This is a genomic window from Paenirhizobium selenitireducens ATCC BAA-1503 (assembly GCF_000518785.1).
In the GTDB taxonomy this organism is placed as follows: domain Bacteria; phylum Pseudomonadota; class Alphaproteobacteria; order Rhizobiales; family Rhizobiaceae; genus Allorhizobium; species Allorhizobium selenitireducens.
The window spans coordinates 113582-171252 of the sequence record NZ_JAEG01000008.1 but is presented as its reverse complement, the minus strand read 5'-3'; the positions used below and the strand labels follow the sequence as shown (position 1 = coordinate 171252).

Genomic DNA, 57671 nt, shown 5'->3' with positions numbered 1-57671 from the left:
CGATCATCGAATATGCGGCGGAGCTGTTCCCCGATGCGGGCCTGTGGCCGACCGACAGCGGGGACCGGGCCATGGCGCGGTCGATCTCGATGGAAATGCTCTCGGGCTTTAGGGCGCTGCGCGGTGCCTGCCCGATGAACATGCGCCGCGAGGTCCGCGCCATCGATCTGCCCGAAGGGGTTGCGGACGACGTGGCGCGCATCGAGACGATCTGGCGCGACATGCGCCGGCGTTCGGGCGGCCCTTTCCTGTTCGGCGCCTTCTCCGCCGCCGATGCGATGTACGCCCCCGTGGTCAACCGTTTCAGGGTCTATGATCTGGTCAAGGGCGCCGATACGCTCGACTACATGCAGGCGATGGAGAGCCATCCGGCATGGGTCGCCTGGCGCGATGCGGCGCTGGCGGAAACATGGATTGTCGCGGAAGACGAGGCTTGAGCGTCTCTCCGCCCAGCCCGCCTGAAAAAATTGAGCCGGGGACTGGTCAAAGCCCTGCGGGGCATGTATAAGCGCGCCAAATTCCGAGATCGAGACAGGTGCTGTTCGGCCTCATCCGGCCGCGGGATCCTGTTTTGCCCGTCATGTGGAGTAAGTAAAATGGCTGTACCGAAAAGAAAAACAAGCCCGTCCAAGCGCGGTATGCGCCGCTCTGCAGACGCGCTGAAGGCTTCGTCCTACGTCGAAGACAAGAACTCTGGCGAACTGCGCCGTCCGCACCATATCGATCTGAAGACCGGTATGTACCGTGGCCGTCAGGTGCTGACGCCCAAGGAAAGCGCATAACATCCGAATATTCGGATGACTTTTTTAAGGTCGGCCTTGTGCCGGCCTTTATTTTTTGGGCGTGTGGTCGTTCAATCTACCTTTCGATCGCCCGCCACCCGGCGGCAATCGCATCCAACGATCCGAGGCCTGCCCATGTTTGCCGCCATACCGCTGATGATCCTGCCGCTGGCGCTCTACAATCTGGCCATGCTCGGCCTATTCGGTGGTGGCGTTCAGGTCCTGGACAGCCAACTGCTTTCGCTTTCCATGCTGTCGGGCGCAATCTGGACCCTGTCGATCGGCGACGTGCTGATCCTGATTGCGCTGGCCGTGCTGTTCTTCGAGATCCTCAAGGCCACGCTCAACGGCTCCGGCTCGCTGATCAACCACATGCTGTCGATGCTGGTCTTCGTCGCCTTCCTGGTGGAATTCCTGCTGGTGAGGGGGGCGGCGACGCAGACCTTCTTCATCCTGATGACGATCGCCTTCATCGACGTCGTCGGCGGCTTCGCCGTGTCGATCCGCTCGGCCGGCCGGGATGTCTCGATCGGCCTCTGAGGCCGCTCGCTGCCTGATCCAACAGAAAAGGGCTGGAGTTTTCCCCAGCCCTTGATGATCGTACGACGGTGTCGGCGATGGCGTATCAGAGATTGTCGAGCTTGCTCTGCAGCGTGCGCAGCTGTTCCTTCAGCTCGTCGATGTCCTTCGCTTCGGCCTTCTTCGGCTCCTTCGGCGACTGGGCGCCAAGGAAGGGCGAGAACATCTGCATGGCCTGGTGGAACATATCGGTGTTGCGCTTCACCTGTTCTTCCATCAGCTGGATCGGCATTTGCAGGTTCTTCGTGAGCGGCGTTTCGCCGAAGGCCTTGGTCATCTGCTCGCGCATCTGGACCTGTTGTTCGGTGAAAGCCTTCATCGAGTGCTCAAGGAAGCTCGGCACGACCATCTGCATCTGGTCGCCGTAGTAGCCGATCAGCTGGCGCAGAAAGGAGATCGGCAGCAATGTGTTGCCGGTCTTCGACTCCTGCTCGAAGATGATCTGGGTCAGGACCGAATGGGTGATATCCTCTCCGGACTTGGCGTCCTGGACGGTGAACTCCTCCCCCTTCTTGACCATCTTGGCCAGGTCCTCCAGCGTCACATAGGTGCTGGTGCCCGTATTGTAGAGGCGTCGATTGGCATACTTCTTTATGACGATCTCGCCGTCCGTTTTTGCCATATTGGTCTCCTAACCCCGTTGTTTTTGTGGATTTTTGCTCTTCCCGCAACAAGTGTAAGCGCAAATCGAGGGTGGTGACAATCTCTTTGTGCGATGCGGCACCCGTGGTTGACGAATGTCAGGCTGTCACAACTAAGGAACGAAACACCTATCGTTCTTCCTGTTTGACTTCGCCCTAAAGCTTTGCCAGTTTCAAGCTCAAAGAAACAAATTCCTGAGGAGGCGTCCATGAGCAGTTCATCCATCGTCATTGCGAGCGCAGCGCGCACGCCGGTCGGCTCTTTCAACGGCGCCTTTGCCAATGTCCCGGCCCACGATCTGGGCGCCACCGTCATCAAGGCGGTGCTGGAGCGCGCCGGCGTCGATGCCAAGGAAGTCGACGAAGTCATCCTCGGCCAGGTGCTCTCGGCCGGGCAGGGACAGAACCCGGCCCGTCAGGCGGCGATGAAGGCGGGAATACCGCAGGAAGCCACAGCCTGGGGCATGAACCAGCTTTGCGGCTCGGGCCTCCGCGCCGTGGCGCTCGGCATGCAGCAGATTTCCACCGGCGATGCGACGATCATCATCGCCGGCGGCCAGGAATCCATGTCGATGGCGCCGCATTGCGCGCATCTCAGGGCCGGCACCAAGATGGGCGACCTGAAGATGGTCGACACCATGATCAAGGACGGCCTGACCGACGCCTTCTACGGCTACCACATGGGCACGACCGCCGAGAACGTCGCCCGCCAGTTCCAGCTGACGCGCGACGAGCAGGATGCCTTTGCCGTTGCGTCGCAGAACAAGGCAGAGGCCGCGCAGGTGGCGGGCCGTTTCAAGGACGAGATCGTTCCTTTCGTCGTCGCTGGCCGCAAGGGCGATGTGACCATCGATGCGGACGAATACATCCGCTCCGGCGCCACTCTCGACAGCATGACCAAACTTCGCCCGGCCTTCGACAAGGAAGGCACGGTCACGGCCGGCAACGCCTCCGGACTCAATGACGGCGCAGCCGCAGCCCTGCTGATGAGCGAGGCAGAAGCCTCCCGTCGCGGCCTCGTCCCGCTTGTCCGCATCGCGTCCTGGGCGACCGCCGGCGTCGATCCGCAGATCATGGGCACAGGCCCGATCCCGGCATCGCGCAAGGCGCTGGAGAAGGCCGGCTGGAAGATTTCCGATCTCGATCTGGTCGAGGCCAACGAGGCCTTCGCCGCCCAGGCCTGTGCGGTCAACAAGGACCTCGGCTGGGATACCTCGATCGTCAACGTCAATGGTGGCGCGATCGCGATCGGCCACCCGATCGGTGCATCCGGCGCCCGCATCCTCAACACGCTGGTCTTCGAAATGAAGCGCCGCGGCGCCAAGAAGGGCCTTGCCACGCTTTGCATCGGCGGCGGCATGGGCATCGCCATGTGCCTCGAGGCACTGTGAACTGAAAAAGCGGTCCGGAGGAGCATGACGGCACGGGCCGTCATGGCCGAGGCCGATCTGCTTGTCACAAACCTGTCCTAACAACGGCTCCGTCAGAAGAGTCGGTGGACGCTAAATCTGTATAATGAGGGGAGAGCAGCACATGAGCAGAGTTGCATTGGTGACGGGGGGAACCCGGGGTATCGGGGCGGCGATTTCGATCGCGCTCAAGGCCGCCGGCTACCGGGTGGCGGCGAACTATGCCGGCAATGACGAGAAGGCCAAGGCCTTCGAGGCCGAAACGGGGATCCACGCCTTCAAGTGGGACGTTTCGAACTACCAGGCCTGCGCCGAGGGGATCGCCAAGGTCGAGGCGGAACTCGGTCCGGTCGAGATCCTCGTCAACAATGCCGGCATCACGCGCGATGCCATGTTCCACAAGATGACGCCGGAACAGTGGAACGAAGTGATCAGCACGAATCTTACCGGCGTGTTCAACATGACCCATCCGGTGTGGTCCGGCATGCGCGACCGCAATTTCGGCCGCGTCATCACCATCTCCTCGATCAACGGCCAGAAGGGGCAGATGGGTCAGGCCAACTATTCGGCGGCGAAGGCCGGCGATCTCGGCATCACCAAGGCGCTCGCCCAGGAGGGCGCAGCCAAGGGGATCACGGTGAACGCGATCTGCCCGGGCTATATCGGCACGGAAATGGTGCGCGCCATCCCGGAAAAGGTGCTGAACGAGCGGATCATTCCGCAGATCCCGGTCGGGCGTCTCGGCGAGCCGGAGGAGATTGCCCGGATCGTTGTCTTCCTCGCATCCGACGATGCCGGCTTCATCACCGGATCGACGATCTCGGCCAATGGCGGGCAGTTCTTCGTCTGAATTCAGAAGTCGGAATCTACGCGGCCGGCCTCTGGGCCGGCCTTTTTTTGCCCTGTACCAAAAGTTAACAGCCGGCCCGCAGTGGGTGCCCGCAAGTCCTAATATCCACTGTTTTCTATGGTTAACACTTTGTTATTCAACAAGATATAGCGGTGAACAAAGCGGGAAAACCGCGGCGTCACCGATTCGTCTCTGATTCGTTCCGTCTTTGATCGAAGTGTTAACGAGGGCCCGCGAAAAGCAGCAAAAAGCCGCCGGTGGGGGAACCGGCAGCTTTCTGTCGAGGCGCTGCTTGCGACTTAGCGGCAGCGCGCTTCGTAGGTCCGGCCGTAGCGGTCGCGATAGAGGCAATAGCCCGAGCGTTCCTGGGACTGACCGATCAGGGCGCCGGCTGCGCCGCCGACCACTGCGCCGACGGCTGCGCCGCCGACCGAATTCGTGGCAACGCCACCGATGACGGCGCCGGTCGCTGCACCCACGCCGGCACCGCGTTCGGTCGCCGTGCAGGATGCCAGGGGCGCTATCAGGGCAAGGGCAAGAAGGACTTTTTTCATCGTCGTGTTTCCTCTTCGAAGTTGACGGGCGTTAGATCCGGCCCATGAGCAGCAGGATGACAAGAATGAGAACCACGAGGCCCAGGCCACCGGAGGGCGCATAGCCCCAGCCGCGGCTATAGCCCCAATTGGGCAGCGCGCCGATCAGCAGCAAAATGACGATGACGATGAGAATTGTACTCAACATGGTGACCCTCTCCATTCGGGAATGCAAAACTTGGTATTCGTGTCGCTTCAACGTCGCCGGATGATAATTGTTCCAGACGTGCCGGAAGGGCAGGCGAAATGTCCTGATCGAAGCCGTCGAGCAGAGGCGCGAACGGGTTGGTGCGTTGACGTCCGAGGGCGACGGCAACGGCAACGGCAACGGAAGAGTGCGGATCGAGGAAGCCGGCGATTACCTTGTCCATCTGTCGCTTCTGCACGACCATCACCAGATGGCCACGGTCGCCGAACAAGCACGGTCCGCGCGCGCGGGAGAAGCTTCGACAGTCTCAGCTGGTGCGAGGGGAGGAACGATGGCGTCGTGGATGCCGCTGACCCATTCGGCGTGGGGCGGCGGAAACATCACATCGGTGAACCAGAGCGCCCAAAACGCGTCGGGGGGGCAGAACGGTTCCACTCCCGATCATGGTTAACCAACGGGTCGGAATCCCTGTTGCAAGCCATTGATCCGATTCAGCATTTTGTGTCGATTCTTGAATGGCGGCCGAGATGTAGCCGTGAACAAATCCTGAATCGCTCGGAGTCAGCGATTCGTCGCTGATTCGTTCCCAGCCTGTTCCGTGGGTTAACGGACCGCGTCAGCAGTGCACATTTCGGGTGTTTCCCGCTGTCGGGAGCGGGAATCGGGTTCTCCCGTCACGGACGGCTTGCCTTTGTCGGCAATCGTCGCCATGTGTGGGGCAAGCTCGCCGACCGCCCCCAAACGCGGTCGATGACCCCTTGCAGCGCGGAGCCATCATTGAATTCGCAACCCATGATCCTGAGCGGCCGCGGCGTCACGGCTGTGCTGGGGCCGACCAATACCGGCAAGACCCATTACGCCATCGACCGCATGGTGGCGCATGGCTCGGGCATTATCGGCCTGCCGCTGCGGCTTTTGGCGCGCGAGGTCTATGGACGGCTCGTCGAGCGCGTCGGCGCCTCGCAGGTGGCCCTGGTGACCGGCGAGGAGAAGATCGCGCCGCCGGGCGCCCGCTTCTCCGTCTGCACGGTAGAGGCCATGCCGCGCGAGACGAAGGCCTCGTTCGTGGCGATCGACGAGATCCAACTGGCCGGTGACCTGGAACGTGGTCACATCTTCACTGATCGCCTGTTGCATCTGCGCGGACGTGACGAGACGCTGCTGCTGGGCTCCGCCACGATGAAGCCGATCCTGCTGCAGCTCCTGCCGGGGATCACCATCATCGAGCGGCCCCGGCTTTCCCAGCTTTTCTATGCCGGCCAGAAGAAGATCACCCGCCTGCCGCAGCGCACGGCGATCGTCGCCTTCTCCGCGGACGAGGTCTATGCGATCGCCGAGCTGATCCGCCGCCAGCGCGGCGGGGCCGCCGTGGTGCTTGGGGCGCTCAGCCCCCGGACCCGCAACGCGCAGGTCGGCCTCTACCAGGAAGGCGACGTCGAATATCTCGTTGCCACCGATGCGATCGGCATGGGCCTCAATCTCGATGTCGACCACGTGGCCTTCGCCCAGGACCGCAAGTTCGATGGCTACCAGTTCCGCAATCTGAATTCCGGCGAGCTCGGCCAGATCGCCGGCCGAGCCGGGCGTCATCTGAAGGACGGTACCTTCGGCGTGACCGGGCGGGTGGATCCGTTCGAGGAAGAACTGGTCGAACGGCTCGAGGCGCATGAGTTCGACAGCGTCAAGGTGCTGCAATGGCGCACCGCCAAGTTCGATTTTTCCTCGATCGGCGCGCTGCAGCGCAGCCTCGAGGCAGCGCCGCGTGTCGAAGGGCTGACCAGAGCGCTGCCGGCGATCGACCAGCAGGCGCTGGAATTTCTGGCGCGTTATCCGGAGGTGAGAGACCTTGCCGATACGCCGGCGCGCGTCGAAAGGTTGTGGGAAACCTGCGCGCTTCCCGACTATCGGCGCATCACACCTGCCCAGCATGCCGATCTGATCCAGAGCCTGTTCTTCGACCTCGTGCGCCATGGCGCGGTCAACGAGGATTTCATGGGCGAACAGGTGCGCCGGGCAGACCGAACCGACGGCGAAATCGATACCTTGTCGGCAAGGATTGCCCAGATCCGCACATGGACGTATGTATCGAACCGGCCGGGTTGGCTTGCCGATCCGACACACTGGCAAGAAAAGACACGGGAAATCGAAGACCGATTGTCCGATGCGCTACATGAACGGTTGACGAAACGCTTTGTTGATCGCAGGACATCTGTGCTCATGAAGCGCTTGAGAGAGAATGCGATGTTGGAAGCTGAAATCAGTGTAAACGGCGATGTCTTCGTGGAAGGACATCATGTGGGACAACTCGCCGGTTTCCGGTTCACGCCCATATCGGGGACCGAAGGGCCTGACGCCAAGGCCGTCGAGTCGGCCGCGCACAAGGCGCTCGGGCTCGAGTTCGAGGCCCGCGCCGCGCGTCTCCATGCTGCGGGCAACAGCGATCTGGCCATCAGCGCCGATGGCCTGGTGCGCTGGCTCGGCGATCCGGTGGCGCGTCTCACCGGCAGCGACCACATGCTGCATCCGCGCGTCATCCTGCTGGCCGACGAACAGCTGACCGGCAATGCCCGGGATCACGTCGTCGCGCGCATCGAGCGCTTCGTCAATCATCACATCTCGACGATCCTCAAGCCGCTCGACGACCTGTCGCGCGCCGAGGACCTGCAGGGGCTCGCCAAGGGTCTTGCCTATCAGCTCGTCGAAAACCTTGGCGTGCTGTTCCGCCGCGACGTCTCGGACGACGTCAAGTCGCTCGACCAGGATGCCCGCGCCTCGATGCGCCGCTACGGCGTGCGTTTCGGCGCCTACCACATCTTCATGCCCGCATTGCTCAAGCCAGCACCGGCGGAGCTTATCACCCTGCTGTGGGCGCTGAAGAACGACGGCCTGGATAAGCCCGGCTACGGCGATCTCATCCCTGTGCTTGCCGCCGGCCGGACCTCGGTTGTCACCGATCCGGGCTTCGAGCGCATGTTCTACAAGCTGGCCGGTTTCCGGTTCCTCGGAAAGCGCGCCGTGCGTATCGACATTCTCGAGCGTCTTGCCGACCTCATCCGTCCCCTTCTTCAATGGAAGCCGGGTTCGACGCAGCGCCCGGACGGTGCCTATGACGGCCGCCGCTTCACGACGACGACAGCGATGCTGTCCATTCTCGGTGCGACGCCGGACGACATGGAAGAGATCCTCAAGGGTCTCGGCTATCGCGCCGACAGCGTGACCGCCGAGGAAGCCGAGGCATTCCTCGCTGCCCAGACGGCGCCGTCGGCATCCGCTGCGGAAAAGCCGGCCGAGGCCGAGCAGGTCTCGGGCGAGCACGGCGATGCCGATGCAGCGCACGAGGAAACCGCTCCGGCAGAAAGCACCGCCGGCGAGGCGCCTGTCGCTCCGCAGGCCGTTGCCGAACAGGCGACTGCTGCCATCGAAGAAGACGGCGCTCCGGCGGACGAAGCTGCGGTTTCCGGCGAGACCGCGACGGAAGACGCGGCAGCTGCCGAGCCGAAGCCGGTGCTGCTGTGGCGTCCGGGCGGTCGTGCCGACAACCAGCGTACCGCGCGCCCGACGGGTGACCGTCAGCGTGCCGGCAATCGTGGCCCCAATCGCGCCCCTGCCGAAGGGCAGACCGAAGGCAAGCGGGACGAGCGCCGCCGCGACGGCGAAGGCGGCAAGGGCCGCGACAAGGACACGGGCCGTGGTGGTGCCGGTCACAAGGGTGATCGTTCGGAGCGCCAGGATCGCGGCGAGCGCAAGGATCGGCCGAACAACCGGCCGGACCGCGACGCAAAGTCGCAGCCCGCCCGCTTCGAGGCAAAGCCGCCGCGCAAGGAAAAGCCGATCGATCCGGATTCGCCCTTTGCCAAGCTTGCTGCGCTCAAGGAGCAGATGAAAAAGTAACATGGACGACAAACGGCCACAGAGCGGTTCGCGCCAGCGCATCGACAAGTGGCTGTTCTTCGCCCGTGTTTCGAAGTCGCGCTCGCTTGCCCAGGATCGCGTTGCGGGCGGCCATGTCCGGATCAATGGACAAATCGTCCGCCAATCCAGTCACTTGATCGGGCCGGGCGACCGGATCGAAGTTGCGCTGCAAAAGCGCGACATCGTGCTTCTGGTCGTCAAGGCGGGTGATCGACGCGGGCCTTACGAGGAAGCCCGGCTGCTCTACCAGGACCTGACCCCGCCGCCGAGCGAGGAGGACAAGCTGGGGCCGCTGGAGCAGGCTACGCGTCTGCCCGGGTCAGGCCGTCCGACGAAGAAGGAGAGGCGGGCGATCGACCGGCTGCAACCTGGCGAACCCTGGTTCGACGATTAGAAAACTGTGCGCGGCCGTGGCTATTTTCAGAACTGTTTATCCTTGCTATAGCCCGGATAACACAGTAGCTGACGGTCCTGTCCAGCCTAAACAAGCTTGGTCCGCCAATCGTTTGGCTGTGACCGTGATTGACTGCGAAGTGAGGCGGACCAGAACGTTGCCTGCGCAGAAACGAGACCCTGGAGTGCCGCATGACTTATATAGTCACAGATAACTGTATCCGCTGCAAATATACCGATTGCGTCGAGGTCTGTCCGGTCGACTGTTTCTACGAAGGCGAAAACTTCCTCGTCATCCATCCGGACGAGTGCATCGACTGTGGCGTCTGCGAGCCGGAGTGCCCGGCCGAGGCGATCAAGCCGGATACCGAGCCGGGTCTCGACAAGTGGCTGCAGATCAACACCGAATATGCCAAGATCTGGCCGAACATCACCGTGAAGCGTGATCCCTTGCCCGAGGCCAAGGAAATGGATGGCGTGCCCGGCAAGTTCGACAAGTATTTTTCGGTGAAGCCCGGCAGCGGCGACTGATCAGCGCCGCGGGCTTGTCCCGACGCGCGAATGAGGATGGCCACAAGGCCGGCAGGAAACGCGCCCGACCGGGGCGCGCTTGGCCGCATTGTGGCGGTGCGGCAGTAAAATATTGATTTCCTCATATTTTTGTGGTAGCATAATAAAACTGTTCCACTTCGCGGCATTGGTATGCCCTGAACCATCACGAAAGCAAACTCATCGTCCAACGCGGTTACCGTGACACTAGCGACCTGTGCGGTCGTTCTGCTGTTGCGACGATAGGGATGTTTACGTGGCGGCCTGGATCAGGATGGAGTGACCCGACGGTTTCCCCCGTCTCATCCCGGGCCTGACCGACCCGGCACCGGCTTGATCGCCGGGAGCATAACAGGGAGTTTTTGAAACGAATGACGACCCAGCAGAAAAAATCTTCGACGCGCCAAGGCTTCAAGACCGGCGAATCGATCGTCTACCCGGCACATGGCGTCGGTATCATCACCGCCATCGAAGAGCAAGAAGTCGCCGGCATGAAGCTTGAGCTTTTCGTGATCGACTTCGAGAAGGACAAGATGCGTCTCAAGGTTCCGGTCGGCAAGGCCGTGAGCATCGGCATGCGCAAGCTTTCCGAAACCGATTTCGTCGAGCGCGCTCTGAAGGTCGTTCAGGGGAAGGCCCGCGTCAAGCGCACCATGTGGTCGCGGCGTGCCCAGGAATATGATGCCAAGATCAATTCCGGTGATCTGATCTCGATCGCCGAAGTGGTCCGCGATCTTTATCGTGCCGAGAACCAGCCGGAGCAGTCCTATTCCGAGCGCCAGCTTTATGAAGCTGCCCTCGACCGTATGGCCCGCGAGATCGCCGCCGTGAACAAGATGTCGGAAACCGAGGCCGTCCGCCTCGTCGAGGTCAATCTTGCCAAGGGCCCGAAGCGCGGCAAGGGTGTTGAAGAGGACGACGCACAGGAAGAAGCCGCGTAAGGCTTTCTTCGGCGCCGTATCATCCTTCGCTAAAAAGCCTCCGGTCATTGCTGACCGGAGGCTTTTTCATGTCATCTATTTCCAGCGTTTCCGATCACTGATCGGCCTTGCCGGCGGCAGCCTTATCGGGCTGCCGCGAGCGTATATCCGGCTTCAGGATCGGCGATCTTCTCGCCATTGACCGTCACGCCGTAGCCGTCTTCGCCGGCCAGGCGTTCGACGACGATGGCATGGCTCCTGCCGTCGATCGTCAGGTCGGCCGCGAAGCTGTTCCATTCCGGCGGCAGGACGGGCTGCACGAGCAACCGGTCGCCCTTGCGGGAAATGCCAAGCAGGCCCTCGACGGCGAAGCGGTAGAGCCAGCCGGCCGATCCGGTATACCAGGTCCAGCCGCCGCGGCCGAGATAGGCCTCGCCGCCATAGATGTCGGCCGCGACCACATAGGGCTCGACGCGGTAGCGTTCCGCTGCATCGGCATCGAGCGCGTGGTTGATCGGGTTCAGCATCTCGAAGCAGCGCCAGGCATCGGCCGGTCTGCCGGCCTTGGCGAGCGTCATGCCGAGCCAGATGGCGGCATGGGTATACTGCCCGCCGTTTTCACGGACCCCGGGCGGATAGGCCTTGATATAGCCCGGATCGAGCTTGGTCCTTTCGAACGGTGGCGTGAAGAGCCGGATGATGCCGTTCTCCTCGTCGACAAGCTGGGCAAGGGCCGCGTCGAGCGCCTTTGCGCTCTGCTCCGGCGTGCCTTCGCCCGACAGAACGCTCCAGGACTGGGCGATCGAATCGATCCGGCACTCCTCCGACTGTGCGGAGCCGAGCGGCGTGCCGTCGTCGAAATAACCCCGGCGATAATAGTCGCCGTCCCAGGCTGCGGTCTCCAGCGCCTGCCTGAGAGTGGCAAGATGCGCCGTCCAGCGGGTGATCCGTGCCTCGTCGCCACGGGCCTCTGCGTGGCCGAGGAAGGACTTGAGCGTCGCGGCCAGGAACCAGCCGAGCCAGACGCTTTCGCCCTCGCCCTTTTCGCCGACGCGGTTCATCCCGTCGTTCCAGTCGCCGCCGAGGATGAGCGGCAGGCCGTGGGCGCCGGTTCTGGCGATAGCGAGGTCCAGAGCGCGTGCCGCGTGCTCATAGAGGCTTGCCGCCTCTTCCGAGGTCGCCGGCTGGAAGAAGCTGTCGTGCTGGCCTTCGGTCAGCTGCGGCCCTTCGAGGAAGGCCAGGCTTTCGTCCAGGAAGGCGTTGTCACCGGTCGCCGTCACATACTGGTCGACCGCATGGGCCAGCCACACGACGTCGTCGGAGATGCGGGTGCGCACGCCGGCCCCGGTATTCGGAAGCCACCAATGCTGCACGTCGCCTTCGACGAACTGGCGCGAGGCGGCGTTGAGGATCTGGCGCCGCGCCAGGCTCGGTTCGTAGAGCAGGAAGGCGAGCGTATCCTGCAGCTGGTCGCGGAAGCCATAGGCGCCGCTGGCCTGGTAGAAGCCGGCCCGCGCGAAGATGCGGCAGGCAAGCGCCTGGTAGGGCAGCCAGCGGTTGACGAGCGTGTCGAAGGCGGCGTCGGGGGTCTTGACCTGCAGCTGGCCGGTGAAGCCCGTCCAGAAGTCCCTGCTGGCCTTAAGGATCGCCTCGAAACTTTCCTTGCGCAGCGCTCCGATCAGATCGCGGGCGGCGTCCTGGGTATCGGTCTCGCCGAGCAGGAAGGTGATGTCCCGCTCGGTGCCCGCCGGAACCTCGATGTCGAAGGCGAGGGCCGCGCAGGGATCGCTCTCGGTATCGGCAGAGCCGGAGAGATGGGACTGACGGGCCAGCGCCTGCGGCATCCGGATCGATCCATGCCGGCCGATGAACTCGCGGCGGCTCGCGGTGTAGCCGAGCGGCTTTTCGAGGCCGGCCAGGAAGGCGGTGCGGCCCGGATAGTTGATGTCGTAGGGGTTGGTCGCGAAGAGCGCTCCGGTGTCCTCGTCGAAAGACGACAGCACGAAGGGTGCACTCTTCTGTGCGTTGTTGCCCAGCACCCATTCCGCGTAACCGTAGACGCGGAAGCTGCGCGTCTCCCGGCCCGTGTTGCGCAGGACGAGACGGGACAGCTTTGCCGGGCGGTTCCGGTCGACGGTCTGGGTCAGTTCGAGGTCAAGGCCGTCATGGCGGCTGGAGAACACCGTATAGCCGAGGCCATGGCGGGTTTCGAATTCAGCCCCTTCGTCGAGGTTGAGGGCGCTGAACGGTACGAAGGTTCGGCCGCTCTCGAGATCGGCGACGTAGAAGGCCTCGCCCGGACGATTGACGACCGGGTCGTTGGTCCATGGCGTCAGCTGGTGGTCGCGCGAATTGGCGCTCCAGGTGAAGCCTGCGCCTTCGGCGGAGACATGGAAGCCGAACTGCTCGTTGGCGATGACGTTGATCCACGGCTGGGGCGTCGACTGGTGGGCACCGAGGCGGATGACATATTCCTTGCCGTCCTCGGCAAAGCCGCCGAAGCCGTTCCAGAAATCGAGGCCCTTGCCGTCGCTTGCCGGTACGACCGCAGCCGCAGCGGCGGGTGTGGCCGGCAGCAGGCCCGGCCATTCCGTCTCCGCGCCATCGGGGCTGCGCGGGTTGGCAAACAGCGAGACTGCACGGATGATCTGGTCGACGATCTTGCCGTTGCGGGCGTGCAGCACGACGCGAGCGGCGGCGATCAGGGCCTGCGAGGCGCTCTCGTCCATCAGGTCATGGCGCACGACGAAGACGTGCGGCTTGCCGCCGCTGCCGTCGGGCAGACGATGCCTGAGGTTGTCGGCCAACTGGTCGAGCGCGTGCTGCATGTCCTGTGCATAGGAGGTGGCGCGTTCGTTGACGATCGCCAGATCGGCGACGATGCCGCGACGGCGCAGATATTCGAGCGCGCTCATCGCTTCGCGGGCGATCTCCATGTCCATGTCGTCGTTGATGCGCAGAGCGAAGATCGGATAGTCGCCGGAAATCGCCAGCGGCCAGAGGGCCGACTGGGTGGCGAGCCCGTTGCGCACGGTTTCCGGATCGGCCCTCAAGTGGTTGTCCGGATAGACCAGGTAGCGGCCGAGATGCTGGAAGGCGGCGGCCTGCTGCGAGGTGATGCCGATATGGCGCAGTTCCACCTGCGCCCGGGTCCAGGCGTGGATGAGTTCGTGGCTGAAGGAGTCCGGGTGGCGATAGCGTTCGATCGCCTGGTCGATCTTCTCGCGATTGGGCGCGGCGATCGTCCAGAAAATGACGCTGACCTTCTTGCCCGAGGGAACGCGCACGACGCGGCGCAGGCTCAGCACCGGATCGAGGGTGAAGCCCTCCGTGCCCGACAGCGTGGCACCCGGGTCGAAGGCTGCGGCCTCGGCGAGGCAGCGGCCGCGGCCGAGGAAGCGCCGGCGATCGGTTTCGAATTCGGTGGGCCGGCCGGGGCCGGTGCCGTCGACCACCAGATGGGCCACGCACATGTCGGCATCGCCGGGGCTGCGCTTGTTGCGCTCCGCCCGGATGACGTCGCGGCGACGGCCGAACTCGGTCTTGATGAACATCCGCGAGAACAGCGGATGGGCATTGTCGGCGTCGTCCTGGGCGATGACCGGTTCGAGATAGGACGTCACCTCGATGAAGCGGTCTTCGCTGCCGGTGTTGAGAATGGTCAGGCGCCGGCCTTCGGCATCATGCTCGGTGGCGACGATGCACTCGACCTGGGTCGAGATGTCGCCGACCGTTTTGAAGAACTCGGCCTTGTCGTCGCCGAAGATGACCTTGGACTTCTCGTCCTCGGCCCGGCGCGGCGAGGCGGTCGCCGACCACCACTGGCCGCTTGCCGTATCGCGCAGGAAGATGAAGGTGCCCGAGCGGTCCTCGGTCGGATCGGCCGTCCAGCGCGAGACGGACTGCCCGTTCCAGCGCGAATAGCCCGATCCCGTCGCCGTCAGCATGACCGAGTAGTGGCCGTTCGAGAGGAAGGCCAGCGCGCGGTCCTTGGTCGCCGGATCCGTCACGGTGCGGACTTCCGGGCGCAGCAGGTCGGCCTGGCCCTTGCCGGGCGTCTGCGGCTCGTATTTGGCGCTCATCACCGGGATTTCGCGCGGTGCCTTCTCCTGCAGCAGCAGTTCGGCCGCCTCGATCACCGGATCGGCGTGGAACAGTTCGCGCAGGCGGCCATTGAAGGCGACGTTGGCGATGGCGGCGATCGACATGCCGTGATGGTGTGCATAGTAGTTGTAGACCACGGCGCAGGACTTGCCTTCGGGAAGGCGGGTCGGGGTGAAGTCCACGGCATCGTGAAAGCCGTAGGCGCCAAGCGCGCCCAGCTTGCGCAGGCGCTCGAGGTTTTCCAGCGCCGCTTCGGGGAAGTACTGGCTGGCGAGGATCGAGGCATAGGGCGCGATGACCGCATTCTGCCCGAGGCCCCGCTTCAGCCCGAGTGTCGGCACGCCGAAGTTGGTGTACTGATAGCTCATCTCATGGTCGCGGGCGTTGAAGGCGGCTTCCGAAATCCCCCAGGGGATATTCAGCCGCTTGCCGTGATTGATCTGTTCCTGCACCACCAGATTGTTGGTCTGGTTGAGGATACCGCCCTGGCGCTCCTGCATGACGAGCGGCGGCATCAGATATTCGAACATCGAGCCGGACCAGGAGATCAGCGCCGCACGGGCGCCGATCGGCACGACCTGACGGCCGAGGCGATACCAGTGTTCGGTCGGAAGGTCGCCCTTGGCGATGGCGAACAGGCTGGTCAGTCGGCATTCCGATGCCAGCAGGTCGTAGCAGGCTTCATCCAGCTCGCGGCTTTCGACGCGATAGCCGATCGACAGCAGACGACGCTCGGGCCGGAACAGGAAGCTGAAATCCATCGAGAAGGCGATGTCGCGGGCCCGGTCGCGCAGCAGCGCCAGCCGCTGGCGCAGCGGATCGATGTTCGACAGGTCGAAGGCGGTGTCGGCGATGTGCGCCTCGCAGACGCCGACCAGCGATTCGGTCCAGCGGGTGACTTCGCCGCTCTGCTCGGAACGGACTTCATGGTGCAGGTTGGCGGCGAGCTTCTGGATGTCGCGCGCCAGCACGCCGAGATTGATGATGCGGATCGAGGCGAATTCGTGCTCGCGCTTGACGGCTGCCAGCGCCGTGTTGAAGCCGATGATCCGTTCTTCGAGGCGGCGACGCAGCGGTCGCACGGTCTTGCGGTCGTCCGGCAGGGTCTTGAGGACTTCGAGCAGGATGCCGCCGACATCGCCGATGCCGTCGAGATTGCCTTGCATGTGGGCCGAGGGCGCTTCCGCCCATTCGCGGCAGGCCGAGGAGATGGCGATCAGGTGGCCGGCGAGGTTGCCGCTGTCCACGGCGGATATGTAGCGCGGGCCGAGCGTGTTCAGCGTATCCGTGTAGTACCAGTTGTAGAGGTGACCACGGTACTTTTCCATCCGCTCGACCGTCGAGATCGTCTGCTCAAGCCGCTCGACCGTCTGTTCGAAGCTGATCCAGCCGAAATGGCGGGCCGAGACGACGGACAGGAGATAGACGCCGATATTGGTCGGCGAGGTCCGGTGCGCGACGACGGGCTCCGGCTTTTCCTGGAAATTGTCCGGCGGCAGGTAGTTGTCACCCGCAGTGACGAAGGTCTCGTAGAAGCGCCAGGTGCGCCGCGCGATCTTGCGCAGCTCGATGGTCGCTTTCTCCGGCACGAAGAGGCTGTCCTCGGTTTCGGCAGACTGGCTGACATACCAGGCGACGAGCGGCGAAAGGAGCCACATCAGGGCAAAGGGGAGCCCGATCAGGTAGCCATAGCCACCGGGAACGGCGGCGACCGCCAGTGCCAGGACGGCGAGGGCCGGGGCGTGAAGCATGCTGCGGTAGTAGGAGGAGATATTGCCCTGGGCCGACGACTGGATGCTGGCGGCGGTGCGCCATTCGAGCAGCAGTTTCCGGCTGACCAGCAGGCGATAGAGCGAACGGATGATGGCATCGGCCATCATGTAGGCCATGTCGGCGATGAAGACGATGCGCAGCGCGACCTGGGCGTTGGACGAGCGCAGTTCGGACCACAGCGACTGGAAATGCGCGGCCGGCACGATATCGCTCTGGCGGGGTACGAGGCCGGACAGCAGCGACAGCGTCGGGGCGACGAACAGGCAGAAGATCAGCAGCAACTGCCAGAGGAAGGCGCCGACCGGATCCATGGCCAGCCAGCCAAGCACGGAGGCGAGGAACCAGGCCATCGGGGTCAGCGAGCGGCGCAGGTTGTCGACCATCTTCCAGCGGCCGAGCGCGGTGATGCCGCGGGCCGGATCGAATATGTAGGGAAGCAGCTGCCAGTCGCCGCGCGCCCAGCGATGCTGGCGGGAGATTTCGACCTCGTAGCGTGTCGGAAAATCCTCGACCAGTTCGACATCGGTGACGAGGGCGCAGCGCGCCATCGAGCCTTCGAGCAAGTCGTGGCTCAGGACCGTGTTCTCGTCGATGCGGCCCTTCAGCGCGGTTTCGAAGGCGTCGACATGATAGAGGCCCTTGCCGGTGAAGGTGCCTTCGCCGGTGATGTCCTGATAGACGTCGGAAACGGTGAAGACGTAAGGGTCGAGACCCCGGTTCATCGAGAAGACGCGCTGGAAGACGGAGGCGTCCTTGCCGGTGGTCAGCGAAGGCGTCACGCGCGGCTGCAAAACGCCGTAGCCGCTGACGACGCGACCGCTTTCCGGATCGTGCACCGGCCGATTGATCGGGTGGTAGAGCTTGCCGACCAGCTTGGTGACGGCATCGCGCATCAGGCGCGTGTCGGCGTCGAGCGTCATGACGTATTGCACGCCTTCCGGCACCATGTTGGCGCCCGGCATATAGGACGTGTCGCGGTCGCCGCGCAAAAGCAGGTTCAGCTCGTGCAGCTTGCCGCGTTTGCGCTCCCAACCCATCCACGCGCCTTCGGCGGGGTTGTGGAGCCGGCGGCGGTGCAAGAGGAAGAAGCGGGTCTTTCCATCATGGGCGTAGCGCGCTGCAAGCTCGGCGACCTGGACCTTGGCATATTCGAGGATTTCGAGATCGGCCGGTGTTTCCTCGACCGGGCTGTCGCGCCAGTCGCTCAGCAGGGCGAAATAGATCTCGCCGCGCGGATTCGTCAGGTAGTGGACCTCGAGATTGCGCACCAGTTCGTCGACGTCGTCGCGCTTGGCGATCAGGCAGGGGACCACCACCAGCGTGCGCGCGTCTTGCGGCAGGCCTTCCTTGAATTCGTAGCCGGTCAGCCGCACCGGCTTGGCGACGAAGGTTACGAGCGTGTTGAACAGGCCGGTTGCACCTTCGGAGGCGGGCAGCGAGAAGAGCAGCAGAAGAACGACGATGAGCGGCGTGGATATACCCGCCATCGACAGGAAATAGCCGACCAGGGCCATGGCGGCGAGCGTCAGGCCGATCACCGGCACGGCGATCGACAGCCAGTTGAGGCGCTGGACGCCGAGCGCCAGGCGGCGCCAGAGCGGCATGCGATAGTCGATCGCCTGTTCGAGTAGCGGACGCTGGGCGCCAACGAGATAGCCGCCGACATTGGGCGAACCGGCGGCGCCTTCGGATCGGGCTGTCTCGGCGGCCAGATCGATCGCCATCTGGGCGACCTCGATCTCCGACTTATGCGAGCGGCGCGCCAGTTTCTCGATGGTGCTGCGATAGGCGTTGCGCGAACCGAAATCGAGCTCGCGATAATCGGTGTGCTGTGCCAGCACCTTGTCGACCAGGCAGACGTCCTCGACCCAGACCGACCATTCCTTGTCGTCGATCTCGCGCAGACTCTTGACGATGTTGCCGGTGGTCACATTGCCCGACGACAGGCGGTTATGCTCCTGCGTCATCGCCTCTTCGGCGGTACGTCCGGCCTTTTCGAGGCGCTCTTCGACCCAGGCAACGGCGAAGCTGGTGTTCTGCGAGCCATTGCGCAGGCGGTAGAGGAACTGGGTGGCGAAGGTGTTGTCGTCGGCCAGCGGCTCGATCTGCTTCAGCAGCTCGGTCGAGCTTGCCGCATCGTTGAGCCGGATGATCTCGTCGGCCACTTCGTTCGCCTTGCGGCGCATGCGGCGCGAACGGTCCACACGGGTGGAGATGCGGCGCAGGTTTTCGATCAGTACGAAACGCACGATCGACGGCAGCGCCCATAGTTCGCCGATCTCGAGCGTCTTGTGCTTCTGGAAGCCTTCGACCAGGGCCGTCATGGCCTCCATCGACACGGTCGAATGGGTGTGCGCCACATAGAGCCAGGCGAGCGCCATCGTCCGGGGAATTTCCCGATTGCCGATCTTCATCGTCGGGAGCTGGCGGTAGAACTTCTTGGGGAAGTCCCGGCGCACTTCCTGGATCGCTTCCTCGATGACGTAGTGATTGTCGAGCAGCCATTCGGCGGCCGGCGTGATCGTCGCTCCTGCCTCCACGTCGGTCGCGGTGGCCCGATAGACTCTCAGGATTTCGCGCTCGTTCTCGCGATGGCGCGCAAAGAAGTCGAAATCCATCAGGCCCGGCAGGTCATTTGCCCCATCCCTGGCGAGCGCCTCGGCGCTTTCGCGCAATTCTTCGATGGTGAAATAGGAGGCCCGGATCGCATCGTTGTGATCGATCTGTCTGGTTTCTACGTCGCGCGACTGAACTTGCAGCGTCATGGGCAAAGACATAATCTCGAGTTTTCGTTAGAGGGCGTTCGTCAGGGTTCGTCTTGACCCACTGCCATCCCCCGGCGCATCGCATTGCACGGTTTTGGCCTCTCGTTCAATCATCTGAACGCAAAAAGCCAGCAATGCGAGGCGATGGCGTCAAAAAATCCGGTCCGGACGGAGACAGCTCCGTGGCTTCGCTGGGAAAATTGGCTTTTTTATGCCTTATTTCAAAGCTGTAGCCAAGGGGCATGCCTCGCGGTCGGGTCCAACGTCCTTTGCCGGAGCCTATGCTGTGCAATGTTGACGTGAAGGCATGACGCGGAGCGGCCGACTGGCCGTCCGCAGACGTTTTCGACTCCCCCGAATGCTGCCGATCAGGTCTTCGCCGGATGTCTCAACCGGCTGCCCGCTGCGGACGGGGCCGGCGATCGGCAAGCTCCGAGGCGAGTTCGACCATGCGCCCGGCGGCGATGGCCAGTTGCTCGTCGTCGACCGTCAGCGAGACGCGGATGAAATTGGCCGCCTCTTCGCCGAAGGAGGCGCCGGGCATGACGGCGACGTGCTTGCGTTCAAGCAATTGGCTGGCGAAATCCTGTCCCGCAAGGCCGGTGCCGCTGACGTCGACGACGATGAACATGCCGCCCTCAGGCATCATCGGCTTCAGCGTTCCCTCCCGTTCGAGAACGTCCGCCAACAGCCTCGCCCGCCGCTCGTAGTTGGCGCGCATCACGGTTGCCGTGTCGAAGGGCTGGGTGAGGGCCATCGCGGTCATGTCGGCGATGAAGGGCTGGACGCCGAACAGCATGGTTTCGGAGACGGGCAGCAGGCGATCGCAGAACTCCGCAGGCCCGATCGCCCAGCCGCTGCGAAAGCCGGGTGCGGCATGGGACTTCGAGATCGACGAGACGACGATGGTGCGCTCGGCCAGTGCCGGATCGTCGAACGGCGAGGCGAAGGCGGTGCTGAAGATCAGTTCCTCATAGACTTCGTCACAGACGATCCAGAGATCGTGCTTGCGGCAGACTTCGCCGATCGCGGCAATCTCCTCGGCCGTCAGCACGGCCCCGGTCGGATTGTGCGGGGTGTTGAGCAGGACCACGCGGGAGCGCGGTGTCACGGCGCGGGCGAGATCTTCGGCCTGCAGGTGAAAGTTCTTCTCGGGGTGCAGCGGCACGGGCGCCATGCGGGCACCGCTCGCAGCGATCACGCCTTCATAGGTCGCATAGTAGGGATCGCCGACCAGCACTTCGTCGTCGCGGTCGAGCAGGCCGAGCATGACGGTGAAGAGGGCGGTCTGGGTGCCGGGGAAGCACAGCACGTTGCGTGCGGTCACGTCGCTCCGGCGCTTGCGGTATTTCTCGACCAGGGCATTGACCACGGAAGGCTCGCCGCGGCCGTTCGAATAGCGCGTGCGGCCGGCATACATGGCGCGGGCGCACTCGTCGAGCAGGGCCGGGTCGGGGCGGACATCCGGCTCGCCGATCGTCAGTTCGATGACCGGTATACCCTCCGCCGCCTTGCGCCGGGCCTGGAGATGGATCGCCCATTTGCCCGATCCCAGATCGGCGAGGCGTTCGGTAATGGCGGCATAGCGCATGGAGTGTCCCATCAATTCGTGTCGTTCGGTCCGTCCGGACCGGAAAGTTTCAGGCCCCCGAGCAGGGACTCCACCGATTCGAGCGCGATGCGCGGCAGTGCCTGGTCGTCGAACAGGTCCCCGGCCAGCGAACCTTCCAGCCACAGCCCGTCGATCAGGCCGTTTATGGCGATCGCCAGCTTGCGGCATTCCTCCGGCGCGATCGGCCTGCCATTGGCGGCGAGAAAGGCGGTCAGCAGCTCCTCGAGCGAGCCGAGGAAGGTCAGGTAGTTCTCCCGGTGGATGCGGGCGAATTCCGGATCGACGCGCACATGACTGATGAAGGCGGCCCAGAGCGAGAGCGTGCGCGGATCGATGATCGGCGGGCTGACATTGGCGATGACGAAGTCGTGCAGGCGGCGGCGTGGATCGCTGCCGGCGGCCTCGGCGGCGTTGATCGCCGTCGTGCCGATGGTCATCATGACTTCGCGATAGGCGGCCTGCAGCATCTGCTCCTTGCCGGTGAAGTAATGGCGGATCAGGCCGCCGGTCACGCCGGCGCGGGCGGCGATCTGGCGGACGGTTGCGCCTTGCAGACCGTATTCCGAAATGCAGTCGAGCGTGGCGGTGATCAGGTCCTGCCGGCGTTCGGCCTCTCCGGCGCGGTGGAAGGGGCGGCGGCTCATGGTTCGAGACCCGGAACGTTTGCGACGTCCAAGCGCTGCGTCTTGTTCCTCTCGCGCGGGCCGAATTCCTGCATGCGCTCCTCCCCGGGTCAGGCAGACCGATCATTCAATCGGCGTTGTCGACTTCCTGTTTATACGGTTGAATAATTGGGGCACAAGTGCAAAACTCCGGCTTCATTCACCGGTCGCGCGCCAGCCAAGCGTCCGGGCGACGACGAGCCGGCGGGGACAGTCGTCGACGACCGGACCCGCCAAACCGCAAGCCAACCCCTCTGGTGCCTCAGATGACAATTCAGTTTTCCAACTACATGGCCGACGTCGTGGCGACCCGCCACTATCTCCACCAGCACCCGGAGATTGGCCTGTCGGAATTCAATACCTCGGATTATGTCGCCAAGCAGCTTGAGGCGCTGGGCTATGAAGTGACGCGCGGGCTCGCCAAGACCGGCGTGGTCGCCACGCTTCGCAACGGCACCAGCACCAAGAGCATCGGCATCCGCGCCGATTTCGACGCGCTGCCGATCCTCGAGGAAACCGGGCTCGACTATCAGAGCAAGACGCCGGGCATGATGCATGCCTGTGGCCACGACGGCCACACCGCGATGCTGCTGGGGGCGGCCAAGATCATCGCCGCGCGGAAGAATTTCGATGGCGTCGTGCACCTGATCTTCCAGCCGGCCGAGGAGAATTTCGGCGGTGCCAAGATCATGATGGATGACGGGCTGTTCGAGAAATTCCCCTGCGATGCTGTCTTTGCCCTCCATAACGACCCGACCATTCCGTTCGGCCAGTTCGCGCTGCGCGAGGGGCCGATCATGGCGGCGGTCGACGAATGCAAGATTACCGTTAACGGTCGCGGCGGCCATGGCGCCGAGCCGCAGGATACAGCGGATCCGATCGTCTGCGGCGCATCGATCATCATGGCGCTGCAGACCATCATCTCGCGCAACATCCACCCCATCGACCCGACCGTGATCACCGTCGGTGCCTTTCACGCCGGTGGTGCGAGCAACGTCATTCCGGAACGCGCCGAGATGCTGCTGTCGATCCGCTCCTTCGATCCGAAGGTTCGCGACCAGCTGGAGGAGCGCGTCCGCATGGTTGCCGAGGGGCAGGCGGCCAGCTACGGCATGGGCGTCACCATCGATTACCAGCGCGGCTACAACGCGACGATCAACCACAAGGCCGAGACCGACTTCATCCGGACGCTGGCGACCCAGTTTGCCGGTGCGGACAAGGTGGTCGATCTGGCGCGCCCGACCATGGGCAGCGAGGATTTCGCCTATATGCTGGAAGAGCGGCCGGGCTGCTATTTCTTCGTCGGCACCCAGCGGACGCCGAACGACCCGCCGCTGCATCATCCGCGCTACGACTTCAACGACGACCTGCTGCCGATCGGCACCAGCTTCTGGGTCGAGCTTGCCGAAAAGTGGCTGGCGGCGAAGTAAACGGCATCGACGCCCGCAATGAAAAGCCCCGGTCAGCGCGCTGCTGACCGGGGCTTTTTCGTTGGAGCCGGAGGGTTCGCCTCAGGCGGCGAAGACCACCAGCAGGTCCTTGGCGTCGATCTGGTCGCCGGTCTTGACCAGCACCTCGGCGATCGTGCCGTCGCGGTCGGCATGGAGCGCCGTTTCCATCTTCATCGCCTCGATCGACACCAGCACGTCGCCCGCCTTGACGGCGAGCCCGGCGGAAATCGCCACGGTGGAAATGACGCCCGGCATCGGCGCGCCGACATGGGCCGCGTTGGACGGATCGGCCTTGCGGCGTGCGGCACTGCCGGCCGCCCCATGGGCACGATCCGGCACCTTGATGCGGCGCGGCTGGCCGTTCAGCTCGAAGAACACGGTGACCAGGCCCTTTTCGTCGGTGGCGCCCATCGCCTGGTTGACGATGACCAGTGTCTTGCCCTTTTCCAGGTCGACGAACAGTTCCTCGCCGGCCGGCAGGCCGTAGAAGTAGTTGGGCGTCGGCAGGACCGAGACCGGGCCATAGGTGTCGGCCGCCAGAGCGTAGTCGGTGAAGACCTTCGGATACATGAGATAGGAGGCAAGCTCGAAGTCACTGACTTCGCGGTTGAGCTTCTCCTCGATCGCCTTGCGCTCGGCATCGAGGTCGGTGTCCTCGAGCAGAGAGCCGGGCCGGACCGTATAGGCGGGCTCGCCCTTCAGCGCCTTCTTCTGCAAGCCTTCCGGCCAGCCGATCGGCGGCTGGCCGAGATCGCCGCGCAGCATGGAGACGACTGATTCCGGGAAGGACACTTCCTTTGCCGGATCGACGACGTCCTCGACGGTCAGATCCTGGCTGACCATCATCAGCGCCATGTCGCCGACCACCTTCGACGACGGCGTCACCTTGACGATGTCGCCGAACATCTGGTTGGCGTCCGCATAGGCCTGGGCCACTTCGTGCCAGCGGGTTTCGAGACCGAGCGAGCGGGCCTGTTCCTTGAGATTGGTGAACTGGCCACCCGGCATTTCATGCAGGTAGACTTCCGAGGCCGGGCCTTTCAGATCGCTTTCGAAGGCGGCGTACTGGTTGCGCACGGCTTCCCAGTAGAAGGAGAGCCTCCGGATCCAGTGCGGGTCGAGGCCCGGATCGCGCTCGGAGCCGCGCAGGGCCTCGACGATCGATCCGAGGCACGGCTGCGAGGTGTTGCCCGACAGGCTGTCCATCGCCGCGTCGACCGCATCGACGCCCGCCTCGACGGCGGCAAGCACGGTCGCCGCCGAGATGCCCGAGGTGTCGTGGGTGTGGAAGTGGATCGGCAGGCTGGTCGCCTCGCGCAGCGCCTTGAACAGGATCTTGGCTGCGGCCGGCTTCAGCAGGCCCGCCATGTCCTTGACGGCGATGATATGGGCGCCGGCCTTTTCCAGTTCGGCGGCGAGCGCGGTATAGTATTTCAGATCATACTTCGGCCGGGCGGCATTGAGGATGTCGCCGGTATAGCAGATCGCCGCCTCGCAGAGCTTGTTCTCCTCGGCGACCGCATCCATCGACACGCGCATGTTCTCGACCCAGTTCAGGCAGTCGAACACGCGGAAGAGATCGATGCCGCCGGCTGCCGCCTGGCGGACGAAGTATTTCACCACATTGTCGGAATAGTTCTTGTAGCCGACGCCGTTGGCGCCTCGGAGCAGCATCTGCAGAAGCAGGTTCGGCGCGCCCTCGCGGATCAGCGCCAGACGCTCCCACGGATCTTCGGTAAGGAAGCGCATGGACACGTCGAAGGTCGCGCCGCCCCAGCACTCGAGTGACAGCAGGTTCGGCAGTGCCCGGGCATAGGCGCCGGCGGCACGCGCGATGTCATGGGTGCGCATGCGGGTCGCCAGCAGCGACTGGTGACCGTCGCGCATGGTGGTGTCGGTGATGAGCACGCGGGTCTGGCCGCGCATCCATTCGGCGAACTTGACCGGGCCCAGCGTGTCGAGCAGCTGCTTGGTGCCGTCCGGGATCGGGGAATCGATGAAGGGAACGACCGGCTCGGCGGCATCTGCCGGCGGACGCGGGCGGCCCTTGGCTTCCGGATGGCCGTTGACGGTCACGTCGGCGAGATAGGTCAGCAGCTTGGTGGCGCGGTCCTGGCGCTTGACCTGGGCAAACAGTTCCGGCGTCGAATCGATGAAGCGCGTCGTGTAGCTGTTGTCGCGGAACTGCGGGTGGCTGATGATCGCCTCGAGGAAGGTGAGGTTGGTGGCCACGCCGCGGATGCGGAATTCGCGAAGCGCCCGGTCCATGCGCTGGATCGCCTCCTGTGGCGTCGGCGCCCAGGCGGTGACCTTTTCCAGCAGCGGGTCGTAGTAGCGGGTGATCACCGCGCCGGAATAGGCCGTGCCGCCGTCAAGTCGGATGCCGAAGCCGGTTGCGCCGCGATAGGCGGTGATGCGGCCATAGTCCGGGATGAAGTTCTGCTCGGGGTCTTCCGTGGTGATGCGGCACTGCAGGGCATGGCCGTTGAGGCGGATGTCGGCCTGGGCGGGCACGCCCGATTCCGGCGTGCCGATGGCAAAGCCGTCGAGAATGTGGATCTGCGCCTTGACGATGTCGATGCCGGTCACGACTTCGGTGACCGTATGCTCGACCTGAATGCGCGGATTGACTTCGATGAAGTAGAATTTGCCGGTGTCGGCATCCATCAGATACTCAACCGTACCGGCGCCGACATAATTCGTCGCCTGGGCGATCTTCAGCGAATAGTTGGCGAGTTCCTGGCGCTGCGCGTCGCTGAGGTAGGGCGCCGGTGCCCGCTCGACGACCTTCTGGTTGCGGCGCTGGATCGAGCAGTCGCGCTCGAACAGGTGCACGACATTGCCGTGCGTGTCGCCGAGGATCTGGCTTTCGACGTGACGGGCACGTTCCACCAGCTTTTCGAGATAGACCTCGTCCTTGCCGAAGGCGGCCATCGCCTCGCGCTTGGCCTCGATCACTTCACGGGCGAGATCCTTCGGGTCGCGGATGGCTCGCATGCCGCGACCGCCGCCGCCCCAGGAGGCCTTCAGCATGACCGGGTAGCCGATCTCCTCGGCCATGCGCGCCACTTCCGCCACGTCGTCCGGCAGCGGGCTGGTGGCAGGCACTACCGGAACGCCGACCGAGATGGCCAGATTGCGGGCGGCGACCTTGTTGCCGAGCTGGCGCATGGTTTCGGGGCGCGGACCGATGAAGATGATGCCGGCATCGTTACAGGCATCGACGAATTCGGGGCTCTCCGACAGCAGGCCGTAGCCGGGGTGGATCGCATCGGCGCCCGAGAGCTTGGCCACCCGGATGATTTCGTCGATCGAAAGGTAGCTTTCGATCGGCCCGAGTTCACGCGGAAGGTGCGGGCCGCGGCCGACCTGATAGCTTTCGTCCGCCTTGAAGCGGTGCAGGGAAAGCTTGTCCTCCTCGGCCCAGATCGCGACCGTCTTCAGCCCGAGTTCGTTGGCGGCGCGGAAGACGCGAATGGCAATTTCGGATCGGTTGGCAACGAGAATCTTTGAAATGGACAAATCGGTCTCCTCAGTCGATGGCCACGGAATGCTGCACTGCGAAGAACCCCATAGCCTTTTGTCACAAAGAGTTCAATTTCTCCGATTGATGGATGTCAAATTTCTGCCAAATTTCACGTAATCAGCCCCAGCCGGAAGGCCAATGCCACCACGTGCTGCCGATTCTTCGCCCTCAGCTTGTCCTGAATGCCGTTCATGTACCAGTCGACCGTGTGGTTCGAGATCTTCAGGATCTTGCTGATGTCGTTCGACGTCATGCCGTCGGCGAGATAGTTCAGCACCTCCATCTCGCGCCGCGTCATGCGCGTATCGACCTGCGTCGCCTCCTGTAGCGCGCCCGTCTCGCGACGGAGTTCGAGCAGCCGCCAGAAGGCTTTCTTGGCAACCGCGTCGAAGAGGGTCATCTCGACCGGCGACAGATCGACGGGCCTGCCGCCGAGCGTCATGTTGCCGAGCAGGCCGGTGCGGCCGTGGACAGGGAAGATGTATCCATCCTGCAATCCGAAACGGAGCGATTCCATCATCATGCGCTCCATGCGCTTGCGATGCGGGTCGCTCTTGAAGGCGGTGATCGTTTCGTTCCAGCGAAAGCCCTTCTGGGCCTGCCCGAGATAGCGGATGGTGGGATCGATCAATACGAATTTTTTGGCGATGTAGGTCTCGGGCCAGCCCTCCGGCCAGCGCCCCATCAGCACGAGCTGCATCGGATTCTCGTTCGGCTTCGGCTGGCGGATGAGACCGTAATAGTCGAAGCGGTAGTGCCGCAACAATGTCTCCAACTCGCCGACGACTTCCTCGGACGTGCGGCACTCGTCCGCGACAACCAGGAACTGGATCAATTGGTTAATGCTCAAACCTACCCCCTCTTCGCCTTGCGGGCGAGACCACGAAAAAGCCATACGGTACCGATTTGTATCGGTGTGATCCGTTCGCAAGGCATGCATAAGCTAACATATATCGTTAGGAGGCATTTAAATTCGACATCCGAAATCTAGCCTTTGCCGCGAATTCTGACCTGCCGAGAATGCCGGGTCGCAGGGTGGTTTCGAGCCGGCCCGCGCCGGAAAAAACAGTGCGGACCGCAGGCAGGATCGGGCGGGCCGGCCGCACTATGGCATATCCTCTTGCCAGTCTATCAGAAAAACGCTTCAAGCTGCGATGGCCATTCCGGCCGATCGATGAGGGAACGCAATTGTCCTTGTTCCAGGTCTACATAAAGGCCCTGAAATACCTGGCGGCCTACCGCCTCCGGGTAACGCTGGTCGTGATCGCCAACATCGTGCTGGCGATGATCACCATTATCGAGCCCATCCTTTTCGGGCGCATCATTGACGCCATATCGGAAAAAGGCGATGCGAAGACCATGCTGATCGCCTGGGGCGGCTTCGGCGTGTTCAACACGATCGCCTACGTCCTGGTCGCTCGCGAGGCCGACCGGCTGGCGCATGGCCGGCGCGCGGATCTACTGACCGAAGCCTTCGGCCGCATCATTTCGATGCCGCTGAGCTGGCACCATCAGCGCGGCACGTCGAATGCGCTGCATACCCTTTTGAGGGCAAGCGAGACCCTGTTCGGCCTTTGGCTCGAATTCATGCGGACCCATCTGGCGACCGCCGTGGCGCTCACCCTGCTCATCCCGACCGCATTCTCGATGGACTGGCGGCTGTCCTCCGTGCTGATCGTTCTCAGCGTGCTTTACGTGCTGATCGGCAAGATGGTGATGAACCGGACCAAGGAAGGCCAGGCCTCGGTCGAAGGGCACTACCACACCGTCTTCTCGCATGTCAGCGACTCGATCAGCAACGTCTCCGTGCTGCACAGCTACAACCGGATCGAAGCGGAAACCCGGGCGCTGAAGCAATATGCCCAGCAACTGCTCGCCGCGCAGTATCCGGTGCTCGACTGGTGGGCGATCGCCAGCGCCCTCAACCGCATCGCCTCCACCGTCTCCATGCTGGTGATCCTGGTGATCGGCACGATCCTGGTGCAGAGGGGCGAGCTGAAGGTCGGCGACATCATCGCCTTTACCGGTTTCGCCGGCCTGCTGATCGGCCGCCTCGACCAGATGCGCCAGTTCGCGACGCAGATCTTCGAAGCCCGCTCCAAGCTCGAGGATTTCTACCAGCTCGAGGATTCCGTGCAGGAACGCGAGGAGCCGGTCGGTGCCGCTGAACTGAAGGATGTGCGGGGCGACGTCGAGTTCCGCAATGTCTCCTTCGACTTCGCCAATACCACGCAGGGCGTGCACGACGTTTCGTTTTCGGTGAAAGCCGGCCAGACGATCGCCATCGTCGGGCCGACCGGGGCCGGCAAGACCACGCTGATCAACCTTCTGCAAAGGGTGCACGAGCCGCAGAAGGGCTCGATCCTGATCGACGGCACGGACATCCGGACGGTCACCCGCAAGTCGCTGCGCCATTCGATCGCCACCGTCTTCCAGGACGCCGGCCTGCTCAACCGCTCGATCCAGGAGAACATCCAGCTCGGTCGCGAGGACGCGACCGTGGAGGAGATCCTGAAAGCAGCGGAAGCGGCCGCTGCCACCGATTTCATCGAAAGCCGCCTGAGCGGCTTCACCACCATGGTCGGCGAGCGCGGCAACCGGTTGTCGGGCGGCGAGCGCCAGCGCATTGCGATCGCCCGCGCCATCCTCAAGAACGCGCCGATCCTCGTGCTCGACGAGGCGACCAGCGCGCTCGACGTGGAAACCGAGGAGCGGGTCAAGACCGCGATCGACCGGCTGCGCCAGAACCGTACGACCTTCATCATCGCCCACCGGCTGTCGACCGTGCGCGAAGCCGATGTCGTGCTTTTCCTCGATCACGGCCGCATCATCGAAATGGGCAGCTACGACCAGCTGAGCGCCAGCGGCGGACGCTTCGCTTCGCTGCTTAGGACCAGCGGCCTGCTGACCGAGGAAAAAGCGGGTTGAAATCGCCGGTCCTCTCCGCCTGACCTGATGCCTCCGGCCTGGACAAGGCCGTGGCATTCGGTGAACTGGCGTGGCATGTTCGGTGTGGCTGTTGGGAGGCGGTTCGATCACACCCTGCCTCCAGCCGGCCATGACTTGGGCATCGCAGCGTCGGGAGCATCACCATCATGAGCGAGACATTCACAGCGATCGTCGTCGACACCGTCGACGGCAAACCGAAGGCGGGTTTCCGTCAGCTGACGACCGCAGATCTTCCCGACAATGACGTGCTGGTGGAGATCGCCTACTCGACCCTGAACTACAAGGACGGCCTGTCCGTCTCCGGCAAGGGCAGGATCGCGCGCCGCACGCCGATGGTCGCGGGCGCCGATCTTGCCGGCACCGTCGTTTCCTCGCGCTCGCCGCTGTGGAAGGCCGGCGACAAGGTCGTGCTCAACGGCTTCGGCATGTCTGAGACGGAATGGGGCGGCTATTCCCGCTTCCAGAAGGTCAAGGCGGAATGGCTGATGGCGCTTCCCGATGCCTTCACGCTCGAACAATCGATGGCGATCGGCACCGCCGGCTATACTGCCGCACTCTGCGTCAACGCGCTGGAGGACTGGGGCGTGATCAAGCCGGGCGAAGGCGAGGTTCTGGTCACGGGGGCCGCCGGCGGCGTCGGCTCGGTCGCGGTCAGCCTGCTGGCCGCCAAGGGCTACCGCGTCACCGCCTCGACGGGGCGACCGGAAACGCATGACTATCTGGCCTCGCTCGGCGCCGGCGGCTTCGTCGATCGCGCCAGCCTGACGGAAAAGGGCGCGCCCTTGCAGAAGGAGCGCTGGTCGGGCGCCGTCGACAGCGTCGGCTCGACGACGCTTGCCAACGTGCTGTCGCAGACGGTCTATGGTGGGGCGGTCGCCGCCTGCGGCCTGGCCGGCGGGGCCGATCTGCCGGCAACCGTCCTGCCGCATATCCTTCGGGGTGTCGCCCTGCTCGGCATCGACTCGGTGTTCGCGCCGATGGCCAAGCGCCAACGCGCCTGGCAGACGCTGGCCGACCACCTCGACCGCGCCCACCTTGCGGCGCTGACCACGGTCGAGCCGATGTCGAAGGTGCCGGAGCTGGCGGACGCGATCGTTGCCGGGCAGATCCGCGGCCGCGTCGTCATCGACGTCAGCCGCTGAGCCTCATTCCGCCGCGACGGCCGGAGACGTGTGGTTCTGGTTTTCCGGGCCGCCGGCGGCGGTTGCCTGCCGATCGCCCTTGTTCTTCGGCTCGCGTCCGAAGAACAAGGCGTAGGCCGCCGGCAGGACGAGGATGGTGAGCACCGTCGCCACCAGGATGCCGCCCATCATCGCATAGGCCAGCGGACCCCAGAACACGCCGCGTGAAATCGGGATCAGCGCCAGGACCGCGGTCAGGGCGGTCAGCACGATCGGACGGAAACGGCGGATGGCCGAACCGATGATCGCTTCGGACCGCTCCATGCCGGCGGCAATGTCTTGGTCGATCTGGTCGATCAGGATGATCGAGTTGCGGATGATGATGCCGAGCAGCGCGATGACGCCGAGGATGGCGACGAAGCCGAACGGCGCGCCGGAGACCAGCAGGGCCGCGGCCGCGCCGATGATGCCGAGCGGGCCGGTGGCGAGCACCAGCATGGCCTTGCCGAAATGCTGCAGCTGGATCATCAGCAGGACGACGATGACGAGCAGCATAATCGGCGCCTTGGCGGCGATCGAGGCCTGGCTTTCGGCGCTGTCCTCCGCCCCGCCCTGCACCTCGACCTTGTAGCCGGGAGCGAGACCGTCTCGCAGGCCCTGGAGCTGGCCGTAAACCTGTGTCACCACCTCGTTCGACTGCACGCCGTCCGGCAGCGTGGCGCGCACGGTGATCGACGGCAGGCGGTCGCGGCGCCATTCTATGCCCTGTTCGAGCACCGGGACGATCCGGGCGACCTGCGACAGCGGCACGAAGGCGCCGTTGTCGGTCGGGATGTAGACGGAGTTCACCGCGGTCAGCAATTGCCGGCTTTCTTCCGGTTCGCGGGCAACGATCGAGATTGTCTCCTCGCCGGCGCGGACGTCTGCCAGAGGCGCGCCGCTCATGGTTGCCTGCAGCATCTGGCGCAGGCGCTGCGAGGTGACGCCGAGCGCGCGGGCGCGGTCCTGGTCGACCACCAGTTTCATTGCCGGGACGGGCTCCAGCCAGTCGTCATGCACGGCAGCGAGCAGCGGATTGGCGAGATAGACCTTCTTCACCGCGTCGGCGATGCGGCGCACCTCGGCACGGTCCGGACCGGTCACGCGCATCTGCACCGGCCAGCCGGTCGGGGGACCCAGAAACAGGCGGTCGACCTTGGCGCGGATCGAGGGGAAGTCGTCGGCGAGAATGCCGCGCAGCTTGAGGATCAGCCGTTCACGGGCCGGTTCGTCATTGGCCATGACGAGCAGCTGGGCGAAGTTCGGATTGCGCAGCTGCTGGTCGAGCGGCAGGAAGAAGCGCGGCGCGCCCTCGCCGATATAGGTGGCGACGAACTGCTTGTCGGCGTCGTCCATGATGCGGGCTTCAAGCGCCTTCGCCTGGGTTTCCACCTCATGAATGCTGGTGCCTTCGGGCAGCCAGAGATCGACGAGGATTTCCGGGCGGGAGGATGCGGGGAAGAAGCTTTGCGGAATGAACTGGAAGGCCCAGAGGCTGGTGACGAAGGTGCCGATGGTCAGCGCGAGCACGATGAGGCGGTGGCGCACCGCCCAGCCGACGGTCGAGCGCAGGCGGCGATAGAAGCGGGTGTCGAACACGTCCTGGTGGCTTCCGGCATGATGCCGCTGCTTGAGGATCATGTAGCCGAGCCAGGGGGTGAAATAGACGGCCACGAACCAGGAGACGACCAGCGCAATGCCGACCACGTAGAACAGCGAGCGGACATATTCGCCCGCTGTCGATTCGGCAAAACCGACCGGGATGAAGCCCGCCGTGGTGATCAACGTGCCGGTCAGCATCGGGAAGGCGGTGGAGGTATAGGCGAAACTCGCCGCATCGATCTTGTGCAGGCCCTCCTCGAGCTTGCGCTCCATCATCTCGACGACGATCATCGCGTCGTCGACCAAGAGCCCAAGCGCGATGATCAGCGCACCGAGTGAAATACGCTGCAGGTCGATGCCGAGCTCGTACATGATGGCAAAGGTTGCGGCGAGCACCAGCGGGATGGCGATGGCGATGACGAGGCCGGAACGCCAGCCGATCGACAGGAAGGACACGACGAGCACGATGGCAAGCGCCTCGAGCAGAGCCTTCATGAACTCGCCGATGGCTTCGCGCACCACTTCCGGCTGGTTGGAGATCTGGGCGACCTCGACGCCATGGGGCAGGGAGGCTTCGAAGCGCTGCAGCGTCTCCTCGACGGCCTTGCCGACATCGGTGACGTTGAAGCCCTTGGCCATGACGACGCCGACCTGCACGCTGTCCTGGCCGTTGAAGCGGAACTTGCGCTGGAACGGTTCCTCGGTGCCCTCGGTGACGGTGGCGATATCGCCGAGGCGGGTCACTTGCTGGCCGGCACGGAGCCTGAGTTCGCGTATGTCGTCGGCCCGGCCGAGACCGCCGTCGACCGAGATGCGCACGGAGCGTTCGCCGGTGTCGATCGTGCCGGAGGGATCGATGGCGTTCTGCCCGGCCAGCGCGTTCCTGAGGTCGTTGAAGGTCAGGCCGCGTTCGGCCAGGACCTTGGATGAGACGTCGATATAGATCTTCTGCGGCTGGTCGCCGAGGATCACGGCCTTCTCGACGCCCGGCGTCGTCAGCAGCATGTCGCGCGCCTGGATGGCATAGGCCTTCAGCTCGGGATAGCTGTAGCCCTCGCCCGACAGCGAATGCAGCGTGATGAAAGTGTCGCCGAACTCGTCGTTGAAATAGGGGCCGAGCAGGCCGTCCGGCAGTTCGCTGGAAATGTCGCCGACCTTCTTGCGCACCTGGTAGAAGGCGTCGGCCACCTCGTCGGCATTCGTGTCGCCCTTGATCTGCAGGGTGATGATGGCGCTGCCGGCGCGGGTGTAGGATTTCACCCAGTCGAGATGCGGCACTTCCTGAAGCTTGCGTTCGATCTTGTTGACCACCTGGTCCTGCATGTCGGTGATCGAGGCGCCGGGCCAGACGGCCTGCACGACCATGACGCGGAAGGTGAAATCCGGATCTTCCTTCTGGCCCATGCGCGTGAGGCCGAGCACGCCGGCGATCAGGATCAGGGCGAACAGGAAACGTGCCATGCTCGGATGGGCGATCGCCCAACGGGACAGATTGAAGGAACCCGTGTCATTCTTGGACGGCGTCATGGCGTTTATCCGCTCTCTGGAAAGGGTGTGGTTCAGCGCGTCTGGCTGGACGGGACGATGCTGCCGGTGGCAAGTGCTGCTTGTTCCGCGTCACCCTGTGCGAGCTTGACCTTGAGGTCCTCGGTCATGAACTGGGTGCCCGCGACGACGACGAGATCGCCGGCCTTCAACCCGTCGGATACGCGCACGCCGGCTTCGGAGAAGTCGACGACCGTGACCGGACGTTCGTGCACGGTTTGCGCCGCCGGATCGACGGTCCAGACGATCGGTCGATCGGAGGGGCCGCGCGCGAGCGCGCTGAGCGGCAGGCTGAAGAGCGGCTGGTCGCTGTCGGCGACGGTTTTCACCGAGGCCGTCATGCCGAGCAGCACGCGCTGGTCGGACGGCAGGGAGACCCGGACGGCGAAGGTGCGAGAGGCGGAATCGGCGCTGCCGGCGACTTCGCGCACGGTTCCCTTGAGCGCCAGATTGTCGTTCGACCAGAGGCCGACTTCGACAACCTTGCCCGGAGAAAAGGCGAAGACGTCACCCTCTGGAACTGCGATCGAGACTTCTTTTTCGCCGTCGACAGCAACGGTCACGACCGGGGTGCCGGCGGCGACCACCTGGCCTGCATCGGCATGGACCGCGGTGACGATGCCGTCGCGATCGGCCTTGAGCACGGCATAGCCGACCTGGTTTTCCGCTTGGGAAAGCGTCGCCCGGGCCGAGTCGCGCGCGGCGACCGCCTGGTTGTGGGTCAGTTGCGCCTGTTCCAGCTGGGCCTTGGCCGCGACCTGCTGCTTGAACAGCTGGTCGGCGCGCTTCAGGGCGAAATCGGCCGTCTCGACCTGCCGCTCGGCGGCGAGGAGACTGGCGCGGGCGCTGGCAAGCGAGAGTTCATAGTCGGTCGCATCGATGCGGGCCAGAACGTCGCCGGCGATCACACGGTCGCCGATATCGACCTGGCGGTCGACGATCTTGCCGCCGACCCGGAAGCCGGCCGGCGCTTCGCTGCGGGCGCGAACCGCGCCGGAATAGGAGAGTTCGCGCGTCGTTGCGGCTGGAGCGATCTCCACCACCTTGACCGGGCGGACGGGTTCCTTGGGCGCTTCGGCAGTTTCCGCCGAGCAGCCGGCAAGGGCTGCCACGAGCAGCAGGGGAAGCAAGGTCTTCTTGTACATGGGACGTCCATCCTTAGCGAAACGGCGTTCGCAACTGGCGGTTAAATTCAGCAATCCGGTATGCGTTTTCGGCTGCGCTCACGCCCTCAGGGCGCGAATCGCGAATTCGATCAATTCTTCCGGCATGGCGCGGTTGCTCTTGCCGATGCACTGCGAGACCAGCTGCGGATGGTGCAGGACGGAGGTCGCCGCCCCGAAACAGCGCGCGGCAAGATCGGGATGGCCCGGCTTGAACTCTCCGGCAGCCATGCCATCGGCAATGATGTCCCGCACAACGGCCTGGAGGCGATCAATGAACTGGTCGATCACATGCCAGTCGCGCTCGATGGCGATGATCACCATTTCGTGGACCTTTTCCGAATCCAGCATGGTCTCGACGGTGAAGCGATACTGGCCCATCGCATATTCGCGCAGGCGCTCTTCGGCGCTGATCGGGAGGGCGGCGCAGTTCAGCGCCAATTCATAGCTGGCGTTGAGCATGCGCGAGCAGAGGGCCTGATGGATTTCCACCTTCGAGCCGAAGAACCGATAGATGTTGGCCGTCGACATGCCGAGTTCCTTGGCGATGTCGGCAACCGTCGTCTTCGAGTAGCCGTATTGCCGGAAGACGCGTTCGGCGGCTTCCAGAATCCGAGCAGCGTTTTCCTGACGCGCGGCGCTATCCGGGGCGTGGTTGTCGATCTCGGTATTCGTGGCATCCATGACTAACTCTTGATGTGTAACGAAATTCGTATTTCGTCATTCATAATTCGACAGTTTACTTTTGTCAATACGGGGGACTCCTGGCGGGCGGGGCCCGGTTGCTTCCCTGCGATGGCTCCCCTCAAGCCGCTTCCAGCGAAATCGCTTGTTGCCGCCGTCCTTGTGCCTATATCGTGACCGACACAGCAGGCGCGGCAGCGCCGGACCAGCGGCACCACCGCAATGACAAGAACCAGAATGAACCGCTGATGGCCTTCCGCTTCGTCCACACCGCCGATATCCATCTCGATTCGCCATTGCGCTCGCTTTCTCTGCGCAATCGCGATCTGGCCGACCTGATCGGCGATTCGACCCGCCAGGCGCTGGTCGCGATCGTCGACCTTTGCTTGGCCGAGCAGGTGGATGCGCTGATCATCGCGGGCGACCTCTACGACGGCGAACAGACATCGATGAAGACGGCGCGCTTTCTCGCGGCGCAGATGCAGCGGCTGGGGCAGGCCGGTATTGCCGTCTACACGATCCGCGGCAATCACGACGCGCTGTCGCGCATCACCCAGGAACTGATCCTGCCGCCGACGGTGAAGGTCTATTCCGGCCGGGCCGAGGCGGTCGAGATCGATCGTGGCGGTCTGGCCATCGCCATTCACGGCCTGAGCTTCTCCCGCCCGCAGGCGCCGGAAGGCCTCCTGCCAAAGTACCGGCCGCCGCTCCCCGACCGGGTCAATATCGGCATCATGCACACCAGCCTCGACGGCGCCCCCGGCCACGATGTCTACGCACCGTGCAGCCTCGCCGACCTGCATGCATCGGGTTTCGACTACTGGGCGCTCGGCCACATCCACCAGCGCAGCCAGCATGACGGCCGGACCACCGTCGTCATGCCCGGCATGCCGCAGGGCCGGGACATCAACGAGGCCGGACCGAAATCGGTCTCGCTGGTCACCGTGCATGACGACCGCCGCATCAGCGTCGAGGAGAGGCCGACCAGCATCGCCGAATTCGGCCGCATTGCCGTCGACCTCAGCGAAGCGCCAAGCTGGTTCGACGCGGTCGAGGCCATCGAGAAGGCCGTCGCCGGCGCACGCGTGCGCAGCGGCTCGGATCATCTTGTCGCCCGGCTGATGCTGACCGGCAGGACCCCGCTCTCCTGGCGCATCCGTCGCGATCGCGACCTTCTGCTGGCCGAAGCCGAGCAGCGCGCCGAAGGGCTCGGCCGCACCTGGATCGAGAAGATCGACATTGCCACCGAACCGCCGCTCGAGGCCGGCGGGCAGGCCAGCGCCGATCCGCTGATCGAACTCGACGCGCTGATGCGCGACGACGTCGCGAGGCGCCATGCGACGCGCGAAGAGATCCGCCAGATGGTCAAGGACCTGCGCGACGAGCTGCCGGCGGAAAGCCGCGGCTTCAGCGGTGCCGACGAGGCGGAATTCGAGGCCTATCTCGACCGCCTGCTGGCCGAGGGCAGCAGCGACGTCATCGCCCGGCTGAAGACCGACGGCGCGGAGGCGAACTGATGCGGCTCGCCCGGCTCGACCTGACCCGTTACGGCAAGTTCACCGACTATGTCATCGATTTCGGCGAGGCGCAGCCCGGCTCGCCGGATCTGCACATCGTCTACGGCCTCAACGAGGCCGGCAAGTCGACCTCGCTTTCGGCCTATCTCGACCTCCTCTATGGCATCGAGGAGCGCAGCCGCTACAATTTCCTGCACGCCTACAATGCCATGCAGGTCGGAGGCGCGCTCGAATTCAATGGCGAGACGCATGAGCTGAAACGGGTCAAGCAGCGGACCAATTCGCTGCTGGACGGCCGCGGCCAGCCGGTCGCGGAGGCAATCCTCTCGGTGCCGCTCGCCGGCATCAGCCGCGACGCTTATCGCACCATGTTCTCGCTCGACGACGTCACGCTGGAAGAGGGCGGAAATGCCATTCTGCAGAGCAAGGGCGATCTCGGCGAACTGCTGTTTTCCGCTAGCGCCGGGCTCGGCGGGGTCAGCGCGACGTTGAGCGCGATTTCGGACGAGGCCGACAGCCTCTACAAGAAGCGCGCCCGGTCGACCCGGATCGCCGAGCTGAAGCAGAGACTCACCGAACTCAAGGCACGACGCGACGAGATCGACACGCTCGCCTCGGCGCATGCGGCGATCGTCGCAACGCTTGCGCAGGCCACGACGGCCTATGATGAAGCGACAACGGAACTGGGAACGATGAGGGCACGGCGCGAGGCGATCGCGCGGCTGCTCCGCGCCCGCCCGCTTGCCGCCGAACATCAGCGCCTGACGCAGGAGCTCGCGGCCAGCAGCGCCTTGCCCCGCCCGCCCGCGGAATGGGCGCGCACCTTGCCAAGCTTGATGCAGGAAGAGACGCGGCTTGCCACGCAGCTTGCCGGCAACCGGACGGACATCGAGCGTGTGCAGGACGAAATTGCTTCGATCCATCTCGATGACCGTCTGCTGTCGCTGTCCGACCGCATCGGCCTGTTGGGCAAGGGCCAGGCGCGCTTCGGCAGCGCCGAGGAGGATCTGCCCAAACGCCGCACTGCGCTCGTCGAGCGGCAAGCCACGATCGCGGCCATCCTCGCGCGGCTCGGCCAGTCGGGATGCGCGCGGCCCGAGACGCTGCTGCTGCCGGCGGCAACGGTTGGTGCACTGCGCGACCTGATCGAAATCCGTTCCGGGGTCGAGGCGACGCTTCAGACCACAACACGGGAACTGGCAGCGGCAAAGGCGGCCCTCGAAGCGGCGGATGCCGATCGCCAGGCGGTCGTCGACGCCGCGCAACCTGAAACAATTGATATTAGCCGGCTAACGACATTCCTTGCCGTCATCCGGCGCGGCGATCACGCGACGCGGCTTCGACTTGCCGAACGTGGGCTTCCGGATCTCCAGCGGCGCTTTGACGAAGCGGCCCAGCCCCTTCTGCCGCTGCTGGATGAGGGGGCAGCGGATGGCGAGGCGATCCGTGCTCTTTCGCTTCCCGACCCACGGCAGATCGAGGCCTGGCGATCGGCGGCGGCGAGCATCGACAAACGCATCGCCGATCTTGCCGAGCGGCAGCGCGACTTCATCACCCAGCAAAGGCAGGCGGAGGCGCGTATCTCGGCGCTGCGGGCCGCCGGCGGGCCGATCGACGATTCCGAGGCGGCGCGGATCCGTGCCGTCCGTGATGCCGCCTGGAGCGAGCATGTCGGCCGGCTGGACAAGTCAAGCGCTGAGGCCTTCGCTACTGCCATGCGGGCCGACGACCTGACGACCATGGCGCGCCTTGCCGCAATGCGCGATCTCGCCGACCTTCGCGCCCTGACCCAGGAGCATGCCGTAACGACGGCCGCAATTGCCCGCCATGACGAGCTTCTGGACGAGGCGGCGGCGGAGCGGGAAACGCTGGTATCCGAACTCGCCGCGGCCCTCCCGGCGGCCCTGATGCAGGATGCGGCCTCCGCGCTCCTCCGGCTGTTCTCTCGTATTGAGGGGGTGGCGCGTGCCCGCGCCGATGCGCTTTCCGCCTGGGACAGGCTGGATGCCAGCATCCGGGATGTCGCCGAAGCGAAAGCCGATGCGGAACTCGACCGCCAGGAATTGGCCGCGGCGATGGAAGCCGCCGGGCTGGATGGCGTTGACGGTTCGCTTGCCGAAATGCTGGAGGCGGCGGAGGCTGCCGTCGGGGGGCAAGCGAAGCGGGCCGCCGTCCGCGAGGCGGCCGACAAGGCCCTCGCCGATCGGAAAAGGGTTCTTGCCGAGCGCCAGCGCGAATTCGAGCAGGCGCAGGCGGCCTCCGTCGATTGGCATGCCCGGTTCACGAACGCGCTGTCTGAAACATGGTTCGCGGATTTCACATCGGCCGGTGCCGTTCGCGAGGTGCTGGAAACGCTGGTCGAGCTTGGTCCGGCTCTCAACGAGCGCGACGAGCTGGCGCGTCGCATCGCCACCATGGAGCGCGACCGCGAGGACTTCACCGCCGAACTTGCAGGCCTGCTTGCCGACATTGACGAAACCCTGGATCCCGAGGCGACCGCCCGAACGGCGGCGGGCCTTGCCTCGCGGCTGGAACACGCCCGCCGCGACCTCGCGGCGCGGGAGGCGAAGGAGGCCGAGCTGGCTCGCCTGCTCGAGACTGAGCGTGCGCTTCGCCAGGTGCTGGCTGTCCATGAAGCCGGCAAGGCGGAACTGACGTCCTTCTTCGGCGTCGAAACGCTGGCGGATGTCGCCCTTACCCTGGAGGCGGCAGCCGATCGGGCGCGGCTTGAGGCGAGGATCGTCACGCTTTCGGATCAGATTCTCGGTGAATTGCCGGCCCCGTCCATCGATCTGGCGATCGCCGAGCTGGCCAGCGCCGATTTCGACGAGATTGCCCGCGAGGAAGCGGAACTTGCCGCCCGCCTTGAGGATCTCGACCAGCGCACGCGTCAGCTCTTTGCTGACAAGACACGTGCGGCCGATCGGCTGGAGGCTATCGGCGGCGGCAGCGAGGTTGCCCGTATCGAGGCCGACCGCCGCACAATCTTCCTTGAGATAGAGGACCTGGCAAACAGCTATCTCAGGCTGAAGAGCGGCGCCCTGATCGCTGGCGAGGCTCTGCGCGCCTACCGCGACAAGCACCGCTCGTCGATGATGAGGCGCGCCTCTGAAGCCTTCCGGCTGATCACCCGCGGTGACTATGTCGGGCTCGCGGCCCAGCCCGACAAGGACCGTGAAACCCTGATCGGCCTCACGCGCCAGGGCGGCTCGAAACTGGCAAGCGAGATGTCGAAGGGCACGCAGTTCCAGCTCTATCTGGCGCTTCGCCTTGCCGGCTACGAGGAATTCGCCGCAAGCCGTCCTTCCGTCCCTTTCATCGCCGACGACATCATGGAAACCTTCGACGAGCCGCGCTCGGAAGAGGTGCTGCGGCTGTTCGGGGAAATGGCGAAGATCGGCCAGGTGATCTACCTCACCCATCACCGCCATCTCTGCGACCTGGCGCGCCAGATTGTCCCGGCGGTGCGCATCCATGAGATCTCAGTCTGACCGCAGCCTCACGGGAGGCACTTTTCGCTTGACGGGATCGGCATCGCGAAGGCAGTCGTTGGCCACAGCGAAACCTGCGGCCAAGGGCCGCCCAGACAGGATGCGGACGGCAATCTGGTGGCAAAACTCCCGCAAGCGGCGCCGGGCATGCGCGTGACCCTGCCAAGGGCGCTTTCCAAGCTCGGTTATTGTTCGCGCACCCAGGCGGAAAAGCTGGTGGCCGGCGGCCATGTGTCCGTCGGCGGCCGCCGCGTGACCGATCTTTCCGCCTGGGTGGACATCCGCACGGATCGCATCGAGGTCGACGGAAAGCCGGTGGCTGCGGAGGCAAAGGTCTACCTGATGCTCAACAAGCCGCGCGGCCTCGTGACGACCCGCGACGATCCCGAAGGCCGCGAAACCGTCTTCTCCTGCCTCGAAGATCTCGATATTCCGCATGTCTCGCCTGTCGGCCGATTGGACAAGGCAAGCGAGGGTCTGCTGCTGTTCACCAATGATACGGTGCTCGCCCAGCGCCTCCTCGACCCGGACAGCAATATCGCCAAGACCTACCACGTGCAGACCCAGGGTCGTCCGACCGAGGCGGATCTTGCCCGCATGACGGCCGGCATTCTGGACGATGGTGAGTTGCTGAAGGCGGCCGGAGTGAAGGTCCTGCGCGAGGCCGACAAGACCTGCTGGCTGGAATTCGAGTTGCGCGAGGGCAAGAACCGCGAGATCCGCCGCATGCTGGAGGCGCTCGGCTTCGAGTGCCTACGCCTCATCCGCATCGCCTTCGCCGGCCTGCCCCTTGGCGATCTCGAAAAGGGCAAGGTGCGCGCCCTGACGGACGCCGAGGTCACAGCACTGAAGCGCCGCGCCGAGCGGGCCTGACCGCCTGGAACGACGCCGCAGCGTCGCGTCTACGCCGGCGACGAACCCGGCCCTTGCGGATGTCCACTGCCCGGCGCAATGCCCACAAAATTTCGTGCCGGAGGCTCTGCGTGCTTGCCAATCCGGCACAGCGAATACCATATCGCAGGACGAGCCCGTTTCGCGGGCGCAGGGCTGGCCTAGAGGAAATCACCATGAGCACATCGTCGTCCGTCAATCCCGCCGTCTTCGACTGGTCCGGCCCGAACGGACTGCCGCGCTTCGAGGCCGTCTCCGACGACGACTATGCGCCGGCCTTCGATACCGCCCTTGCCGCCCATGACGCCGAGATCGACGCGATCGCGAAAAATCCGGAAGCGCCGACCTTCGCCAACACGATCATCGCCTCGGAGACGGCGGGAGACGAACTGTCGCGCGTCTCGGCGCTGTTCTGGAACAAGGCCGGCGCCCACAGCAATGATGCTATCCAGGCGCTCGAGCGTGAGATCGCGCCGAAGATGTCGCGCCACTATTCGAAGATCGGCATGAATGCCGACCTGTTCCGCCGCATCGACACGCTGTGGGAGAAACGCACCGAACTCGGCCTGACGACCGAGGAGCTGCGGGTGCTGGAGCGCCACTGGAAGGGTTTCGTGAAGTCGGGCGCCAAGCTCGAAAAGACGAAGCAGGAGCGGCTTGCCGCAATCAACGAGCGGCTGGCGAGCCTCGGCGCGCAGTTCGGCCAGAACGTGCTGGCCGATGAGAAGTCCTGGTGCCTGCCGCTCGACGGCGAAGACGATCTTGCCGGCATTCCGGATTTCCTGAAAGAGGCGATGGCATCGGTCGCTGCTGCGCGCGGCGAGGGGCACTCTTATGTCGTCACGCTGTCTCGTTCGATCATCGAGCCGTTCCTCACCTTCTCGACACGCCGGGACCTGCGCGAACAGGCGTTCAAGGCCTGGGTGGCGCGCGGCGAGAACGGCGGCGAGACCGACAACCGGGCGATCGTCAAGGAGACGCTGGCGCTTCGAGCGGAAAAGGCGGGGCTGCTCGGCTATGCCAATTATGCGGCGCTTAAGCTCGACGACACCATGGCCAAGACCCCGGAGGCGGTGAACGGGCTTCTGATGAAGGTCTGGGAAAAGGCGCTCGATCAGGCCCGGATCGAAGAGCGCGAGCTTGCCGTGTTGATCGCCGAGGAAGGCAAGAACCACGAGGTGATGCCCTGGGACTGGCGCCACTATGCCGAAAAGCTGCGTGCCCGGAAGTTCGACTTCTCCGAAGCCGAGCTGAAGCCCTATCTGCAGCTCGAGAAGATCATCGAGGCGTGCTTCGATGTGGCTGGCCGGCTGTTCGGCATCAAGGCGGTGCCGCTCAAGGATGTCGTCGGATACCATCCGGATGTGCGGGTCTTCGAGATCCGTGACCGCGAGGACAAGCTGGTCGCCATGTTCCTCGGCGATTATTTTGCCCGGCCGTCGAAACGCTCCGGTGCCTGGATGAGTTCGTTCCAGTCGCAGCACAAGCTGCCCCTGAAGAACGGCGCGGTCGGCGAGATCCCGATCATCTACAACGTCTGCAACTTCGCCAAGCCCGAGGCGGGCCGTCCGGCGCTTCTGTCGCTCGACGATGCGCGCACCCTGTTCCACGAATTCGGTCACGCTGCGCATGGCATGCTGTCCAACGTCACCTATCCGTCGGTCGCCGGCACCGGCGTGTCGCGCGACTTCGTCGAACTGCCCTCGCAGCTTTACGAACACTGGCTGACGGTTCCGGAAATCCTCAAGACCTACGCCGTGCATTATGAAACCGGGCAGCCGATGCCGCAGGCCCTGCTGGAAAAGGTTCTGGCAGCCCGCACCTTCAATGCCGGCTTTGCCACGGTCGAGTTCACGTCTTCGGCGCTGGTCGACATGGCGTTCCACACCCGGGGCGCCGTCGAGGATCCGATGGCCGTGCAAGCCGAGGTGCTGAAGTCGATCGGCTTGCCGCAGTCGCTGGTCATGCGTCACGCCACGCCGCATTTCCAGCACGTCTTTGCCGGCGACGGCTATTCGGCCGGCTATTATTCCTACATGTGGTCGGAGGTGCTCGATGCCGATGCCTTCTCCGCCTTCGAGGAAACGGGCAATGCCTTCGATCCGGCTATGGCCGAGAGACTGAAGGCCAATATCTATTCGGTCGGCGGTTCGATCGACCCGGAAGTGGCCTACACATCGTTCCGCGGCCGGTTGCCGAGCCCGGAGGCGATGCTGAAGAAGAAGGGTCTCGCGGCCTGATCGGGCATATTTCGTCCGAATTTCTGCTCCGTCGGTAACCATTGAGCCGGTGCCGACGGTTTGCCCTCTTTCGCAAATGCAAAAAAAAGGTTATGAGCGCCCCAAAGTAACAGGCGCGCCACCGGCAATTGCGCCAGAGCCATCAGAGATCCTAATCATGAAAATGCGCAACATCGCGATTATCGCGCACGTCGACCATGGCAAAACAACGCTCGTCGACGAACTCCTGAAGCAGTCCGGTTCGTTCCGCGACAATCAGCGCGTTGCAGAACGCATGATGGACTCGAACGACCTGGAAAAAGAGCGTGGCATCACCATTCTCGCCAAGGCGACGTCGATCGAGTGGAAAGACACCCGCATCAACATCGTCGACACCCCCGGCCACGCCGACTTCGGCGGCGAAGTCGAACGCATCCTGTCGATGGTGGATGGCGCGATCGTCCTGGTCGACGCTTCGGAAGGCCCGATGCCGCAGACCAAGTTCGTCGTCGGCAAGGCGCTGAAGGTTGGTCTTCGCCCGATCGTCGCAATCAACAAGATCGACCGTCCGGACGGCCGCCACGAAGAAGTCATCAACGAAGTCTTCGACCTGTTCGCCAATCTCGACGCGACCGACGAGCAGCTCGACTTCCCGATCCTCTACGGTTCGGGCCGCGACGGCTGGATGAACGTCAATCCGGAAGGCCCGAAGGACCAGGGCCTGGCTCCGCTGCTCGACCTCGTGCTGCAACATGTTCCCGAGCCGAGCGTCGGCGATGAAGACGGTGCGTTCCGCATGATCGGCACGATCCTGGAAGCCAACCCCTTTCTCGGCCGCATCATCACCGGCCGCATCCATTCGGGTTCGATCAAGCCGAACCAGTCCGTGAAGGTTATCGGCCAGGACGGCAAGCTGATCGAAAACGGCCGCATCTCCAAGATTCTCGCCTTCCGCGGCATCGAGCGTACCGCCATCGACGAAGCCCATGCAGGCGACATCGTCGCGATTGCCGGCCTTTCCAAGGGCACCGTCGCCGACACCTTCTGCGATCCGTCCGTCACCGAGCCGCTCACCGCGCAGCCGATCGACCCGCCGACGGTCACCATGTCCTTCCTCGTCAACGACAGCCCGTTGGCCGGCACCGAAGGCGACAAGGTTACCAGCCGCGTCATCCGCGACCGCCTGTTCAAGGAAGCCGAAGGCAACGTCGCGCTGAAGATCGAAGAGGCCGAAGGCAAGGATTCGTTCTTCGTCTCCGGTCGCGGCGAATTGCAGCTGGCCGTTCTTATCGAGACCATGCGTCGCGAAGGCTTCGAACTTGCCGTGTCGCGTCCGCGCGTCGTCATGCACAATGACGAGACGACCGGTCAGCTGATGGAGCCGATCGAAGAAGTCGTCATCGACGTGGATGAAGAGCATTCCGGCATCGTCGTGCAGAAGATGTCCGAACGTAAGGCCGAAATGGCCGAGCTTCGTCCCTCGGGCGGCAATCGCGTCCGTCTCGTGTTTTTCGCGCCGACCCGCGGCCTCATCGGCTACCAGTCGGAGCTTCTGACCGATACCCGCGGCACGGCCATCATGAACCGTCTGTTCCACGACTATCAGCCCTACAAGGGTCCGATCACCGGCCGCACCAACGGCGTCCTGCTGTCCAACGGCGCCGGCGAGGCTGTCGCTTACGCAATGTTCAATCTCGAGGACCGCGGTCCGATGATGATCGATCCGGGCGAGAAGGTCTATGCGGGCATGATCATCGGCATCCACACCCGAGACAACGACCTCGAAGTCAACGTTTTGAAGGGCAAGCAGCTCACCAACATCCGCGCCGCCGGCAAGGATGAAGCGGTCAAGCTCACCCCGCCGATCCGCATGACGCTCGACCGTGCGCTCTCCTGGATCCAGGACGACGAACTGATGGAAGTCACGCCGAAGTCGATCCGTCTGCGCAAGATGTATCTCGATGCCAACGACCGCAAGCGGTTCGACAAGGCACGCGCTGCCGCCCAGGCCTGATCATCGTCACCAGTTAATTCTCAAAACCCCGGCTCGCGAGCCGGGGTTTTTGTTTGTGTATTGGAAGGTGTCGGGCTTGCGACAGGCCTTAAGATTGCGTTAAATTTTTCGCCATGGTCCAGATGAGAGCGCTGGAGGCGGTTTGACGGGAGAGACTTGCTCCTGTCGGCATCCTTCAGCCGGACGAAAGTAGCGTTATGAAGACGTTGTCGATCGATGTGCGCCCTGCCGAGCCGCAGGATGCAGCCTCCATTGCCGAGGCGCACCGAAGCGCGTGGCAGCACGCCTATGCGGGGCTCATTCCGCATCGCCCGCTCACCAAGATGATCGAACGGCGCGGCGAGACCTGGTGGCGCAAGGCGACGCGTGGGCCGGCCACCATCCTCGTGGTCGATGTCGCCGGCATGATCGCCGGCTACACCACGCTCGGGCTCAACCGCGCGCGCGCCCTTCCGCAGGAAGGCGAAATCTACGAAATCTACATGCGGCCCGAATATCAGGGCATCGGCCTTGGCCATACGCTGTTCGGCGAGGCGCGGCGCCTGCTGAAGTCTCTCGGCTGTAACGGCATGGCCGTCTGGTGCCTGGAAGACAGCCAGCACGCCGTCGATTTCTTCCGCTCCAACGGCGGTGTCGACGCCGTCGAGGGCCTCGAAGACTTCGACGACGTCCAGTTGAAGAAGCTCGGCTTCATCTGGAACTGAGTTTGGCTTCGTCTACTCCCCGGTAAGCCCCTCGGGCCAGACATGGGTCTGCTCGCTCGTCTTATCGCCCCGTTTTCCGACCCACATGCCTTCCTGGTATCCGCAGGCAAAGTCGCGCGCATCGCTGTCGGCGACCTGGCGGGCGAGCTCGTTGGCGTTGGAATTGGACAGGGCGTCGACATAGCCGACGACGCAGCTGAGGCCGTCATCCGGCTGGGCGACCCGGGAGATCACCAGGACCTGTCCCTCCGCCTCCTTGGTCGGCATGCCGGTGTCACCGATATTCTCGATGAACCACCGTAGGATGGCGGCGACAGGCTTGCCGGAGCCGTCGAGGCGCCATTCCACCTTGGTGTTGATGTGGTTGAAAGGCTCGAAGGATTCGAAGGCGCCCTCGATCAGTTCGGCGCGCACCGGACCGTAGAGAACGCTCTGGCGCAAATCCCCTTCGGCGAAATGAATAGGGTAATCCTTGTAGCCCTTGCATTTCATCGAAGCGCCCATGTCGTCGGCGGCGATCGTCTGGCAGCGGTCGAGGTTGAGGTCGGTATAGACGCTCTCGTTGGCCAGCGCCGGACCGGACAGTCCAAGAAACGCGAAAGCAAGTGCGGTGGTCAGGCAGCGGAAAACGAGCATCGAAGGTCCCCTCTCGTAATACTCCCACCGATATAGCAGAGCGCGGGCCGGATGGCGCGGGGGGACCCTGAAAAAGCCTGGAAATCCGGGCACTGCGGATCGCCCGCTTTTGGGACCTTCGTCCAAAGCCGTGTTGCATTGCATCCGAATTCCCATTAGGAAACGCGGGATTTCAACACTCCCATGGGGCTGCAAATGCGTATTGATGCAATCAAGATCGGCAAGAATCCGCCGGATGACGTGAACGTCATTGTTGAAGTGCCGGTCGGCGGCCACCCGATCAAGTACGAGATGGACAAGGAAGCCGGCGCGCTGATCGTCGACCGATTCCTCTACACGCCGATGACCTATCCGGGCAATTACGGTTTCGTGCCGCACACGCTCTCGGAAGACGGCGACCCGATCGACGTGCTGATCTGCAATACGCGCCCGCTGGTTCCCGGCTGCGTCATCAATGTCCGCCCGATCGGCGTCATGGTCATGGAAGACGACGGCGGCAAGGATGAGAAGATCATCGCCGTTCCGTCGCCCAAGCTGACGCAGCGCTACGACAAGATCGAAAACTACACCGACATGCCGGAGATCACGCTCAAGCAGATCGAGCACTTCTTCGAGCACTACAAGGATCTGGAGCCCGGCAAGTGGGTGAAGATCGCCGGCTGGCAGGATGTCAGCGTCGCCAAGACGCTGATCGTCGAGGCCATCGAGCGCTACAAGGCTCAGAAGTAAGGTCAGTCGGCGACAAGGCCGTCTATCCGTTTTGCCAAATCCTCCGGGTCGCCATCGATCCGGAGGATTTTTTGTCTGGCGGTGTCGCCGGAGACGACCGAAACGGATGATTTCGGAACGCCGAGCGCCTTGGCCAGAAGCACGACCAGCGCCTTGTTGGCCTTGCCCTTTTCCGGAACGCAGGAGACGCGGGCTTTCAGATAGGCCTCGCCCTCGGCGTTCAGCTCGACGCCGTCGATGGCATCACGCCCGCCGTTCGGGGTCAACCGAACGGCGAGCCGCAAGTGATCGGCAAAAGCCTTGTAAGGGGGGATCACAAGAACAAGGGAACGATGCTGTTCCACATCAGCGAACGGATGAAGAAGATGATGAGCAACACGACGATCGGCGAAATGTCGATGCCGCCGAGATCCGGCAGGACGCGGCGCAGGGGGCGAAGCACCGGTTCCGTGACGTTGTAGAGGAAGGTGCCGATCGAGTTGACGAAGCGGTTGCTCGAGTTGATCACGTTGAAGGCATAGAGCCATGAAAAAATGGCGCTGGCGATGAGCACCCAAGTATAAAGGTTCAATGCCAGGTCGATCGTCTGAAACAGCGCGAGCATGCAGGTCTCCATTTCTCGGTTGACAGACATGTAGACATTGGCGACTAAACGGACAAGTGCCGTGGGCCGGGCGATGCGGAATCATGTTTAATGGGTGGATCGGCCCCTCGCCGTTGCGCCTTCGCCCGAGTGGAAAGTTCCTTTGATGACCCCAGCCTCGTCCGGCGACCGTTTCGCCGCCTTCCGGCACGTTTCCTATCTCCGCTTCTTTCTCGCCCGGTTCCTTGGCGCTTTCGCGACGCAGATTCTCAGCGTTTCCGTCGGCTGGCAGATGTATGACGAGACCGGCAGCGCCTTCTATCTCGGGCTGATCGGGCTGGTGCAGTTCCTGCCGTCGCTGCTGCTCATCCTCGTGACCGGCTCGGTCGCCGACCGATACAACCGGCGCGCCATCGTGGCGATTTGCATGATCGTCAGCGCCTTTTGCGGCGCGGCCATGCTGGTGCTGACCGCGTTCGACGCCTTCGAACCGATCTTCGTATTCGCCATTCTCGTGGTGTTCGGCATCGAGCGGGCCTTCAACGCGCCGGCCGTGCAATCGCTGGCGCCCAATCTGGTGCCGCCGCAGGACCTCGGCAATGCGGTCGCGTGGAACTCGTCCTCCTGGCAGACGGCGTCGATCGTCGGTCCGGTGGCGGGCGGCCTGCTCTACGGCGTGAGTGCCGTGCTTGCCTATTCCGTGTCCTTCGCGTTTTTCGTCGCCGCCGCGGTTCTCGTCTTCATGGTTGCCCGCCCCGCCCAGCGCAGTGCGCCCAAGGCCGTGTCGTGGAACACGATCCTTGCCGGCTTCCGTTTCATCTTCGGTGAAAAGGTGGTGCTCGGGGCAATTTCGCTGGATCTCTTCGCCGTCCTTCTCGGCGGCGCGATCGCTCTCATGCCGGTCTTTGCCCGCGATATCCTGACGCTCGGGCCGCTCGGGCTTGGCCTGCTGCGCGCTGCGCCGGGGATCGGGGCGATCATGGTTGCCGTGGCGCTCGCCAGCTTTCCGATCCGTCACAATGCCGGCCTGTTCATGTTCGTCGGCGTCGCCCTGTTCGGCGCCGGCACGATCCTGTTTGGGTTGTCGGAGACGGCATGGATCTCGATCGCCGCGCTGATGCTGATGGGTGCGGCCGACATGGCCTCCGTCTATGTGCGCGAGACGCTGATCGCGCTGTGGACGCCGGACGAGGTGCGCGGCCGGGTGAATGCGGTCAACATGGTTTTCGTCGGTGCCTCGAACGAGCTCGGCGAGTTCCGTGCCGGCACGATGGCGCATCTCGTCGGGCCTGTCCCGGCGGTGGTGATCGGCGGGGCAGGTACGCTGGCAGTCGCCGTGCTCTGGGCGCTCGGCTTCCCGCAGCTGCGGAAGATCGACAGCCTCGACGCACCCAATACTCAGGCGAAGTGACGGCTCTTCACGAAGACCAGGTGGAGGAATTCCGAGAGCCAGGCCTTGAGCGGTCCATCGAAGATCATCCGGCCTTCGAGATGGTCGCGGCCCTGCTGGGCGTTGGGCATGATGAAACGGTGCGCGCCATGCACGACCCAGCGCTGCATCATGGCACGGGTCAATTCGGCATGGAACTGCAGGCCCCAGGCATTGTCGCCGTAGCGGATGGCTTGGTTGCGATAGACGTCGCCCTCGGCCAGCAATTGGCAACCCTGCGGCAGGTCGAAACCCTCGCGGTGGAAGTGGTAGACCATTTTCGGCCAGTTGCGCATCAGCAGGCGGCCATGCTCCGTCGGGTGGATCGGATACCAGCCGATTTCGACGCGGCCTTCCGGCTCGGCCTCGACCTTGCCGCCGAGATGGCGCACCAGCATCTGGGCGCCGAGGCAGATGCCGAGATAGGGCTTGTTCTCCTTGAGCGGCACGGCGAGCCAGTCCGTCTCTGTCCTGACGAAGGGATCCGGGTCGTTGGCGCTCATCGGGCCGCCGAACACCACTGCACCGGCATGGGCCTCGAGCGTTGACGGTAGCCGGTCGCCGAGAACGGGCCGGCGGATATCGAGCGGAAAACCTTTCTCGATCAGCATCTGGCCGACCCGGCCGGGGCTGGACCTTTCCTGGTGGAGAACGATCAGGACCGGCTGCCGGTCCCGGCGCCGGTCAGGATCATCCAGCATCGCCGCCGCCCTCGAGGCCGGCGCGTGCCTCGGCCTCCTGTCTTTCGTGCACCCGGTCGCGTCCCGATACGCCCAGCAGATCGGCGATCCGCCAGATGGCGTGATCCTCCATCTCGCTGCGGGCACCGTCGGCATAGACGATGTCCCAGAGAATGCCGACCAGCTGCTGGCGCTGGGTCTCATCCAGCGACCGCTTCAGGTCCGAAGTGAAGCGGTAATAGTCGACCGCTTCGCTCTCCGCCGCGCTGCCCTGCGCCAGAAGCGCATCGAGTGCGTCCTCATCCAGGCCATACTGCTCGCGCATCAGCGAGCGAAGCTTGGTGCGCTCGGCGTCATGGACGACCCCGTCGGATTCCATCACCTGCAGACAGAGCGCTGCCACGGCAATGCGCGGATCGTCGGGGGCGAAAGCCGGCTGCTGCTGACTGGATTGGGTCAGGCTCTGAAAGAAGGACTGCAGTCGTTCCAGCATCTGGCTTCCTCAGAACAGTTTCAGTCGGGATTTCTGATCGCCGCTTGGCTGAGCGCCCTCGCGAACGCCCGGATCATCCGGCGGACGGCCGAAGAACGGTTCGGGCGCCGGCTCGGGCTTCGTCTTCCTTTCGTCGCGCGCGGGGACGGGCTTGACCGCCGCCGGCGGTGCGGTCTCGGCGGCCGAAACCACGGTCGCCGGTGCAGCCGCCGCCGTTGCGCGCTCCACATCGACCGTGCTGATCGGGGGCAGGGTTTCAAGGGCGATCGTGGCGCCGCTGACCGCACCCTCCTCCACCGGGCCTTCCAGCTGGTCGAAGGGCACTTTCCACTCGAAGGCGTCGAGCTTTCCGGTGACCGGCGAGAGCGGCAGCCATTTGTCGGAGACGTAGCCGTCGGCAACCCAGGCCGGATCGCGGCCAGCCTTCAGCGCCTGCGCCATCCAGTGACGGATGCGGCCCTGGTCGCCGGTTTCGGCTTCCTCGATGTCGGCCAGCAGCAGATAGACGCGCTCGCTCGAATGCATGCGCGCGGCAGCCTCCGCCTTGGCACGGGCCTTTGCGAAGTCCTGCGCGTCGAGGGCCGCTTCCGCCACGATCAACAGGGATTCGACATTGTTGGTTCGCAGCGATTCCAGGCGTTCGGCGCGCTTCAGCCGGTCGACGGCGCTGTCGCCGCCGCGGGCGCGCAGATAGGCATGGGCGATCTCCGGGTGCGGGTTGAGCTTCCAGACCTGTTCCAGCACGCTCGAGGCCTTGCGCAGGTTGTCCTCGCGCAGATAGGCCTTGGCTGCGACGATCGCGGCCGGAACGAGATCCTTGGCAAGCTTCAGCGCCTGGAGCGCGTTGTCGCGCGCGGCTGCGGGTTCGCTCTCCAGCCGATCCTCGGCCTTTGCCGTGAGAAGCACGGCTTTCAGGCGTTCCGCATCGGGGCGGTTGAGCACATGGGCGACCCGCTGCTGGTCGAGCAGGCGGATCGAATCGTCCCAGTTGCCCACGCGGCAGCGATATTCGAGTGTCGCCTTGGCGGCCCAGGGCAGGTAGGGCGCACTCTCGGCAGCGGTTTCGGCATATTGCCGCGCTGCCTCGTAGGCGCCGAGCCGGTCCGCCTCGACATAGAGGCCACGCAAACCCAGTTCGCGGGTCTCGGGATCATCGGCCATCTGCTGGAAGAGCCGGCGCGCCTCGTCGTGGCGTCCTTCGATCACGGCTGTCTGGGCGTCGAGCACCAGGATCAGCGGCTCCTGGTCGGCGCGCAGCAGGCCGCGTGCCCGGGCGCTCATCTTGTGGGCGAGGGCCGCATTGCCGGCGCCGGCCGCGATCAGCCCGGTCGACAGGGCCTGGTAGCCGCGGTCGCGGGTGCGGGCGCGGAAATAGCGGCGCACCGAATGGGGCGAGGTCCACAGCATGCGGACGAACCACCAGATCACCATGAAGCCGGCGATGATGGCGAGCAGTATCGAGGCGGCGACCATCAGGCTCATCTCGATCAACTGGCCCTGCCAGAGGATCGACAGCGAGCCGGGGCGATCGGCGAGCCAGGCAAAGCCGAAGCCGAGGGCGAGGATGGTGAGGATGAAGAACAGAATTCTCAGCATGGATTGCTTCCTCAGCCCTTCTTGCCGCTGACGACGGCGGCGAGTGCATCGCCGACCAGCGCCTCGATATCGATCCGGGTCTTGAGCATCGACACGTAGTCTGTGGATACTGCCTTGCCGGCCTCCGGCAGGCTTTCCCATTCGAGCGCGGCGCCCTTGAGGTCGCCGTTCTGCAGCTTGTCTTCCATGCGGGCGAGGATCGCTTCCGGTGTCGCGCCTTCGACATTGCCGACCGGGCGGACCTTGACGACGGACAGCGCGCTCGACAACAGACGCTGGCCGATGCCCTCGTTGGGATCGGGCTGGTGGATGGCGGCGAGGATTGTGTCGGCGACATCGCCGAATTTGCGCACGAGTTCAGCGCGCGAGGCGACACCGGTCGCGGCGTGCGGGCGCAGCCCCGCGACGGCGGGATCGTCGGGCGAGATGCTGGCCAGCGCATCGAGCTCGGCCATGAAGGGACCGCCGCGCTCGGTCGCGGATTTCAGTGCGGTGAGCGCGATCGCCTTGGCCATCTCCACGTCGGTGCGCGGCGCATCGAGCTTCTTCTCCGCTTCCGCGAGACGTTCGGTGAGACGGGTCTCGGCATCGCCGAGAGCGCTGGCATTGCCGGCGATTTCGCCCTTCAGGGCGGCGATCGCCTCGTCGGCCTGGGCAAGCTTCTGCCGCAGTTCGTCGAGCGCCGCAGCGTCGGGCGCTGCAGCCGCCTGGCTGGCAACCGATCCTTCCAGGGCGGCCAGCCGTTCTTCCAGGCGGGGATCGGTCGCGGCCGGAGCACTGGAGAGACCGGCGATCTGCGATTTCAGGGTTTCGATGTCGGCGGACAGGCCGGACGTATCGGCGGGTGCTGCGGCCGGCGGTGCGATGGCCGGCAGGTAGCCGGCATATTGCATGCTGCCGGCGCCGGCCAGCGCCACGAGCCCGCCGAAAATGCCCGCGGCGACTATTGCCGGCAGGGCCGGACCGGATCTTGCCGGAGGGGAAGCTTCCCGTGGCGGTTCGGCGGCGGCGATGCTCTCGGTGGTCGCTTCGGCCGTCCGCGTGGTTTCGGCCGTCGGTTCGACAACGTCTTCAATGACTACTTCGCCGGATGCGCCCGGCGAAGGCTCGGCGGCAGCCGGCTGCACGTCGTCGAAGGACGCGCTCGCAGTGCCGGCCATCACCGTTTCCGCGATGTCGGGCGCGTCGGCGGGTTCGCGCTCGGTGGAGGCATCGGCATTTACCGACTCGGCCGTCAGGTCGATGGTGACCGGGTCGTTGGGCGACTTCGAGCGGCGGGGCGGCTTTCCGGAAACCATGTCAACCTCTTCATTTCCCTGCGGTCCTTTAAAACTAGTCAGTCGGACGGGGGAAAGAAAGAGCGAAGATCAAATTTGGCCCTCGACCTTAGAGTAGGGAGAGGAGCGATGCCTCGGTCGGGACCGGCGCGACCTGCGTTCTCGAGCGGAATTGTTCCGGGACGACCGCGGCGATTTTTTCGCTCAGACAGAGAATTCGGGTGCCGGAGAGCGCCGCCTGACCGGACTTTGAGAGTGGCAGATCGAACAGGCGGCGAGCGCTCTCGCTCGAATAGAGCAGGATCACATCGACGGGAGCTGTGCCGAGCACCTGTATGATCTCGGAGGAGGAGGGGGCGAGCGGACGCATGCGGTAGCATTCGCAGATTTCGACCGGCACGTTGAGGCCTGCGAGTTCGGTTTCGAAACCGGCGGCGCGCGGGCTCCCGGCAAGATAGAGAAGCGGCCGGTCCGAGCTGAATGCCGGATCCGTCTGCCCGGCGATCATCCGGGCGAGGGCCATCCCGTCATTGTCGCCGGCGACAACGCTGCGGAAACCGAGGTTCCAGGCCGCACTCGCGGTGCTTTCGCCGACGGCGAAACAGGCCATGTCGAAAAATTCCGGTGGCAGATCCGGCAGGGCGTGCAAGGCGCGAATCGCCTCGGCGCTGGTCACTGCGATGGCGGCATGGGGACGCGCAAGGGCAGCGGCCAGAGCGTTGATGTCGTGTTCGGCCACGGCCAGCGGCAGCAGCAGCGGCTCGTGGCCGCGCCGCATCAGTTCGGCCGCAGTGCGGCTTGCGGCCGGTTCGGGGCGCGTCACCAGAACGCGCATGGCTCAGCTCCAGCTGGCGAAGAAGTCGGGGCCGGCCTTGGCGCGGATTGCCTCGCCCGCAGTACGGCCGACGGCAACGGCGTCACTGCGGGCGCCCCCGGTCTCGATCTCATGAAAGCGCGCGCCGTCCGGCGTCAGGATCATGCCCGAGAAGGTCAGCTTGTCTCCGTCGCAGCGCGCATAGCCGGCGATCGGCGTGCGGCAGGAACCGTCGAGGGCTCCGAGGAAGGCGCGTTCGCAACTGACCGCGTCGAAGGTGGCGCGGTCGTTGATCGCTTCGAGCAGGCCATTGATCCTGTCGTCGCCGATCCGGCTCTCGATGCAGATCGCGCCTTGCGCGGGGGCCGGCGGGAAGTCCTTCGGGTCGAGCAGTTCGGTCGGCACGTCCTGCTTGCCGAGGCGTTTCAGACCGGCATAGGCAAGCAGCGTCGCATCGACCTGACCTTCGGCGAGCTTGCGCAGGCGGGTGTCAACAAGGCCGCGGAAGGTGATGACGTTGATATCGGGGCGCAGGCGGCGGATCAGCGCCTGGCGCCGCAGCGACGAGGAGCCGACCGTCGCGCCGTGCGGCAACTCGGTCAACCTTGGTGCGGTCGCGCCGATGAAGGCGTCACGGACGTCCTCACGCGGCAGGTAGGCAGAAAGGACGAGGCCTTCCGGCAGCTTTGTCGGCATGTCCTTCGAGGAGTGCACGGCGAAATCCAGGTCGCCAGACAGCAACTGCTGTTCCAGTTCCTCGGTGAACAGGCCCTTGCCGCCGATCTCCGAAAGCGGGCGATCGGTGATCCGGTCGCCCTGCGTCGACAGCACGACGACCTCGAACAACGCCTCGGGCAGGCCATGGGCCGCCATCAGCCGGTCGCGGGTCTCATAGGCCTGCGCCAGCGCGAGCGGGCTGCCGCGCGTGCCGATGCGGAAAGGTTTTGTTTGCATCCGATCTGATCCGTTGTTACCGACAGTCCTCGTAGACGGGTTTCCCGGTCATCGCAATCAATGAACAGGGCAAATGGGCTCCAAACTGCGCATTCTCGGCATCGAGACCAGTTGTGACGAAACGGCCGCGGCGGTCGTTTCCCGCTTCGACGACGGCACCGGCCTGATCGAGGCCGATGTGGTCCTGAGCCAGCTCGACGAGCACAGCGCCTATGGCGGCGTCGTCCCGGAAATCGCGGCGCGGGCCCATGTCGACGCCCTCGACAGCCTGATCGAGGAGGCGTTGACGCGCGCCGGAACACGACTGTCCGACATCGACGCGATTGCCGCCACGGCCGGCCCCGGCCTGATCGGCGGGCTTCTGGTCGGGCTGATGACCGGCAAGGCGATCGCGCGGGCCACCGGCAAGCCGCTCTATGCGGTCAACCATCTCGAAGGCCATGCCCTGACGGCCCGCCTGACGGACAGCCTCACCTTTCCCTATCTCATGCTGCTCGTCTCCGGCGGCCACACCCAGCTGGTGCTGGTGCGCGGCGTCGGCGATTACGAGCGCTGGGGCACGACGATCGACGATGCGCTGGGCGAGGCCTTCGACAAGACGGCCAAGCTGCTGGGCCTACCCTATCCCGGCGGCCCGGAGGTCGAGAAGGCCGCGGCAAAGGGAGAGGCGAAGCGGTTCGATTTTCCCAGGCCGCTGGTCGGCGAGGCGCGGCTCGATTTTTCCTTCTCCGGCCTGAAGACGGCGGTGCGTCAGGCGGCCGAGAGCATCGCTCCGGTCAGCGATCAGGATATTTCGGACATCTGCGCCTCCTTCCAGCGCGCCATTTCGCGCACGCTCGACGACCGGATCGGCCGCGGCCTGCAGCGGTTCCTCGCCGAGTTCCCGCAGCACGAAGGCGTTCCGGCGCTGGTGGTCGCCGGCGGTGTTGCGGCGAACAAGGAATTGCGGCGAACGCTGCAATCCCTCTGCGACCGGCACGGTTTCCGTTTCGTCGCCCCGCCGCTTCACCTGTGCACGGACAATGCCGTGATGATCGCCTGGGCCGGCCTGGAGCGCATGGCGCTCGACCTGCCGGCCGATCCGCTCGACGTGCAGCCGCGCTCGCGCTGGCCGCTCGACGGCGAGGCAAAGGCGGTGATCGGCCACGGTAAGCGTGGAGCAAAGGCATGAGCGAGCGCATCGTCGTCATCGGCTCCGGCGCCTTCGGTACGGCTCTTGCGGCCGTCATGGCGGCCGAGGGCAGGGTCGAGACAACGCTTCTCGGCCGGGATGCCGCGCTCATCGCCGACCTCCAGGCGAGCCGCATCCACGAGGCGGCCCTGCCGGCGATCCGGCTGCCGGACGCGCTCAATTTCAGTGCCGACCCCGACGTGATCTCGGCCGCCGATATCGTGCTTTTCGCCATGCCGTCGCAAGCTCAGGTCGAGGCCGCCCGGCACTACGGTCCCTATCTGGCCGAGGGCGCGACCGTCGTCACCTGCGCCAAGGGCATCGACAGGGCGTCCGCTCGGCTGCTGACCGATGTGCTGGAGGAGGCGTTACCGCACCATGCGATCGCCGCGCTGTCCGGCCCGGGCTTTGCCGCGGACATCGCCCGCGGTCTGCCGACGGCCATGGCGATCGCGGCTGCCGACCTCGCCACCGCCGAGCGACTGGCCCATGCCATTTCCGGCCGCACATTCCGCCTCTATGCCTCGGACGACCGGATCGGCGTGCAGCTCGGCGGTGCGCTGAAGAACGTGCTGGCGATCGCCTGCGGCATCGTCGAGGGCATGGGGCTGGGTGATTCGGCCCGCGCCGCGCTGATTTCGCGTGGCCTTGCGGAAATGTCGCGGCTGGTTGCCGCCATGGGCGGCAAGGCGGATACGGTC

Annotated in this window: 43 protein-coding genes (2 of these 43 running past the window's edge); 23 read left to right on the top strand and 20 right to left on the bottom strand. The window is 64.4% G+C overall.

Features of this window, described 5'->3' with window-relative positions:
- The 3 genes from L867_RS0112435 to L867_RS0112425 all read left to right on the top strand — a co-directional run.
- On the top strand, positions 1–437 hold the 3' portion of the coding sequence (locus L867_RS0112435; protein ID WP_028737196.1) for a glutathione S-transferase family protein. Its footprint begins 211 nt before the window's first position; the window shows 437 of its 648 coding nt (coding positions 212–648); its start codon lies off the left edge, out of view; its stop codon occupies positions 435–437.
- Positions 438–596: 159 nt separating this feature from the next.
- Positions 597–782, top strand: coding sequence for a 50S ribosomal protein L32 (gene rpmF, locus L867_RS0112430; RefSeq protein ID WP_028737195.1), 186 nt, complete (start codon positions 597–599; stop codon positions 780–782).
- Positions 783–917: 135 nt separating this feature from the next.
- A complete protein-coding gene (locus tag L867_RS0112425) occupies positions 918–1322 on the top strand; it encodes a hypothetical protein (protein WP_028737194.1) in 405 nt (134 codons plus the stop codon).
- 85 nt (positions 1323–1407) lie between these two features.
- Here L867_RS0112425 and phaR read toward each other — a convergent pair whose 3' ends face one another.
- A complete protein-coding gene (gene phaR / locus L867_RS0112420; RefSeq protein WP_028737193.1) occupies positions 1408–1983 on the bottom strand; it encodes a polyhydroxyalkanoate synthesis repressor PhaR in 576 nt (191 codons plus the stop codon).
- A gap of 228 nt (positions 1984–2211) precedes the next feature.
- Here phaR and L867_RS0112415 point away from each other — a divergent pair, with 228 nt between their 5' ends.
- Together L867_RS0112415 and phbB are read left to right on the top strand one after the other, a co-directional pair.
- Positions 2212–3393 (top strand): acetyl-CoA C-acetyltransferase, encoded by a 1182-nt coding sequence (locus L867_RS0112415; protein WP_028737192.1) that lies wholly within the window; start codon positions 2212–2214, stop codon positions 3391–3393.
- 142 nt (positions 3394–3535) lie between these two features.
- Positions 3536–4261, top strand: a complete 726-nt coding sequence (gene phbB, locus L867_RS0112410; protein WP_028737191.1) for a beta-ketoacyl-ACP reductase — start codon at positions 3536–3538, stop codon at positions 4259–4261.
- Between the two features lie 299 nt (positions 4262–4560).
- Here the strand turns inward: phbB and L867_RS0112405 are convergent, their stop codons facing one another.
- Together L867_RS0112405 and L867_RS26850 are read right to left on the bottom strand one after the other, a co-directional pair.
- Entirely contained in the window at positions 4561–4815 is a 255-nt protein-coding gene (locus tag L867_RS0112405; RefSeq protein ID WP_028737190.1) for a glycine zipper domain-containing protein, read from the bottom strand.
- Between the two features lie 31 nt (positions 4816–4846).
- Positions 4847–5002 carry a DUF3309 family protein gene (locus tag L867_RS26850; RefSeq protein WP_084638556.1) on the bottom strand — a complete coding sequence of 52 codons (156 nt, stop codon included), beginning with the start codon at positions 5000–5002 and terminating at the stop codon, positions 4847–4849.
- A gap of 67 nt (positions 5003–5069) precedes the next feature.
- On the opposite strand from L867_RS26850, the gene L867_RS0112395 reads away from it, so the two are divergent.
- The 5 genes from L867_RS0112395 to L867_RS0112375 all read left to right on the top strand — a co-directional run bounded on the left by L867_RS0112395 (position 5070) and on the right by L867_RS0112375 (position 10797).
- Complete coding sequence (locus L867_RS0112395) at positions 5070–5453, top strand: hypothetical protein (protein ID WP_028737189.1); 384 nt, start codon at positions 5070–5072, stop codon at positions 5451–5453.
- Between the two features lie 341 nt (positions 5454–5794).
- Entirely contained in the window at positions 5795–8893 is a 3099-nt protein-coding gene (locus L867_RS0112390) for a helicase-related protein (protein WP_028737188.1), read from the top strand.
- Position 8894: 1 nt separating this feature from the next.
- A complete protein-coding gene (locus L867_RS0112385) occupies positions 8895–9308 on the top strand; it encodes an RNA-binding S4 domain-containing protein (protein WP_028737187.1) in 414 nt (137 codons plus the stop codon).
- Positions 9309–9499: 191 nt separating this feature from the next.
- The gene (gene fdxA / locus L867_RS0112380) at positions 9500–9838 is read left to right on the top strand and encodes a ferredoxin FdxA (protein WP_028737186.1); all 339 of its coding nucleotides are present in this window, start codon (positions 9500–9502) and stop codon (positions 9836–9838) included.
- 389 nt (positions 9839–10227) lie between these two features.
- On the top strand, positions 10228–10797 hold the full coding sequence (locus tag L867_RS0112375) for a CarD family transcriptional regulator (RefSeq protein ID WP_028737185.1): 570 nt from the start codon (positions 10228–10230) through the stop codon (positions 10795–10797).
- Between the two features lie 122 nt (positions 10798–10919).
- Here L867_RS0112375 and L867_RS0112370 read toward each other — a convergent pair whose 3' ends face one another.
- From L867_RS0112370 to L867_RS0112360, 3 genes are all read right to left on the bottom strand, one after another.
- A complete protein-coding gene (locus L867_RS0112370) occupies positions 10920–19430 on the bottom strand; it encodes a GH36-type glycosyl hydrolase domain-containing protein (RefSeq protein WP_028737184.1) in 8511 nt (2836 codons plus the stop codon).
- 376 nt (positions 19431–19806) lie between these two features.
- On the bottom strand, positions 19807–21009 hold the full coding sequence (locus L867_RS0112365) for a pyridoxal phosphate-dependent aminotransferase (protein ID WP_028737183.1): 1203 nt from the start codon (positions 21007–21009) through the stop codon (positions 19807–19809).
- 11 nt (positions 21010–21020) lie between these two features.
- Entirely contained in the window at positions 21021–21674 is a 654-nt protein-coding gene (locus L867_RS0112360; RefSeq protein WP_028737182.1) for a TetR family transcriptional regulator C-terminal domain-containing protein, read from the bottom strand.
- Positions 21675–21958: 284 nt separating this feature from the next.
- Between L867_RS0112360 and L867_RS0112355 the strand changes: the two genes are divergently transcribed.
- Positions 21959–23122, top strand: coding sequence for a M20 aminoacylase family protein (locus L867_RS0112355; protein WP_028737181.1), 1164 nt, complete (start codon positions 21959–21961; stop codon positions 23120–23122).
- A gap of 81 nt (positions 23123–23203) precedes the next feature.
- On the opposite strand, the gene pyc is transcribed toward L867_RS0112355, so the two are convergent.
- Entirely contained in the window at positions 23204–26665 is a 3462-nt protein-coding gene (gene pyc, locus L867_RS0112350; RefSeq protein ID WP_028737180.1) for a pyruvate carboxylase, read from the bottom strand.
- 113 nt (positions 26666–26778) lie between these two features.
- Positions 26779–27519: a helix-turn-helix transcriptional regulator gene (locus L867_RS0112345; RefSeq protein ID WP_028737179.1), complete on the bottom strand. Its 741-nt coding sequence runs from the start codon at positions 27517–27519 to the stop codon at positions 26779–26781.
- A 338-nt stretch (positions 27520–27857) separates the two neighbouring features.
- On the opposite strand from L867_RS0112345, the gene L867_RS0112340 reads away from it, so the two are divergent.
- Together L867_RS0112340 and L867_RS0112335 are read left to right on the top strand one after the other, a co-directional pair.
- Positions 27858–29597, top strand: coding sequence for a glucan ABC transporter ATP-binding protein/ permease (locus L867_RS0112340; RefSeq protein ID WP_028737178.1), 1740 nt, complete (start codon positions 27858–27860; stop codon positions 29595–29597).
- A gap of 167 nt (positions 29598–29764) precedes the next feature.
- Positions 29765–30760, top strand: coding sequence for an MDR family oxidoreductase (locus tag L867_RS0112335; protein WP_028737177.1), 996 nt, complete (start codon positions 29765–29767; stop codon positions 30758–30760).
- 3 nt (positions 30761–30763) lie between these two features.
- On the opposite strand, the gene L867_RS0112330 is transcribed toward L867_RS0112335, so the two are convergent.
- The 3 genes from L867_RS0112330 to L867_RS0112320 form a co-directional block, all read right to left on the bottom strand.
- On the bottom strand, positions 30764–33907 hold the full coding sequence (locus tag L867_RS0112330; RefSeq protein ID WP_028737176.1) for an efflux RND transporter permease subunit: 3144 nt from the start codon (positions 33905–33907) through the stop codon (positions 30764–30766).
- Between the two features lie 32 nt (positions 33908–33939).
- The gene (locus L867_RS0112325; RefSeq protein WP_028737175.1) at positions 33940–35070 is read right to left on the bottom strand and encodes an efflux RND transporter periplasmic adaptor subunit; all 1131 of its coding nucleotides are present in this window, start codon (positions 35068–35070) and stop codon (positions 33940–33942) included.
- A 78-nt stretch (positions 35071–35148) separates the two neighbouring features.
- Positions 35149–35772, bottom strand: coding sequence for a TetR family transcriptional regulator (locus tag L867_RS0112320; protein ID WP_051438949.1), 624 nt, complete (start codon positions 35770–35772; stop codon positions 35149–35151).
- A 248-nt stretch (positions 35773–36020) separates the two neighbouring features.
- On the opposite strand from L867_RS0112320, the gene L867_RS0112315 reads away from it, so the two are divergent.
- The 6 genes from L867_RS0112315 (at position 36021) to L867_RS0112290 (ending at position 46608) form a co-directional block, all read left to right on the top strand.
- Positions 36021–37289 (top strand): metallophosphoesterase family protein, encoded by a 1269-nt coding sequence (locus L867_RS0112315; RefSeq protein WP_028737173.1) that lies wholly within the window; start codon positions 36021–36023, stop codon positions 37287–37289.
- The gene (locus L867_RS0112310) at positions 37289–40780 is read left to right on the top strand and encodes an AAA family ATPase (protein ID WP_028737172.1); all 3492 of its coding nucleotides are present in this window, start codon (positions 37289–37291) and stop codon (positions 40778–40780) included. The genes L867_RS0112315 and L867_RS0112310 overlap by 1 nt, the downstream gene beginning before the upstream one ends.
- A gap of 147 nt (positions 40781–40927) precedes the next feature.
- Positions 40928–41653 (top strand): pseudouridine synthase, encoded by a 726-nt coding sequence (locus tag L867_RS0112305; RefSeq protein ID WP_084638555.1) that lies wholly within the window; start codon positions 40928–40930, stop codon positions 41651–41653.
- Positions 41654–41847: 194 nt separating this feature from the next.
- The gene (locus L867_RS0112300; protein WP_028737170.1) at positions 41848–43911 is read left to right on the top strand and encodes a M3 family metallopeptidase; all 2064 of its coding nucleotides are present in this window, start codon (positions 41848–41850) and stop codon (positions 43909–43911) included.
- Positions 43912–44068: 157 nt separating this feature from the next.
- The gene (typA, locus tag L867_RS0112295; RefSeq protein ID WP_028737169.1) at positions 44069–45904 is read left to right on the top strand and encodes a translational GTPase TypA; all 1836 of its coding nucleotides are present in this window, start codon (positions 44069–44071) and stop codon (positions 45902–45904) included.
- A gap of 197 nt (positions 45905–46101) precedes the next feature.
- Entirely contained in the window at positions 46102–46608 is a 507-nt protein-coding gene (locus L867_RS0112290) for a GNAT family N-acetyltransferase (protein WP_028737168.1), read from the top strand.
- A 12-nt stretch (positions 46609–46620) separates the two neighbouring features.
- Here the strand turns inward: L867_RS0112290 and L867_RS0112285 are convergent, their stop codons facing one another.
- Positions 46621–47244: a hypothetical protein gene (locus L867_RS0112285; protein WP_051438948.1), complete on the bottom strand. Its 624-nt coding sequence runs from the start codon at positions 47242–47244 to the stop codon at positions 46621–46623.
- A 195-nt stretch (positions 47245–47439) separates the two neighbouring features.
- On the opposite strand from L867_RS0112285, the gene ppa reads away from it, so the two are divergent.
- Complete coding sequence (ppa, locus tag L867_RS0112280; protein WP_028737166.1) at positions 47440–47973, top strand: inorganic diphosphatase; 534 nt, start codon at positions 47440–47442, stop codon at positions 47971–47973.
- Between the two features lie 2 nt (positions 47974–47975).
- On the opposite strand, the gene L867_RS27950 is transcribed toward ppa, so the two are convergent.
- Together L867_RS27950 and L867_RS27945 are read right to left on the bottom strand one after the other, a co-directional pair.
- Positions 47976–48290, bottom strand: coding sequence for a DUF167 domain-containing protein (locus L867_RS27950; RefSeq protein WP_028737165.1), 315 nt, complete (start codon positions 48288–48290; stop codon positions 47976–47978).
- Positions 48287–48607, bottom strand: coding sequence for a YggT family protein (locus L867_RS27945; protein ID WP_232363922.1), 321 nt, complete (start codon positions 48605–48607; stop codon positions 48287–48289). The genes L867_RS27950 and L867_RS27945 overlap by 4 nt, the downstream gene beginning before the upstream one ends.
- A 115-nt stretch (positions 48608–48722) precedes the next feature.
- On the opposite strand from L867_RS27945, the gene L867_RS0112265 reads away from it, so the two are divergent.
- Complete coding sequence (locus L867_RS0112265; RefSeq protein ID WP_028737163.1) at positions 48723–49967, top strand: MFS transporter; 1245 nt, start codon at positions 48723–48725, stop codon at positions 49965–49967.
- Here the strand turns inward: L867_RS0112265 and L867_RS0112260 are convergent.
- From L867_RS0112260 to hemC, 6 genes are all read right to left on the bottom strand, one after another.
- Entirely contained in the window at positions 49955–50686 is a 732-nt protein-coding gene (locus tag L867_RS0112260) for a glutamine amidotransferase (RefSeq protein ID WP_028737162.1), read from the bottom strand. The two genes, L867_RS0112265 and L867_RS0112260, sit on opposite strands and share 13 nt — an antisense overlap.
- Positions 50676–51158, bottom strand: a complete 483-nt coding sequence (locus tag L867_RS0112255; RefSeq protein ID WP_028737161.1) for a tellurite resistance TerB family protein — start codon at positions 51156–51158, stop codon at positions 50676–50678. The genes L867_RS0112260 and L867_RS0112255 overlap by 11 nt, the downstream gene beginning before the upstream one ends.
- 9 nt (positions 51159–51167) lie before the next feature.
- Positions 51168–52754, bottom strand: coding sequence for a heme biosynthesis protein HemY (locus L867_RS0112250; protein ID WP_028737160.1), 1587 nt, complete (start codon positions 52752–52754; stop codon positions 51168–51170).
- A gap of 11 nt (positions 52755–52765) precedes the next feature.
- Complete coding sequence (locus L867_RS0112245; RefSeq protein WP_028737159.1) at positions 52766–54052, bottom strand: COG4223 family protein; 1287 nt, start codon at positions 54050–54052, stop codon at positions 52766–52768.
- A gap of 88 nt (positions 54053–54140) precedes the next feature.
- Positions 54141–54866, bottom strand: a complete 726-nt coding sequence (locus L867_RS0112240; protein WP_028737158.1) for a uroporphyrinogen-III synthase — start codon at positions 54864–54866, stop codon at positions 54141–54143.
- Positions 54867–54869: 3 nt separating this feature from the next.
- Positions 54870–55799 carry a hydroxymethylbilane synthase gene (gene hemC, locus L867_RS0112235; RefSeq protein WP_028737157.1) on the bottom strand — a complete coding sequence of 310 codons (930 nt, stop codon included), beginning with the start codon at positions 55797–55799 and terminating at the stop codon, positions 54870–54872.
- A gap of 73 nt (positions 55800–55872) precedes the next feature.
- On the opposite strand from hemC, the gene tsaD reads away from it, so the two are divergent.
- The gene (gene tsaD / locus L867_RS0112230; protein ID WP_028737156.1) at positions 55873–56970 is read left to right on the top strand and encodes a tRNA (adenosine(37)-N6)-threonylcarbamoyltransferase complex transferase subunit TsaD; all 1098 of its coding nucleotides are present in this window, start codon (positions 55873–55875) and stop codon (positions 56968–56970) included.
- Positions 56967–57671, top strand: the 5' portion of a protein-coding gene (locus L867_RS0112225) for an NAD(P)H-dependent glycerol-3-phosphate dehydrogenase (RefSeq protein WP_028737155.1). The gene runs 279 nt beyond the window's last position; only the first 705 of its 984 coding nucleotides appear in the window; it begins with the start codon at positions 56967–56969; the stop codon falls past the right edge of the window. Before tsaD ends, L867_RS0112225 begins: the two co-directional genes overlap by 4 nt.

What these genes read in the sequence shown, in the direction of transcription:
- L867_RS0112360 (WP_028737182.1), bottom strand. Translation starts at nt 21,674, where the DNA reads ATGAGCCGCCGCCCCTTCCACCGCGCCGGAGAGGCCGAACGCCGGCAG.
- phaR (WP_028737193.1), bottom strand. Translation starts at nt 1,983, where the DNA reads ATGGCAAAAACGGACGGCGAGATCGTCATAAAGAAGTATGCCAATCGA.
- L867_RS0112265 (WP_028737163.1), top strand. Translation starts at nt 48,723, where the DNA reads ATGACCCCAGCCTCGTCCGGCGACCGTTTCGCCGCCTTCCGGCACGTT.
- L867_RS0112335 (WP_028737177.1), top strand. Translation starts at nt 29,765, where the DNA reads ATGAGCGAGACATTCACAGCGATCGTCGTCGACACCGTCGACGGCAAA.
- L867_RS0112315 (WP_028737173.1), top strand. Translation starts at nt 36,021, where the DNA reads ATGGCCTTCCGCTTCGTCCACACCGCCGATATCCATCTCGATTCGCCA.
- hemC (WP_028737157.1), bottom strand. Translation starts at nt 55,799, where the DNA reads ATGCAAACAAAACCTTTCCGCATCGGCACGCGCGGCAGCCCGCTCGCG.
- L867_RS0112245 (WP_028737159.1), bottom strand. Translation starts at nt 54,052, where the DNA reads ATGGTTTCCGGAAAGCCGCCCCGCCGCTCGAAGTCGCCCAACGACCCG.
- ppa (WP_028737166.1), top strand. Translation starts at nt 47,440, where the DNA reads ATGCGTATTGATGCAATCAAGATCGGCAAGAATCCGCCGGATGACGTG.
- L867_RS0112425 (WP_028737194.1), top strand. Translation starts at nt 918, where the DNA reads ATGTTTGCCGCCATACCGCTGATGATCCTGCCGCTGGCGCTCTACAAT.
- L867_RS0112305 (WP_084638555.1), top strand. Translation starts at nt 40,928, where the DNA reads ATGCGCGTGACCCTGCCAAGGGCGCTTTCCAAGCTCGGTTATTGTTCG.
- L867_RS0112320 (WP_051438949.1), bottom strand. Translation starts at nt 35,772, where the DNA reads ATGGATGCCACGAATACCGAGATCGACAACCACGCCCCGGATAGCGCC.
- L867_RS0112330 (WP_028737176.1), bottom strand. Translation starts at nt 33,907, where the DNA reads ATGACGCCGTCCAAGAATGACACGGGTTCCTTCAATCTGTCCCGTTGG.
- L867_RS0112405 (WP_028737190.1), bottom strand. Translation starts at nt 4,815, where the DNA reads ATGAAAAAAGTCCTTCTTGCCCTTGCCCTGATAGCGCCCCTGGCATCC.
- L867_RS0112365 (WP_028737183.1), bottom strand. Translation starts at nt 21,009, where the DNA reads ATGCGCTATGCCGCCATTACCGAACGCCTCGCCGATCTGGGATCGGGC.
- L867_RS27945 (WP_232363922.1), bottom strand. Translation starts at nt 48,607, where the DNA reads ATGTCTGTCAACCGAGAAATGGAGACCTGCATGCTCGCGCTGTTTCAG.
- fdxA (WP_028737186.1), top strand. Translation starts at nt 9,500, where the DNA reads ATGACTTATATAGTCACAGATAACTGTATCCGCTGCAAATATACCGAT.
- typA (WP_028737169.1), top strand. Translation starts at nt 44,069, where the DNA reads ATGAAAATGCGCAACATCGCGATTATCGCGCACGTCGACCATGGCAAA.
- L867_RS0112370 (WP_028737184.1), bottom strand. Translation starts at nt 19,430, where the DNA reads ATGTCTTTGCCCATGACGCTGCAAGTTCAGTCGCGCGACGTAGAAACC.
- L867_RS0112300 (WP_028737170.1), top strand. Translation starts at nt 41,848, where the DNA reads ATGAGCACATCGTCGTCCGTCAATCCCGCCGTCTTCGACTGGTCCGGC.
- L867_RS0112415 (WP_028737192.1), top strand. Translation starts at nt 2,212, where the DNA reads ATGAGCAGTTCATCCATCGTCATTGCGAGCGCAGCGCGCACGCCGGTC.
- L867_RS0112310 (WP_028737172.1), top strand. Translation starts at nt 37,289, where the DNA reads ATGCGGCTCGCCCGGCTCGACCTGACCCGTTACGGCAAGTTCACCGAC.
- L867_RS0112390 (WP_028737188.1), top strand. Translation starts at nt 5,795, where the DNA reads ATGATCCTGAGCGGCCGCGGCGTCACGGCTGTGCTGGGGCCGACCAAT.
- L867_RS26850 (WP_084638556.1), bottom strand. Translation starts at nt 5,002, where the DNA reads ATGTTGAGTACAATTCTCATCGTCATCGTCATTTTGCTGCTGATCGGC.
- tsaD (WP_028737156.1), top strand. Translation starts at nt 55,873, where the DNA reads ATGGGCTCCAAACTGCGCATTCTCGGCATCGAGACCAGTTGTGACGAA.
- L867_RS0112240 (WP_028737158.1), bottom strand. Translation starts at nt 54,866, where the DNA reads ATGCGCGTTCTGGTGACGCGCCCCGAACCGGCCGCAAGCCGCACTGCG.
- phbB (WP_028737191.1), top strand. Translation starts at nt 3,536, where the DNA reads ATGAGCAGAGTTGCATTGGTGACGGGGGGAACCCGGGGTATCGGGGCG.
- L867_RS0112260 (WP_028737162.1), bottom strand. Translation starts at nt 50,686, where the DNA reads ATGCTGGATGATCCTGACCGGCGCCGGGACCGGCAGCCGGTCCTGATC.
- L867_RS0112255 (WP_028737161.1), bottom strand. Translation starts at nt 51,158, where the DNA reads ATGCTGGAACGACTGCAGTCCTTCTTTCAGAGCCTGACCCAATCCAGT.
- L867_RS0112285 (WP_051438948.1), bottom strand. Translation starts at nt 47,244, where the DNA reads ATGCTCGTTTTCCGCTGCCTGACCACCGCACTTGCTTTCGCGTTTCTT.
- L867_RS0112290 (WP_028737168.1), top strand. Translation starts at nt 46,102, where the DNA reads ATGAAGACGTTGTCGATCGATGTGCGCCCTGCCGAGCCGCAGGATGCA.
- L867_RS0112250 (WP_028737160.1), bottom strand. Translation starts at nt 52,754, where the DNA reads ATGCTGAGAATTCTGTTCTTCATCCTCACCATCCTCGCCCTCGGCTTC.
- L867_RS0112325 (WP_028737175.1), bottom strand. Translation starts at nt 35,070, where the DNA reads ATGTACAAGAAGACCTTGCTTCCCCTGCTGCTCGTGGCAGCCCTTGCC.
- rpmF (WP_028737195.1), top strand. Translation starts at nt 597, where the DNA reads ATGGCTGTACCGAAAAGAAAAACAAGCCCGTCCAAGCGCGGTATGCGC.
- L867_RS0112385 (WP_028737187.1), top strand. Translation starts at nt 8,895, where the DNA reads ATGGACGACAAACGGCCACAGAGCGGTTCGCGCCAGCGCATCGACAAG.
- L867_RS0112375 (WP_028737185.1), top strand. Translation starts at nt 10,228, where the DNA reads ATGACGACCCAGCAGAAAAAATCTTCGACGCGCCAAGGCTTCAAGACC.
- L867_RS0112355 (WP_028737181.1), top strand. Translation starts at nt 21,959, where the DNA reads ATGACAATTCAGTTTTCCAACTACATGGCCGACGTCGTGGCGACCCGC.